At 49.3% G+C, this 57,671-nt stretch carries 54 protein-coding genes, 1 tRNA gene and 1 pseudogene (1 of these 56 running past the window's edge); 18 read left to right on the top strand and 38 right to left on the bottom strand.

Going from position 1 to position 57,671, the window contains the following annotated elements; translation table 11 throughout:
- On the top strand, positions 1–1,348 hold the 3' portion of the coding sequence (locus tag JW878_04505; protein MBN1762324.1) for a DEAD/DEAH box helicase family protein. 986 nt of this gene lie to the left of the window's left edge; the window shows 1,348 of its 2,334 coding nt (coding positions 987–2,334); its start codon lies off the left edge, out of view; the stop codon is at positions 1,346–1,348.
- 271 nt (positions 1,349–1,619) lie between these two features.
- Here the strand turns inward: JW878_04505 and JW878_04500 are convergent, their stop codons facing one another.
- Positions 1,620–3,368 carry a hypothetical protein gene (locus tag JW878_04500; GenBank protein MBN1762323.1) on the bottom strand — a complete coding sequence of 583 codons (1,749 nt, stop codon included), beginning with the start codon at positions 3,366–3,368 and terminating at the stop codon, positions 1,620–1,622.
- Between the two features lie 192 nt (positions 3,369–3,560).
- Between JW878_04500 and JW878_04495 the strand changes: the two genes are divergently transcribed.
- Positions 3,561–4,178 (top strand): Kae1-associated kinase Bud32, encoded by a 618-nt coding sequence (locus JW878_04495; GenBank protein ID MBN1762322.1) that lies wholly within the window; start codon positions 3,561–3,563, stop codon positions 4,176–4,178.
- Between the two features lie 62 nt (positions 4,179–4,240).
- On the opposite strand, the gene JW878_04490 is transcribed toward JW878_04495, so the two are convergent.
- Positions 4,241–5,197, bottom strand: a complete 957-nt coding sequence (locus JW878_04490; protein MBN1762321.1) for a tyrosine--tRNA ligase — start codon at positions 5,195–5,197, stop codon at positions 4,241–4,243.
- A 174-nt stretch (positions 5,198–5,371) separates the two neighbouring features.
- Between JW878_04490 and JW878_04485 the strand changes: the two are divergent.
- Positions 5,372–5,443 (top strand): annotated as a pseudogene (locus JW878_04485) (PGF-CTERM sorting domain-containing protein).
- A 112-nt stretch (positions 5,444–5,555) separates the two neighbouring features.
- Here the strand turns inward: JW878_04485 and JW878_04480 are convergent.
- The 5 genes from JW878_04480 to JW878_04460 all read right to left on the bottom strand — a co-directional run bounded on the left by JW878_04480 (position 5,556) and on the right by JW878_04460 (position 15,117).
- On the bottom strand, positions 5,556–8,501 hold the full coding sequence (locus JW878_04480) for a TIR domain-containing protein (protein MBN1762320.1): 2,946 nt from the start codon (positions 8,499–8,501) through the stop codon (positions 5,556–5,558).
- Between the two features lie 432 nt (positions 8,502–8,933).
- Positions 8,934–9,803: a radical SAM protein gene (locus tag JW878_04475; GenBank protein ID MBN1762319.1), complete on the bottom strand. Its 870-nt coding sequence runs from the start codon at positions 9,801–9,803 to the stop codon at positions 8,934–8,936.
- Between the two features lie 267 nt (positions 9,804–10,070).
- A complete protein-coding gene (locus tag JW878_04470) occupies positions 10,071–13,409 on the bottom strand; it encodes a VWA domain-containing protein (protein MBN1762318.1) in 3,339 nt (1,112 codons plus the stop codon).
- A gap of 38 nt (positions 13,410–13,447) precedes the next feature.
- Positions 13,448–14,275: a CbbQ/NirQ/NorQ/GpvN family protein gene (locus JW878_04465; GenBank protein ID MBN1762317.1), complete on the bottom strand. Its 828-nt coding sequence runs from the start codon at positions 14,273–14,275 to the stop codon at positions 13,448–13,450.
- Between the two features lie 293 nt (positions 14,276–14,568).
- Complete coding sequence (locus tag JW878_04460) at positions 14,569–15,117, bottom strand: tRNA (cytidine(56)-2'-O)-methyltransferase (GenBank protein MBN1762316.1); 549 nt, start codon at positions 15,115–15,117, stop codon at positions 14,569–14,571.
- Positions 15,118–15,314: 197 nt separating this feature from the next.
- On the opposite strand from JW878_04460, the gene JW878_04455 reads away from it, so the two are divergent.
- From JW878_04455 to JW878_04440, 4 genes are all read left to right on the top strand, one after another.
- Complete coding sequence (locus tag JW878_04455) at positions 15,315–15,977, top strand: uracil-DNA glycosylase family protein (protein ID MBN1762315.1); 663 nt, start codon at positions 15,315–15,317, stop codon at positions 15,975–15,977.
- Between the two features lie 45 nt (positions 15,978–16,022).
- Complete coding sequence (locus JW878_04450) at positions 16,023–16,415, top strand: hypothetical protein (protein MBN1762314.1); 393 nt, start codon at positions 16,023–16,025, stop codon at positions 16,413–16,415.
- Positions 16,416–16,565: 150 nt separating this feature from the next.
- On the top strand, positions 16,566–17,900 hold the full coding sequence (locus JW878_04445; GenBank protein ID MBN1762313.1) for a glutamine synthetase: 1,335 nt from the start codon (positions 16,566–16,568) through the stop codon (positions 17,898–17,900).
- 184 nt (positions 17,901–18,084) lie between these two features.
- Positions 18,085–18,366 carry a hypothetical protein gene (locus JW878_04440; GenBank protein ID MBN1762312.1) on the top strand — a complete coding sequence of 94 codons (282 nt, stop codon included), beginning with the start codon at positions 18,085–18,087 and terminating at the stop codon, positions 18,364–18,366.
- On the opposite strand, the gene JW878_04435 is transcribed toward JW878_04440, so the two are convergent.
- The 3 genes from JW878_04435 to JW878_04425 form a co-directional block, all read right to left on the bottom strand.
- Positions 18,363–19,415, bottom strand: a complete 1,053-nt coding sequence (locus JW878_04435; protein MBN1762311.1) for a radical SAM protein — start codon at positions 19,413–19,415, stop codon at positions 18,363–18,365. The two genes, JW878_04440 and JW878_04435, sit on opposite strands and share 4 nt — an antisense overlap.
- Before the next feature lie 65 nt (positions 19,416–19,480).
- Positions 19,481–20,836 carry an O-phospho-L-seryl-tRNA:Cys-tRNA synthase gene (gene pscS, locus JW878_04430; GenBank protein ID MBN1762310.1) on the bottom strand — a complete coding sequence of 452 codons (1,356 nt, stop codon included), beginning with the start codon at positions 20,834–20,836 and terminating at the stop codon, positions 19,481–19,483.
- Positions 20,837–20,858: 22 nt separating this feature from the next.
- Positions 20,859–22,652: a restriction endonuclease gene (locus JW878_04425; protein MBN1762309.1), complete on the bottom strand. Its 1,794-nt coding sequence runs from the start codon at positions 22,650–22,652 to the stop codon at positions 20,859–20,861.
- 111 nt (positions 22,653–22,763) lie between these two features.
- On the opposite strand from JW878_04425, the gene JW878_04420 reads away from it, so the two are divergent.
- Entirely contained in the window at positions 22,764–23,102 is a 339-nt protein-coding gene (locus JW878_04420; protein ID MBN1762308.1) for a hypothetical protein, read from the top strand.
- Between the two features lie 84 nt (positions 23,103–23,186).
- Here the strand turns inward: JW878_04420 and JW878_04415 are convergent, their stop codons facing one another.
- The gene (locus tag JW878_04415; protein MBN1762307.1) at positions 23,187–23,471 is read right to left on the bottom strand and encodes an acylphosphatase; all 285 of its coding nucleotides are present in this window, start codon (positions 23,469–23,471) and stop codon (positions 23,187–23,189) included.
- 93 nt (positions 23,472–23,564) lie between these two features.
- Between JW878_04415 and JW878_04410 the strand changes: the two genes are divergently transcribed.
- Complete coding sequence (locus JW878_04410; protein MBN1762306.1) at positions 23,565–23,780, top strand: YggU family protein; 216 nt, start codon at positions 23,565–23,567, stop codon at positions 23,778–23,780.
- A 472-nt stretch (positions 23,781–24,252) separates the two neighbouring features.
- On the opposite strand, the gene JW878_04405 is transcribed toward JW878_04410, so the two are convergent.
- From JW878_04405 to cdhA, 3 genes are read right to left on the bottom strand one after another with little or no spacing between them, the layout of a single operon-like run.
- The gene (locus tag JW878_04405) at positions 24,253–25,374 is read right to left on the bottom strand and encodes a Coenzyme F420 hydrogenase/dehydrogenase, beta subunit C-terminal domain (GenBank protein MBN1762305.1); all 1,122 of its coding nucleotides are present in this window, start codon (positions 25,372–25,374) and stop codon (positions 24,253–24,255) included.
- A gap of 23 nt (positions 25,375–25,397) precedes the next feature.
- Positions 25,398–25,940, bottom strand: a complete 543-nt coding sequence (gene cdhB, locus JW878_04400; GenBank protein ID MBN1762304.1) for a CO dehydrogenase/acetyl-CoA synthase complex subunit epsilon — start codon at positions 25,938–25,940, stop codon at positions 25,398–25,400.
- Positions 25,941–25,962: 22 nt separating this feature from the next.
- A complete protein-coding gene (gene cdhA / locus JW878_04395) occupies positions 25,963–28,359 on the bottom strand; it encodes a CO dehydrogenase/acetyl-CoA synthase complex subunit epsilon (GenBank protein ID MBN1762303.1) in 2,397 nt (798 codons plus the stop codon).
- A gap of 244 nt (positions 28,360–28,603) precedes the next feature.
- Here cdhA and JW878_04390 point away from each other — a divergent pair, with 244 nt between their 5' ends.
- The 4 genes from JW878_04390 (at position 28,604) to JW878_04375 (ending at position 34,316) form a co-directional block, all read left to right on the top strand.
- Positions 28,604–29,134 carry a hypothetical protein gene (locus tag JW878_04390; GenBank protein MBN1762302.1) on the top strand — a complete coding sequence of 177 codons (531 nt, stop codon included), beginning with the start codon at positions 28,604–28,606 and terminating at the stop codon, positions 29,132–29,134.
- A gap of 165 nt (positions 29,135–29,299) precedes the next feature.
- Positions 29,300–30,223, top strand: a complete 924-nt coding sequence (locus tag JW878_04385; protein ID MBN1762301.1) for a 2-phospho-L-lactate transferase — start codon at positions 29,300–29,302, stop codon at positions 30,221–30,223.
- 186 nt (positions 30,224–30,409) lie between these two features.
- A complete protein-coding gene (locus JW878_04380) occupies positions 30,410–33,271 on the top strand; it encodes a right-handed parallel beta-helix repeat-containing protein (protein MBN1762300.1) in 2,862 nt (953 codons plus the stop codon).
- A 145-nt stretch (positions 33,272–33,416) separates the two neighbouring features.
- On the top strand, positions 33,417–34,316 hold the full coding sequence (locus tag JW878_04375; protein MBN1762299.1) for a hypothetical protein: 900 nt from the start codon (positions 33,417–33,419) through the stop codon (positions 34,314–34,316).
- A gap of 41 nt (positions 34,317–34,357) precedes the next feature.
- On the opposite strand, the gene JW878_04370 is transcribed toward JW878_04375, so the two are convergent.
- Positions 34,358–34,597 carry a DUF357 domain-containing protein gene (locus JW878_04370; protein MBN1762298.1) on the bottom strand — a complete coding sequence of 80 codons (240 nt, stop codon included), beginning with the start codon at positions 34,595–34,597 and terminating at the stop codon, positions 34,358–34,360.
- A 158-nt stretch (positions 34,598–34,755) separates the two neighbouring features.
- On the opposite strand from JW878_04370, the gene JW878_04365 reads away from it, so the two are divergent.
- Positions 34,756–35,211 (top strand): GNAT family N-acetyltransferase, encoded by a 456-nt coding sequence (locus JW878_04365; protein ID MBN1762297.1) that lies wholly within the window; start codon positions 34,756–34,758, stop codon positions 35,209–35,211.
- Between the two features lie 71 nt (positions 35,212–35,282).
- On the opposite strand, the gene JW878_04360 is transcribed toward JW878_04365, so the two are convergent.
- From JW878_04360 to JW878_04285, 16 genes are all read right to left on the bottom strand, one after another.
- Positions 35,283–35,453, bottom strand: a complete 171-nt coding sequence (locus JW878_04360) for a 4Fe-4S binding protein (GenBank protein MBN1762296.1) — start codon at positions 35,451–35,453, stop codon at positions 35,283–35,285.
- Positions 35,454–35,465: 12 nt separating this feature from the next.
- Positions 35,466–36,044, bottom strand: coding sequence for a TIGR00296 family protein (locus tag JW878_04355; GenBank protein MBN1762295.1), 579 nt, complete (start codon positions 36,042–36,044; stop codon positions 35,466–35,468).
- Between the two features lie 308 nt (positions 36,045–36,352).
- Positions 36,353–36,435: transfer RNA gene (locus JW878_04350), tRNA-Leu, on the bottom strand.
- Between the two features lie 41 nt (positions 36,436–36,476).
- Positions 36,477–36,875 (bottom strand): 50S ribosomal protein L14, encoded by a 399-nt coding sequence (locus JW878_04345; protein MBN1762294.1) that lies wholly within the window; start codon positions 36,873–36,875, stop codon positions 36,477–36,479.
- 46 nt (positions 36,876–36,921) lie between these two features.
- A complete protein-coding gene (locus JW878_04340; protein ID MBN1762293.1) occupies positions 36,922–37,260 on the bottom strand; it encodes a 30S ribosomal protein S17 in 339 nt (112 codons plus the stop codon).
- A 122-nt stretch (positions 37,261–37,382) separates the two neighbouring features.
- The gene (locus JW878_04335) at positions 37,383–37,655 is read right to left on the bottom strand and encodes a ribonuclease P protein subunit (GenBank protein ID MBN1762292.1); all 273 of its coding nucleotides are present in this window, start codon (positions 37,653–37,655) and stop codon (positions 37,383–37,385) included.
- A 1-nt stretch (position 37,656) separates the two neighbouring features.
- The gene (locus JW878_04330; GenBank protein ID MBN1762291.1) at positions 37,657–37,956 is read right to left on the bottom strand and encodes a translation initiation factor; all 300 of its coding nucleotides are present in this window, start codon (positions 37,954–37,956) and stop codon (positions 37,657–37,659) included.
- A gap of 4 nt (positions 37,957–37,960) precedes the next feature.
- On the bottom strand, positions 37,961–38,182 hold the full coding sequence (gene rpmC / locus JW878_04325; GenBank protein MBN1762290.1) for a 50S ribosomal protein L29: 222 nt from the start codon (positions 38,180–38,182) through the stop codon (positions 37,961–37,963).
- Complete coding sequence (locus JW878_04320) at positions 38,179–38,838, bottom strand: 30S ribosomal protein S3 (protein ID MBN1762289.1); 660 nt, start codon at positions 38,836–38,838, stop codon at positions 38,179–38,181. The genes rpmC and JW878_04320 overlap by 4 nt, the downstream gene beginning before the upstream one ends.
- 54 nt (positions 38,839–38,892) lie before the next feature.
- Positions 38,893–39,363, bottom strand: coding sequence for a 50S ribosomal protein L22 (locus JW878_04315; protein ID MBN1762288.1), 471 nt, complete (start codon positions 39,361–39,363; stop codon positions 38,893–38,895).
- Between the two features lie 37 nt (positions 39,364–39,400).
- Entirely contained in the window at positions 39,401–39,826 is a 426-nt protein-coding gene (locus JW878_04310; GenBank protein ID MBN1762287.1) for a 30S ribosomal protein S19, read from the bottom strand.
- Positions 39,827–39,870: 44 nt separating this feature from the next.
- Positions 39,871–40,614 (bottom strand): 50S ribosomal protein L2, encoded by a 744-nt coding sequence (locus JW878_04305; GenBank protein ID MBN1762286.1) that lies wholly within the window; start codon positions 40,612–40,614, stop codon positions 39,871–39,873.
- 34 nt (positions 40,615–40,648) lie between these two features.
- On the bottom strand, positions 40,649–40,903 hold the full coding sequence (locus tag JW878_04300; GenBank protein MBN1762285.1) for a 50S ribosomal protein L23: 255 nt from the start codon (positions 40,901–40,903) through the stop codon (positions 40,649–40,651).
- 10 nt (positions 40,904–40,913) lie between these two features.
- Positions 40,914–41,711, bottom strand: coding sequence for a 50S ribosomal protein L4 (locus tag JW878_04295; GenBank protein MBN1762284.1), 798 nt, complete (start codon positions 41,709–41,711; stop codon positions 40,914–40,916).
- 37 nt (positions 41,712–41,748) lie between these two features.
- On the bottom strand, positions 41,749–42,726 hold the full coding sequence (locus JW878_04290; GenBank protein MBN1762283.1) for a 50S ribosomal protein L3: 978 nt from the start codon (positions 42,724–42,726) through the stop codon (positions 41,749–41,751).
- Positions 42,727–42,795: 69 nt separating this feature from the next.
- Positions 42,796–43,968 carry an aconitase X catalytic domain-containing protein gene (locus tag JW878_04285; protein ID MBN1762282.1) on the bottom strand — a complete coding sequence of 391 codons (1,173 nt, stop codon included), beginning with the start codon at positions 43,966–43,968 and terminating at the stop codon, positions 42,796–42,798.
- A gap of 142 nt (positions 43,969–44,110) precedes the next feature.
- On the opposite strand from JW878_04285, the gene JW878_04280 reads away from it, so the two are divergent.
- Complete coding sequence (locus JW878_04280) at positions 44,111–44,296, top strand: hypothetical protein (GenBank protein MBN1762281.1); 186 nt, start codon at positions 44,111–44,113, stop codon at positions 44,294–44,296.
- 153 nt (positions 44,297–44,449) lie between these two features.
- Positions 44,450–45,067, top strand: a complete 618-nt coding sequence (locus tag JW878_04275) for a site-specific integrase (protein ID MBN1762280.1) — start codon at positions 44,450–44,452, stop codon at positions 45,065–45,067.
- 757 nt (positions 45,068–45,824) lie between these two features.
- Here JW878_04275 and JW878_04270 read toward each other — a convergent pair.
- Positions 45,825–46,865 (bottom strand): phosphatidylglycerophosphatase A, encoded by a 1,041-nt coding sequence (locus JW878_04270; GenBank protein MBN1762279.1) that lies wholly within the window; start codon positions 46,863–46,865, stop codon positions 45,825–45,827.
- A gap of 85 nt (positions 46,866–46,950) precedes the next feature.
- Positions 46,951–49,092 (bottom strand): hypothetical protein, encoded by a 2,142-nt coding sequence (locus tag JW878_04265; protein ID MBN1762278.1) that lies wholly within the window; start codon positions 49,090–49,092, stop codon positions 46,951–46,953.
- A gap of 283 nt (positions 49,093–49,375) precedes the next feature.
- Between JW878_04265 and cobT the strand changes: the two genes are divergently transcribed.
- Positions 49,376–50,431, top strand: a complete 1,056-nt coding sequence (gene cobT / locus JW878_04260) for a nicotinate-nucleotide--dimethylbenzimidazole phosphoribosyltransferase (GenBank protein MBN1762277.1) — start codon at positions 49,376–49,378, stop codon at positions 50,429–50,431.
- A 49-nt stretch (positions 50,432–50,480) separates the two neighbouring features.
- Here the strand turns inward: cobT and JW878_04255 are convergent, their stop codons facing one another.
- A complete protein-coding gene (locus JW878_04255; GenBank protein ID MBN1762276.1) occupies positions 50,481–50,993 on the bottom strand; it encodes an amino acid-binding protein in 513 nt (170 codons plus the stop codon).
- A 126-nt stretch (positions 50,994–51,119) separates the two neighbouring features.
- Complete coding sequence (locus JW878_04250; GenBank protein ID MBN1762275.1) at positions 51,120–51,431, bottom strand: hypothetical protein; 312 nt, start codon at positions 51,429–51,431, stop codon at positions 51,120–51,122.
- A gap of 113 nt (positions 51,432–51,544) precedes the next feature.
- Here JW878_04250 and JW878_04245 point away from each other — a divergent pair, with 113 nt between their 5' ends.
- On the top strand, positions 51,545–52,180 hold the full coding sequence (locus tag JW878_04245) for a molybdenum cofactor guanylyltransferase (GenBank protein ID MBN1762274.1): 636 nt from the start codon (positions 51,545–51,547) through the stop codon (positions 52,178–52,180).
- Between the two features lie 8 nt (positions 52,181–52,188).
- Here the strand turns inward: JW878_04245 and JW878_04240 are convergent, their stop codons facing one another.
- From JW878_04240 to JW878_04230, 3 genes are all read right to left on the bottom strand, one after another.
- Complete coding sequence (locus JW878_04240; protein MBN1762273.1) at positions 52,189–52,899, bottom strand: CehA/McbA family metallohydrolase; 711 nt, start codon at positions 52,897–52,899, stop codon at positions 52,189–52,191.
- Positions 52,900–52,946: 47 nt separating this feature from the next.
- Positions 52,947–53,687, bottom strand: coding sequence for a hypothetical protein (locus tag JW878_04235; protein ID MBN1762272.1), 741 nt, complete (start codon positions 53,685–53,687; stop codon positions 52,947–52,949).
- Between the two features lie 84 nt (positions 53,688–53,771).
- Positions 53,772–57,518, bottom strand: a complete 3,747-nt coding sequence (locus JW878_04230; protein ID MBN1762271.1) for a hypothetical protein — start codon at positions 57,516–57,518, stop codon at positions 53,772–53,774.
- Between the last annotated feature and the right edge of the window lie 153 nt (positions 57,519–57,671).

The following is a 57,671-nucleotide window of genomic DNA, read 5'->3' as shown; positions in this document are numbered from 1 at the left end:
CAAAGCGGCCAAACGGTTGCTGAAGGACGAGAAGTTCGTGGAGGCCGTGCGTGCAATAGCCTCATACGAGGGCGAGCATCCCAAACTGAACGCGTTGATCGAGATACTGCAGCAGGAGATACGCGAGAACCCTGATACGCGAATCATTGTGTTCACGAACTACCGGGATACCGCAGAGATGATCGTTTCGGCGTTGCACGGCATGAACGCGGAAATGGCCGGGATACGGGCGGTTAAGTTCATTGGCCAGGCATCAAAGGATGCTGATAAGGGCTTGAAACAAAAGGAGCAGGTAGAGATAATAGATCAGTTCAAAGAAGGTGTTTACAACGTTTTGGTTGCTACTTCGGTGGCTGAAGAGGGGCTTGATATTCCAGCTACCGATCTCGTGCTCTTCTACGAGCCCATTCCCTCCGCGATACGGAGCATACAGCGGAAAGGACGGACTGCGCGCCGAAAAGTGGGCAAGGTTATCGTTCTCATCGCGAAAGGTACGAAGGACGAAGCGTATTACTGGCTCAGCAGGAGCAAGGAACGCGCGATGCGGCAGCGGATAAGCGAGATGGGCGCGCCGAGGACGGATAACGAATACGCCGGCGAAGAGCGCGAAGAAGCGGTAAATGAAGCTGAATTGGCAGCCAAGCCGCGCGGTAAGGAACATGAGGAGCAAAGACGGATAACCGACTTCGAAAACGGATTGAACTTAACCATCTTCGTGGATCCACGGGAGACGAAATCGGGCGTGGCACGGTTCCTTGAGAAAGCGGGCATGGACCTGAAATTACGGAATTTAGGGATTGGCGACTACGTCGTTTCGGATAAGGTTTGTATCGAGCGCAAAACCACGACCGATTTCTTAGATTCCTTGATCAATAAACGCAGAAATCTGCTGGAGCAAGTTCTTCGTATGCGGAAGGAGTATGAGAAGCCCGTGCTCGTCATCGAGGGCGAATCACTCTACGGGCAGCGGAACATACATCCCAATGTGGTCCGGGCGGTAATGGCAACCATCGCTCTTGACCTCAGCGTGCCCATAATCCAGACCAGGGACGAAGCGGACACTGCATCGTTACTCTATATCATTGCGAAGCGGGAGCAGCAGCCGAGCAAAACGGAGATCAATCCGCACGGTAAGAAGCCGGCGGCATCGCTGAAAGAGCAGCAGGAATATTTCATCTCTGCATTATCGAATATCGGTATCGTAACCACCCGGAACCTGTTAAGACACTTTAAAACGGCTGAAAACGTTGTAACGGCATCGAAGGAGGATTTGATGGACGTGGAGCACGTGGGCGAGAAAACCGCCGAGCACATCAAGAAGGTGGTGAGCAGTGAGTATGAGGAATGAAGGTCTTTGAAGCCCGTAATTGCCTATCGGAAGATTTCAAATGCCGTATGGGCAGATTTAGTGCGAACATTAGCCCATTTTATTTTATGCAAGCATAAACCTGATCTCATAATATTCATCACCGACTTTGATGTTGTCCGAGCCGATGAAATGCCTAGCTCTTTCCCATTCATCAGGGGTTACCTGCACTATTGCTCCACCGTCTTTAGAGGACTTTGAAAATCAGATTGAGGGATTTAAGCCCGGTTAGACGATAACAATCTAAGTTGACTTATACATTTAACCGGTATATTTTTACCTCGTTGCTCACATAGACCGGCGTGTATCCCGCAATAGACTGGTTAGTCCAAAGTCGGTAGTAAATAGTTTGATTGGTGAGATCATTCATCCCAACCAATCGCCCATGCTCATCGAGAATCATCACGATAGACTCATTAAAAGATGTTTGCTTGTACCCCGCAGCATAACCTATTACGGGAGCTATAAACGCATCATTGAGAAAAAGCATCAGATATACTTCTGAGCTATTGTGTTGCTGTTTGAGCGTTCGAGCTATCTGCAATCCTTCCTCAGAGTCCGTTGCCATGATGATCGATGAGACCGCCGTTACCTCATCGTCGGGGAAGTACATCTGGTCGATTACCGACCGCCGTTGCGCGTAATACGCCAGTGAGTTGCCATAGTCCCACCAGTTGATGAACAGTGAATCCTGGTCCGTATTATTTCTGATGTACAAGAATGCCTGTTTCCATTCGGGTTTAATAGTATAGGAATACTGCACCTCATTCTGTAAAGAACCAATAAGTGGATTGACGAAGGCGATGCCTAAGATTATGAGAACAGCTACCGCCACCGGCTTTTTCCATGCTACTTTTTGCTCGTTCTTTTTCGCTCTTTCCACGATGAACGAGGCACCGATGCCGAGGGTTATGTACACAAACAGTGAGAATATATCTATGAAATGGTGGGCTCTTACTGCTGGAACCATGGTCACGAGCGGTGCGGCAATGAGATATATACCGCTCTTTTCATCGCGTTTGTAAAGACCATATGCTCCAACTGCGGTCAGAGCAATTCCAACCATCAGGAAAGATCCGAAAAGAGCGTCAAAGCTGCTAAGTCGTGGCGCTTGGAGGTCAGCCGTGAATTTATAGACCAGCGGCCCTTCGGCAAATCGCAGCATCTGTGCCGCTCTTAGTAGCTCCGAGGGTCCACGTACCGAATAAAGCATTAACGCTAGCAGAGAGCCTAAAAGCAGCGTAGAACAGATAAACACCCATGTCTTCAACAGATAATTTTTAGCGCTATTTAGAGAATTGCGGTTGAGCACGATGAAAGCGGTGAGAAGCAGTCCGTAAAAAATCAGTATCGCATGCAGGATAAAATATCCGCCCCACGTGAAACCCGTAAGGCCGATAAGAACTGCCGGAGCGAGGATCATAGCTATATAGCGCGATCGATCTATGGTATTGCGTGGAACGGTATTGTCAAGCATTTTGAACGCTTTCCAGGCAACTACCACAGTTAAAATGATGAGAAAAAGAGAAAGCGCGTTGTGGAAGACAAACCCCTTCATGGTTCGGTAAATCAGGAAATGAGAGAATGAAGCGAGCACTCCCACAATGATCCCCGCAGGCGTGTTAAACAGGCTTTTTGCAAACCAGTATATAACCAGCACGGTGGCCGCCCCGAGCAAGGGGGGCATCAATCCTTCGGCAATACTCATGCTCGGCTGCGAGAATTCGACGGGGATACAATCGATGAGCCAACCTATGACCGCGAGGAGATAGGCCATACCGGGCTGGTATAAGGGCGCGGAGCTGAACGGGTCCGGAACTGCCGGATGTCCGAACAAATAGATATGCTCAGCCTGACGCGCCATGTACGCATCGTTATCCCATTTAGTCTCCCACGCGCCACCCATGAAGCGTATTGTAAAGGCCAAGACAAACAGCACGATAAGAGGAAGCAGCTCTCTGATAAACCTCTCCCGCCCGACACTCTTCGAGAATGGCAGCATGGCAGTACAGTAACGTTTGTCTGCGATCGTATTTAAGAGGTGCGGTCTTATGTGAACCCTCACGCCAAGTAAGTAGGCACACACGTACAACTAGTGCTAATTTAACGATTAGAAGCAGCATACACGGATTTTGTTACGAATGCGTTCACTCACCGCCATACTTTTTCTTAATCAAGAAGAGATCAGGTAACAATGAATACTGTACGTGAGGCTCACGCTGCTAGGGAAAAGGAATGGTTCCAGTGCGCTGAAGCGATCGTCGAGATCGAAGGCGACCTCGTCTACAAGCGGAGAATAGAGAAGCAGTATCGGGTAAACGAGTTAGACACGCGACTGCGGAAGGAACGGACGAAGAGCGAAGCGAAGCTCATTTCGGAAGCGAGGCGAAAAGGCGTGCCCACACCTATCATCTTCGACGTTAACGAGTACGTACTGGTAATGGAGCGGATAGACGGAGTGCTCGCAAAAGAGGTGATTACGGAGCCTATAAGCGAGCGAATAGGCGAGTTCGTGGGCATTCTGCACAAGAACGGGATCATTCATGGCGATTTGACCACGTCCAATATCATCGTCGGCGGGGATGATCGCATCTACTTCATCGATTTCGGGCTGGCCTTTATCGAATCGAACACCGAAGCACGCGGCGTTGACGTTCACGTCTTTTTCCAAAGCCTTCAGGGCACGCACGAATCGCACGAGGAATTGAAAACGGCTTTTACAAAGGGCTACAAGCGCACGTTCCCACAGGCCGCGCAGGTGCTCAAACGAGCAGTGGAAATCGAACGCCGAGGCCGCTATGCTGAACGATAGCAGGCTTTTTCTGCGTGCAAAATGCTTAGAGCAGCTCTACCTAGCAAAATCGTGGATAACCACTACTGCTTCAGCTTTCTAATAGGCTCCAGCACCTCATTGAGCGATCTTATCGCATTTGCCTTCAAATCCGAGGGATGTAACGTGCCCGCTACATAATCGCGCTCGAGCTCTTCATAGCGCTCGTAACTGACATTTCCGCCGTATTTCTCGCTTCGCTCTATCGTTACCTCACCACTCAGCTCAGGGCTTGGAAATATCACATGCTTATAGATCTGGAGCACGGGATTGCCCTCTGCGATTTCAGGAGGACAGAACGCACTCACGAGCTTCTTTTTTACACTTTCCGCAGGCTCGTCCACGGCTATAAAATTCTGCTTGGATGAGGACATCTTATCGCCGTCTAACCCGATTAAGAGTGGTGTATGGATGCAAATAGGCGCTTTAAACCCCAACTTTGGAAGGTTCTCCCGCGCAAGCATGTGGATCTTCCGTTGGTCGATCCCGCCTACGGCAATGTCTACCTCAAGATGAGCTATATCAACCGCTTGCATCAGTGGATAGATCGCTTGCGAGACTTTCCGGTCTTCCGTGCTTCGCGAGACCTCGTCCATGCTCCGTCGCGCTCGCTTCTCCGTCGTTATCGTGGCCAGCCGTAAGACATTCATCGTGTATTCCTTTTCCATTTGATAATCAGAGCCATAAACGAATTCCGTCTCATCAGTCAGGCCAGAGGCGGCAAAGCAGCGCTTGTTGTACTCTGCAGTCTCACCAATCTGCTCGAAATTGCCCTTCTCATTCAGGTACGCATGCAGATCGGCGAGCAGCACGATGATATGCACGCCAAGACGTTGAAGCTCCCGCAACGTGTTTAAGAACGGTAAATGCCCGATGTGCACGTTGCCACTCGGCTCAATACCGACGTACGCCCGTGGCTGGCGCTCTGATTTTGAACCCAACAACGCCACGAATTCGTCCTTCGTTATTATCTCCTCTACGTTCAGTTCTAACCTCTTCAACGCTTCGCTGTCTTTCATGTCCGCCTTTCCCTCTTACGCCTATAACTATCGAAGATAAAAAAGTTAGCTCTTTTCTCCCGCTTCTTCGAGGAACAGGTGAACCTCAGGCTAAGGGTTAAATAAACACTCCATAAATAGCAATCGCATCGCACACCAACGCCCACACCGACACCGCCCGGGTTCGAAGTAGCATTCGCAATCGCAGGCTTGCTCGCAATTGCATATATCGTGAAAAGAGGAGGTTAGTTAAACCCACCCTCCTTTCTCTTTTTTATTTCCGCGATCACATGATCCTGAATTGAGAATTTTACTTCTCCAGGGAATCCTTTGCATCGTGCTCCCTCACTTTCCACCTGACTCACCCGTGCAACTGTTCTTCTAACTCAGCCACCTCAAAATCCCACTGCCGAATCCCCATCTCTTTAAACCGTTTCTTCGCTTTCTCCAACCACTCCCGCGCTTGTCCTTTATCTCCTGTAGCGAAACAAACCTGCGCCTCCAGCAAGAGCGCCTCGGGATCACGCCGGTGATAGCCTGTTTCCTCAACCAATCGTTTCGCATCAGCCAAATGCCCTGCTGCGTCCTCCGTCTTCCTTTCTCTGTCTTCCAGGCACAGCCGCCCCGCCTCCAGATGATAATCCGCCAGCCACAGCTCCATTCCACCCCGCTCCGCAATCTCCCGTGCCTCATCCAGATCGTCCCACGCCAGTGAAATTTCATTTTGGACACGATACAAGGTTGCTCTTGCTAAAAAGGCTCGAGGTTGATGATCCTGTATTCCGGCTTCCCGCAAGCCCGCCACCGCTGCATTCAGGTAGTCTTTCGCCCTGAGCGACATCGAAGGGCGCTGATCCTCTAGCAGCATTTCCAGTAAATACGCCCATCCCAAAGAGAGTTTGTCCAGCGCAATGTCCAAAAGCCACTGTTCTTGTGTAACCAATTCCAACGTCTTTTTCGCTCGCTCCAGCAACTCAGGATACTTCCCTTGGCTCAGCAGCAGATCGCAGAATTCAAAGCCCGCAATCGAATACATAGTCGGGTAATTGGGTTCATCTTTTCGATGCAACTGTTCTGCTTCTAAGAACACGGACAAAGCATCTGATAAATCTCCCGTATGAGTAAATGAATTTGCGAGACGTATCCTTGCCCCTTTTCTTTGAAACAAATCTCCGCTACGATCGGCGAAGTCCACGCTCTGACGGGCATACTCTACCGCCTTTGACATGTCACCCATCGTCAAATAGAGCTCGCTGATAGTTCCTGCACCAGATGCAGCATTTACCCAATCTTTGTTTTTGGTTACCATTTCAGTAGCTGCCTGCATGGGTTGCGCCGCCTCACGCAGCCGTCCTAACGCCCGCAGACAAAAGCCTGCCCAACTCAGGACAACGGCTTTCTTTTCATCAGATAATTCGGAAGCTGGCTTACTCCAAGGGGTTTCAAAAAAATTTGCTAAGGCTGCTAAATCAGCACCAAAAGCACCAAGTTTATGTGCTGTATATCCTTCATTTTTTCTTCTAATCCTATTAAAAAACACTTCAATTTCTGTTTCTTGATGTTTTCCCGCCTGACACCCATGCGCCACTGCCGCAAACAGCGGCTCCATCTCTTCCAGCGTATCGGGCAATTCTTTCTCTGGCACATTCTTGTAATAGTCGTACAGTCGACTATGCGCTTCCTGCCAGGCTTTTAGATTTTTAGCTTTCAGCTTTTCACCAAAATGCTCACGGATCAGCGGGTGGCAGTCCACAATATCAGGACGATGTTCGTCTTTTTCGGCAAGTAGACGCAGGTCTCGCAAGTGCTGGAGCGTAAAATCCCAATCTTCATCCGAAAGCCGCTGCAAGTTGGCGGTCAAGCCTTTAATCACGGGTTTCTTTTTCAATGCTTCAATAGCTGCCTGCGGGACGGGACGATCAAACAGACCCATGATATACAATAGGTCGAGTTCTGGTTTTCCCTGTAACCAGATCTCATAGGAATGCATCACATTTCGAGCATGTTTGCCCTGTTTATCTTTTTCGTACGTCAGTTTTTTAATCTTGTCACGTTCTCGTATTTCACCGCCGAACCGAACAGCGATATATCTGCCCAGTAAAGTAAGCGCCAGTGTATGTCCTCCGTATTCTATGGAGGCGCTTTCCAATTCTTTATCCGTTCCTTTTGTCACGCCTGCTTCCCGCAATAGCTCTCTACCTGCTTGCGGTGAAAGATTTTCGAGCACGATTCTTTTGGTCGATTTGTCAACAAAAAGTTCAAGATCCGCTATCGCATAGCGCGTGGTGATTACGCATAACCCGGGATTAAATCGCGCCAAATCTTTGAGCAGTGCCTGTAACCCTTGATCTCGTAAGACGCCTTCCTGTTCTCCGGGCGGATACTGCAGCGGCTCCAGCCCGTCAAGGACAAGGAGTGCTCTGCGCTGTTTGATTAACTGCGCAAGTTCTTTCCCTTTTTCCCACGGGGATTTTAACGGTTCGCCCTCGTAGCCGAACCATGCCAGAGCATCCTCGAAGAAGGTATCGGCAGACGCCTGTTTATCTTCCCGAGTGCCCTGGCTGTAAAACGACCAGCCATAAACGCACTCGGCGCCGCGGTAATTGTCTCGTTCCAGTTGGTTCAGCCATTCGTTCACGAGCGCCGTCTTGCCCACACCGCCCCAGGCGACGAGGCTGAGGATATTCGTGTGAGGATCGATCCAGGCGTCGTCCAGCATCTTGAGTTCGTCTTCACGACCAAAGAGGTTTTTGCCGGTGGTCGGGAGTTTGGCGAGCATAATTTTGGGCTGGAAAAAATCCTGTTTGCGTTCTCGTGGCGGCAGTGTACGCAATTTACCCAGTTCAGGTTTGATGGTTGCAGGCTGGTGGGTAAGGCGTTGGTACAGCGTCTCATAACCAGCTTCGGTATCCCCACGATAATAGGTCGCATCCTGCAAGGGCGTGGGGATACACGATACCTGATCGGCAGCCAACAAAACTGGAATAAATCGAGTGTTGGTCGAATCCGCACGATAAATGTGCTGATAGATCAATTTACCTTCCCATTTCACGCCCAGCCCTTCGCCCGGCGCTTCTTCTCCCATAACGCGGCGATAGTACTTTTCAGTGCAGACCATCAGCACAAAATCATCGTTCTTGATGTGCCGATCCATCCACATGGTCCAGCCCTCTGGCGGTGACTCTTCATACTGGTCAAGGATGCAGTCAATGCCATCCTCCCGGAGACGATCGGCTAACGCCAGAGCCCGGTCGGCATGTCCCCGGGAATCATGACTGTAACTGATGAAAACCTTCGGCGTGCTCATCCCTTAGCTCACCTTTTTTACACGACACTATCTCCTACGTATAGAGAAAGGGTTATTTATAGTGCGTGCATTTGTCATCACCAAATAGACGATTTTCTCTGCGGAGTGATCCTATTCAGCTATCCTTCCGGTGCTCACGTCGTAAACAGCTTGTAGATCCGCGTGATCCCCTCTGGTGCCAAATACGCCGGCCTCAACTCCGGATGATGATTCGCGAGGTTGAAGCAATCCTGAATCGTTGAGATTATGCTAAACTAGACGAGTGGATCAAGCTCTGATAACATTGGGTTATCAGATGTTTTGAGTTTGCTCAAAATATGGGGGAAGCGACACTCTAAGAAGTGGAGCGAAACCTGATAACCGCTTGTTATACGCAGGCACGCTTGCTTGTGCCGTAGTCGCTGGCTGAGGCATTTATTATCGTTCTTCATATTATATCAATTTCACACCCACTAGTGGATATCTTAACAATTTAAGAGGATTTTGAACGGAACCTGCGAGACACCCACAATTGGAACAGTCCGCATTTGCAAAGCACCTCCTTTTGTTCCATGAAACATCAAAATGTAATACTTCATCGCCCCAGTGACAAAATCCAACATGATTTGGAAATTCATACCATTTTATCATTGATTTAGTCAAGAGAAAATGATTAGGATATTCTGATTTTACTCGTTTTAATTCATTAATGATTAGCTTTCTTTTTTCTTTTTCTATAAATAAGTGATTTCTTTCACCTATAGTAGGGGTATAAATATTGCAAACAACACCACGGAAATAATTTTCTTTTGCTATCTTGACAACATCTCCGAGTTCTTTGTAATTATCCTTTGTTATTGTCATATTGATAACAACACGTTTATCACCCGAATAATTTTTCATTACCTTTGAAAAAACACCTTTTCCTCTGATTGAATCGTTTCTTTCCTGCGTACCATCCAAGGAAACAAACAATCGATGATTAAATTCTTTTGGTATCTTTATTGTCCCGTTTGTGGTAACATAAATGAAAGGAAAAATCTTATCTGCGAGCATAAGAACATCATTCCTAAGCGCAGGTTCTCCACCAACTAAAAGAATAAATCTTACACCTTTTTTGTGAAGCTCGTCGAATCTTTTTTTCCAGACTTCAAGAGGCAATTCCTTTGTTTTGAAATCGTCTTTACCAAAAAAATGATAGCAATGTTTACACCTGAGGTTACAGTTATCTGTCACATCAACTTCGGCAAAATACTTAACTCCAAAAACAATTCTCTTCAATTCGAGAAAAACGAGATAAAAAAATATGTAAATCTTTTTCATAATAACTATGTTAAGAGGAATCTATATGCCTTCACCAAAGCCAAAGCCAGTGATTGCGTATAACTCCGGTATATCCGCAATATTGCGGATATACATCCCTCTGGATGAACCACCTATCCCCTTGATTTCCAATCCCTTCATATTTTTTACCATCGTCCATGCATGCTCTTGCTCAACCAAGCTGGTTACCGCCTTTTTAGCTTACCTTTATCTTATTACATATCAGGGTAGTTATAGCTTGTGCCCCCGGGTATAATATGCCAGCCCTCACGTCGTAAACAGCTTGTAGATCCGCGTGATCTTATTCGGCAGCTTCAGCACGTCATCGATCACGACCCAGCGGCTGTTCGCGTACATGCGCGGCAGATACGCCGCCGCTTCGCGATCCACGGTAATGCAGAACGACTTGATCCCGTATCGCTGCGCTTCCCGCAACGCCATGCGCGTATCCTCGATCGCGTAATCGCCGTGATAATCGTGATCGAGCGGCTTACCATCGCTCAGCAGAATAATCAGTTTCGTATTCTCCTCTCGACCTTTCAACTTCGTCGTCGTGTGCCTGATCGCCGGCGCGATCCGTGTCGATTGCTCGTTCGTCAGGATCGAGATCTTGGTTTGCACCCGCCGATCGTACGTGTCCTCGAAGTCCTTAATGGTGTAAAAGAACACGTTATCGCGGCCATAGCCCGAGAAGCCGTAGATGGCGAACGCATCGCCCAGTTCCTCCAGGGCTTCCGACATCACGATCAACGCCTCTTTCTCACACGCGATCGTCGCGCCGCCCGTGCTCCCGCTCACGTCAACGAGGAACGCCACGGCGATGTCGCGCGACCTCTTCTCCGTTCGCATATAGTTCCGCTCGGACGGCGAGAGCCTCAGCCGTTTATCAATGAAATACTGTACCGCGGCATCGAGGTCGATGTCATTCCCGTCAAATTGCTCCCGCAGTTTCACCAGACCCTCAGGCCGCAGCATCTGGAACTCGCGTCGAATGCTCTTTATCAGGCCCTTGTACTTCCCAAACGTGCTCTGATAAAATGCATTCGAGCCACCCTCCAACCGCCGTTCCCGCACACGCGTCCAGTTCGGGCGATAATCGCTAATGTCACTGCCCCACTCGTGATACAGAAAGGTACCGTGCTCGCGCTGAAGCCCGTTCTCATCCCGAATTACCGTCTCCAGATCGCTCAAATAAACCTTCACTTCGCTCGGCTCGAGCGCCTCAATTCGCGACTCGACCTCTATGGGCTTGATTCCTTTCTCCTTGAACAGCGTTCGTAGCAGCGTTTTTAAGGTATCCTCGGAAACGCGCTGCTCCTCAGTCGACAGCTGCGACTGTTTTAAGGGCTGCGGTTGGGTGCTATCCGGCGCATTCTGGCTATCGTGACCGTCTAATTTTTCCTGTATCTTTCGCGCGGTCCTGCCGAAATTGCCGACGTTCTGGTCGACGTGCGATTGATCTAACGGAGATGAAAACGGGGGTACTGGCTGATACGGCTCCTGAAACGAGTCATCTATCTGGAAATAGACGTCAGCAGCAACTCGTGCAGTCTCGTGGATATCGACATGCGGAGCGGATAACTTGTGGCTTATCGTGAGCGCGCGCTCAAGTGTTTCTTCTAAATGCTCTGGAACGTGCTCTTTCGTTCTACCTGCAATGAGTCGCTGTGCTATGAGTTCTACCGCTCGTTGCTTATCCGTAGCTAAATCCTCGAGCAAAGGCCGTTTCGAAACCATATGCGCGTTCATAGCCGCTATCTGCTCGCCAAGAACCGGGTATTCCGCGTGCAGCCGCGAATTAATCCGATAATCCTCGAGCACGGTGATGAGGTCCTTTGCTAACGCGGGCTCTGGAAAGAGTTCATAAAACTGTTCCAGCTCGCTTGTCCCATTCAGTTGTGCACGCTCACTACCATATCTCGCTCTTATGCTTCCGGCAACGTCCGGAACATTCATAAGCTCGAAATCGAAGCTGCCGTATTCCAGATGGGCTTCTTCGTGCGTCGCCATAACCTTATACAGCGTGAAGTTTCTCCCCTCCTCCTTGAACTCCTGAATCCGTTCCGGCAGAAAGATCCGCATGCCGTCGGTTGAAGGCTCCTCAGCTTCCGCAAGCTCGATCCGGTAGCCCAATAACGCGTTCAGATAATGTGCCAGAATGGGCTTTACTTTCCTCAGTTCGAGCCCCTGCGTATGTGCCTCGATAAACGCGGCGAATTCCGACGACTCGCCCCGCACGAACGACGTTGCTCTTCCTTCGCCCAGCGTTGCCAGCTCAGTAGCTTCGGCTGCGACCTTCTCAAAACCGTCAATGCCTACCTGGCCAATGAGGGTTGGGCTCTCCTCAAGCAAACTGACCGCGGTAATCCCACTATACCCAGCCACCGGAGTGCAAAGGCCGAAAACGGCCTTCACTAACTCTTTATCGCCGTATTCGTGCAATCGCTTGAAGAGGTCAGGACTTTCAGTCAGTAACCGAACAGCCGTTCTCCAATTATAATCCTCGGCAACCTGGCAGCAGAGATCGTAAACACCCGTAACTAACTCCTTATCATCGCCGTACCGTAGCAATCTCGTAATCAGATCAGGGCTATCATCAAGTAATTTGGCAGCAATAAAACCATCATCCTCGTTGACCAGCCTGCTCAGATCCGCAATCTTCGCCAGGCAATCATAACCGACGCTATCGATAAGATGAGGACTCAGCTCAAGCAACCGCGCGGCAACGAAACTGTCCTTCTGGGCGACCTGAATGCTGAAATCCGCTACGCGCTCTAGATATTCATAACCCACACGATCAATAAGCTCCGGACTCGTTCCAAGCAGTTGCGCGGCCGTTTTCCAGCTATACGCGGCAACACGGCTGCTCAGTGCCGCGATCTTCTCCAGATTCTCATACCCAACACGATCAAGGAGTTCCGGACTCATCTCGATCAAACTAACGGCAACTTCACGATGCTCCCAGGCGATCTGACGAGCAAGACCCGCAACCTCTTCGAAACCTTCGTACCCGACTTTGGCAAGGAGTTCCGGACTCAGCTCAAGCAACCGCGCGGCAACTGCAGGATGATCCTGTGCAACCTGACTGCAAAGGCCCGCAATTTTCTCCAAAGTCTCATATCCAACGCTATCAATGAGATCCGGGCTCATGCTTAACAGTCGAGCGCCAATTCGCCAGCTATCTTTGGCGATCTCGGAACAAAGCCCGTAAACCCTCATCACCCGTTCTTTATCGCCCTGCATGAGCAATCGTTCAACGATATCCGGGCTCTCATCAAGCAACCGGGCAGCGACGAATATAGTATCCCGGGCGACCTGACGACAGAGCCCATAAACCGCCATCACCAGGTTCTTATCACCGTACGTTAGTAATCGCGCAACGAGCTCTGGACTCTCATCAAGCACCCGTACAGCGGTCTTCCCGCTATACCTGGCGATCTGATTACGAAGGCCCGCGACCTCTTCCAGGCCATCAAGACCAATGCTATCAAGTAATGGATACAGGTCACTCACGAGTCGCTCGAGCACTGCACCTTCGTAATCATCCCTCAGTAGGTTCTTTATTCTTCGCTCTCCACGGATCCTCTTGATTGAGTTCCCCGCCATTTTCAGAACAACCCTCAATGATTTAACCGACCGACCGATCACAGAGTAAAGTAATTTTTGAGAATCTCTTCTATGCTCCTCTTTAGATCGCTATCGTGCGTTAACGGCTCTATTAAGGTTGAATGGAGCGCATCACGCATGGGCACGCCACTCTTGAGCAAGGTGCCAGCATAGACAAGCTCCCGGGTGGAAGCGCCTTCTTCGAGCCCTTGTTGAACGAGATTTCGTATCTTATTCGCCGCTTTTACCAGCCTTCTCGCGGTCTCTTCTTCAATACCCGTCTCTTGTTGCACTATCTGCGTTTCCAGGTCCTCATTCGGCCAGCCGAAATTGATACTGACAAACCGCTGTCGCGTGCTCGGTTTCAACTCTTTTAAAATGCTCTGGTACGTGGGATTATAGCTGATGACCAGCATGAAATCATCGGGAGCATAGAATATCTTCCCGAGTTTCTCAACCAGCAAATATCGTCGGTAATCGGTCAAGGGGTGAATGACAACCGTGGTGTCCTTTCGCGCTTCCACGATCTCGTCCAAATAAACGATTCCGCCATTCTTGATCGCCATAAGGAGCGGGCCATCAATCCACTCGACTTCGTCACCTTTGATGATATACCGACCCGTTAAGTCGTTGCCGCTTAACCCGTCATGACAGGCAACTGTATAGAGCGGTCGACCCAGCTTCCAGGCCATATACTCAATCAATCTCGTCTTACCACTGCCTGTAGGCCCCTTCAGCATAACGGGTAGTTTGTTCTCATGCGCGGCTTCAAACAGTTCGATCTCATTACCTTGCGGTAAGTAAAACGGCTCCTCCTTTATTTCGAAGCTGTCGTTCTCGTATATCGAGTCCAATCGCTCTAACATTGCCACTCGCCTGATACTGATTAATTAATTGATTAAATTGACTCGCAGTTATTTAAATTTTTCTTGTGCGGTGGCTTTGACGCTAAAGTCACGCCCGCTCACGGTTGAATGTGGTCCCGGATTTTTTACCATTCTTACGGCAGGAAACCTCTCCTCGGAGACGAAGGTTTGTTTGGTTATGCTGCCGATGTTGCGGCCTGCATGCCGTGATGCACTGGAACAAGTTCCGGAGACGTAGAATTGTTGTTTTTCAGATTAGCAGTGCATGGTGCAATTTACAAGCAAGCAAACGTTCATTCTCCATTTACCCGTGCAATCACTTCTTTACCTTTCCTCGTTGGCACTATTTCTAATTCAGCGTGCTCGAATTCTGATTTAAGTTCGTTACCTTGCTGTAAGTAATCAAGGAACAGCGCCAAAGCGGCTATTTCCGAATGCGGCTGGTTACCCACTGCTATGTTCCAGTCCGCAGCTTCGTAAACCTCATAAGGGACCTTTTCCGCACCGACGACCACCAGTATACGCGCCTTCTCTTTTTCCGCAGCCGCGCGTATCTCAGTGATCACGTATGGAAGGTTCTCACCGTACATCGTGAGATGACATACCTTTCCGCCTTCGTGCTTCCAGGTCTTCATCACGTCGCGCCAGTTCACACCGGTTTGAACAAAGAAATCACCGCCCCAGCGTTTCGTAACGCTATTGAGACTTCGCTCCACGCCCTTGTCCTCGGAGGTGAGCAGCATGCCTCGTGCGCCCAATGCGCGTCCGACTAAGCCGACATGCGTTGTCACCCGCTTATCGCGCTCCAAACGGTGTCCCACTCTCAACACGACGATTTCCATCTCTATACACACTGTTTCTTTTTGAAACTTTAAAGAAACGGTTTATCACGAACTTCAGGAAACGTTTGATCAGAGATGTTTTGCAGCTTCGCAGAAAAGAAACCTGTGCTAAAAGCAGCAAACACTGAAAACTCCATGAAAAAGTTTATGGAACTAACATAGAGTAGAAAACGAGCGAGCGAACGAAGAATCGATCAATGCCTGAGACCATGAACTGGAAGGAGTTACAAGAGAGCATAAAACGATGTACGAAGTGCAGAGCGGCGGGGCTTTCCGGCGTCAAATGCCCTGACGTACGCGTGCCAACGGTAGAGCCGAAGAATGTTAAGCTCCTCTTTATCTCCGAAGCGCCGCCGCTGAATACCCTGTTCTACTTTTACAATGAGAATTCGAAAGATCGACTGCGAAACCGGCTATTCGGTATTTTACGCGACATGGGCTATGAGATCAGTACGATAAAGGATTTCGTCGACGCAGGCTTCTTTCTCCTACCTACGGTGAAGTGCCCCTCGGCGCGAGATGGATGCAACACAGCACCAAGTGGCCGAGTTATAAAGCTCTGTGCTGCACAGCACCTCAAACGAGAGATAGCCTGTATCAGGCCCGACGGTATTTGCCTGCTCGGAAGAACAGCGCTTCAGGGGCTGTCATGCCTGCGCGATCTGGGGGCCGTGCAGGTGCACGATTCCGTAGGCCTGCGTGGTACCGTATCCGAAGTGGCAGGAAGCGTGTTAGAGGTTGAGATTTCAGGTAAGCATAACGTCGCGTTGATTCCTTCGTACTGGCCCACGCAACGGCATCGTAAATATCACGAGATAGGCGAGCATATCAAGTTGCTGATGGATGCAATAGGATTTTAGCGTATTTTTAAAGGTGCGTGCAACAAAGTATTAGTTATAACTACTATGACGGATAGTCTATCTTCCACCATACAAGTGCCCTTCGTGCTGGTTCAGGACGACCTTGTATTAAGCGTCGAGAAGCGGGCGAAGCTGTTTTTTATAGTGGATGCCCCGCCGCTGCCGGGGGATTTAAAAGAAGCCGTGGAATCGCTGATCGAGACCGGGCTTTCTCGGGTGGAGCTGATGGGTGAGATCTTAACGGTGATGGCGGAGCTTCTGAGAAGAGACGGCCGCTTCGATGATCTTGCACGGGAAATAGCACGATACAGAGAGATCGTCTTCAGAGAGGATCGCTGCATAATACCCTTCACCATGATAGAAGCCCGTGCGGTCATGAGCACGATGCGGAAATGGCGAAATACCATAGAACGAAGGTTAGAGGCGCAGCAGTTGTAACGGGTCGTGTGAATGCGGCACGGCGATCTAAACAGAATAGCAATAGAAGACAAAATCGATGATACTCTATTTACGTACGGGATAACGTTAAAGCTGCGAATCGTACCTCTAATTTAAATAGAACGTGCGCTAATAATAGTCCGTAGATCTATGGGGGAAAAAGTAGACGAGAAGGAAACCGTATTTGAAGCGGTAGAGAAGCACGGTGTGAAGTTCATCGGACTTTGGTTCACCGATATCCTGGGCAGATTAAAGAGTGTTTCAATTTCAGTAAGTGAATTAGAAGCGGCGTTTGCGGAGGGTATGGGCTTTGACGGTTCGTCGATAAAGGGATTCGCGCGGATTGACGAGAGCGACATGCTCGCAAAACCAGACCCCAGCACCTTTCAGCTCATCCCATGGAAGAAGACGGATGATGTCGTTGCGCGGATGTTCTGCGATATTCTACAGCCTGATGGCAGTCCGTACGAGGGCGATCCACGGTATGTATTGAAGCGGAACTTGGCGCAATTGCAAAACGAGGGGTACACGTTCTATGTCGGTCCGGAGCTTGAATATTTCTACTTGGAGGACGATAAGAGCCTGGAAGTGCTGGATGAGGGTGGCTATTTCGACTTGATGACTTTGGATGCAGGAAGCGACATACGACGGGATACGATCGTCATGCTCGGCGCGATGGGCATCAAAGTGGAAGCAGGCCACCACGAAGTTGCGCCCTCGCAGCACGAGATAGATCTCCGATACACCGATGCACTGGCGATGGCAGATCAGGTGATGACCTATCGAATCGTGGTAAAGGAGATCGCGCAGCAGCACGGCTGCTATGCCACATTCATGCCAAAGCCAATCTTCGGGGTGAATGGTTCGGGCATGCATGTGCATCAATCGCTCTTTAAAGGCGAGCGAAACGCATTCTTCGACCCGAACGAGGAATACCAACTGTCTGATATGAGTAAGAGCTATATCGCGGGATTGTTACGCCATGCGCCGGAGATAACCTCGATAACCAACCAGTGGATCAATTCGTACAAACGGTTGGTGCCGGGCTATGAAGCACCGGCGTATATTACCTGGGCGCGGCGGAACCGGTCGACGCTCGTACGAGTCCCGATGTACAAGCCGGGAAAGGAGAAAGCGACACGGGTGGAATTCCGCAGCCCCGACCCAGCATGTAATCCGTATCTTGCGTTTTCCGTGATGCTTGCTGCGGGTATGGCGGGCGTGAAGGGCAAGTACGAGTTGCCCACACCGACGGAAAAGGATGTGTACCTGATGAGTGCTGAGGAACGTGAGCGCGAGGGAATAGAGACGCTACCGGGAAGCTTGATCGAGGCCATAACGCTAACAGAACAGAGCGACCTGGTGCGGGAAGCGTTAGGCGAGCACACCTTCCGGAATTTCATCATGTCCAAGCAGGTGGAATGGGATCGGTACCGCGTGAACGTGACGGAATGGGAGTTGGAAGAGTATTTGTCGGTGTTATGAGGATTTTTATATCTTTTCAGATATTGCTCAGAAGAAGAGTCAGTGAGACCGAAAAGAACAGGTGGATTCAAGTTGATGTAGGGAAGATGTTTTGTTAAAAAAATAAAATTGAACCGTCAAAGTAGTGGCAATAGATCAATTAAAGCAAGGGTAATCTTAAATTTGTTTGAAGTGGTACGAATAGATGACTGAGCTGATAAAAATCTCTTTCTTTATGTTCTGGTGCCTATTAGCAGCTTTTTATTTCTGCTTATTCTTAATATCACGGGAATTTTATGAAAAAATTAAGGATATAGATGTAACACGCTCTTTGTCAGAAACTGGTCAATACGTATTTGGAAACAAGGAACTTGGAAAAGTAGGTATAGCTGAGGCTTTTCGTAAGCTATCACAAACAGATATGCTGGGTTTCCTTCTTGCTTCTTTGGCGGCTTTTTTCACGGGCATTACAATCTTTTCAGTCTAAAATGTTTTGAGCAACTGCTGATTCCCGATATTCACCTTGTTCAGGTATGTCTTCGCCGTTTCGTAGCATTTGAATACCTGCTCTCTCGGCGTGATCGGCAGATCCTGTATGTAAAAAGAAGGATGGAACACCAGCAATGAATACGGAATGTTTGGATTAATGCCCGCGATACATTGTGCGATCTGCTCTACTTCCTTCTCGTCGACGTAATACGGCACGAGCAAGGTCGTCGCGGTGAGCACGGGCGGCTCCGATTTTTCGAAGAATTCGGTCGCAATCATCTCAAAGTTTTCGTATGCTCTCTTGTTAGGGACACCACTTAATGCAACGCTGAGGTTCGGATCAAAGGCTTTGAGATCAAATTTGACGATACCGCCGCTTTTAAACGATAATGAAGCCACGCGCTTCACGAGCGCTTTGTTGCCACAGCCGTTCCACTCCCAGCAGATCCTTACGTCTTTCTCAGCTAAGATTGCCTCAGAAGCGCGAATCGCAAACGGCAGCTGCGGCTCGGGACTGCCACCGAAGAAACAGACACAGTATGCGTTTTCATTGTGAGTCACGCGTGCAACGAAGTCCGTTCCACTCACTGCCTTAACCGCTCGGAAGTCCTTATGCGAAGCGTTCTGACAGAAGAGGCAATCGAAGTTGCAGTCGAAGAAGAAGACCGCTACATTCTCCTTGCCGAATTGTGCAGAGCCGGGACAGAACCATGCCGCGCAGCAATTCGTCGGCAGCGGATCGATATAAGAATACAATAACGCCTGGTGGGGCGGCACCAATGACGTTAACCTGCCGTCGACGTTCATTTTCAGGCCACAGTAGCTGCGCTCACCGTCCTTCAGCATGCACTCGTTCGAGCACAGGTTACATCGTATACCCCCTTCACTCTTTGGCGGTTCCGCAGGAAGTCCGTACTTTGATCGTATCTGCTTGTGAGCCGCCGTTGCATAATTCAGCGCCTCTGCTCGGCCGCTGCGGATGCAGTCGACACAGACCTGCAACGATTCAGATGCGTTTCCTTTACCGCAGAGCGCACATTCTCTCATTGCCACCTAAAATTTTCCCGTAACTCATCAAAACAGAGAAAAGCTTTAAAGAGGCTTGTTTGAGACTAGTGTACCGCCAACTCGTATTTCTCCGCGATTGCTATGAACGCCTCGCTGAGGTACTTTATCCGCTCCCAGCTCAGTCCGTAGGTGTTGAGCTTCCACACGCGCGTCGAGCCCGCAAATTCACCCACAATCTTCCTCTTCTTCAATTCGTCGCTGAGGAAGTAGCCTCTTCGCTTGTGCGTCTTCGCGATCTGATCGAAGCTCTCGCGCGTGTCAATCCTCGAAAGCGTATGCTGACGTGGATATTCGCTCATAATTCTGTTGCCGGCAATGCGCAGGAACTCGGTGATGAAATAATTTGATTTCTTTACCTCCTCGTCCCAGTGCTGCACACGCTCTTTCAAAGCGGGGAACGAAGCCATCATGGAGACGACCGTGCCGCCCATCAGCGTACAGCCCATCATCTCCGGCTCTTTGTTCTCGAAGCTCCTGGCGGTAAGATCGCCCCGGATGCGGCTGCTTCTGAACACCGTGGACGCCCAGTCTTCTGTCGTGGCGAGGACGCCGGAGGGTGCAACCGCAGCCATGCCCTTGTGCCCGGAGCCGACCACGAAATCCGCGCCCATCTCCTTACCGTTCACCGGCATCATGCCCACGGCGTACGCACCGTTGCAGAGAAACGGGATGTCATACTCCTTCGCAACTTTTCCCACGCCTGCAACGTCGTGGACGTTACCGTAACTGTAATCGACATATTCGATCATGATGAGCTTTGGCAGCTTTCCAGTATCCTCCTTCACCCGCTCTACGGTCTCCGCGACGGCATCGCCGGTCACGAGGTGGTTCGAGCCCGTCGGCACCTCTTTGACAATACCGCCTGCGATCTCGACCGCTAAGAATTCGGTATAATGCGCTAAATCCGAGACGATCACGACATCGCCTTTCTCAATGAGCGAGGACGTAACAGCCTGAAAGCCGCGTCGCGCACCCGGCACCACCCGTGCTTCATCCATGCCCACAAATGCCGCCAATTCCGCATGGAATTCATCGACCGGCGGTTTCCTGATCTGATCAAGCCTGCCCGTTAAACACTGATCACAGACCGAATAGCCATCGCCGTAGGCAATGAGCGCTTTCCGTGCTTCAAGCGTTAATCTGCCTCCCGCCTGAATAGGATTGATATTGATGAACTCTTCCTCTCTCGTCCTCAGTTCAAGCGTTGTGGTAATCTGTTTAACGGGGTTGCCCTTACCCGCTTTCAATTCCTCAACGAGACGCTCGACGCGAGCTACACCGTCTGCAAAGTGCGCTTCTTCCTCTTCGTCAAGGCCAGACGGTAACGCGTGCCGATAAAGCTCGCGCAGCTCTTCGAGCGCGAACAACGCCTCGTATAGCTTCCGTACTCGTATGTCCATTTTCACTCCTGAAATTTTTGGGTTATCGTATTGAATCTTTTATTAACCTCTCTAAGAATTCTTTTAGAGAGCACTGGGAATATAAAAATTCTTGTATATCCTCACCTGCAATAAGACTAAGAATTTTATCTTGTGAAGCAGCTCTAATTAGCGCAATATCATCACCTTTTGTAAATCCATTAATAGAAATGAAAAACCCAACCCTACACAAATTTCTGTGATCTTCTAATTTTCCCTTGAACTTCTTTATTTCATCACTGCCAACTTTGGAACTCCAATTTTTACATTCTACGAAAATATATGGAGAATTTAATTGAACCCAAAAATGGTCCTCAAATTTATTTTTTAATAAGAGGTCTATTTCCTCATCTTTCGTTCTGAAATTCTGAGAATCTACTTTTAATCCCTCATCAAAACTAAACAATAGACTAGCAAAATCTTCCAATAATTTTCCTTTTTTTATTTTATCCATTTCATTTTTAACATTTCCCCATAACCTCTGGAGATGATACCTTTTTACCTCCTTTTCTGAAATTATTGGATTTATTATTTCCGCAAATGGTTCTACACCTTTTTTAACGAATCTGAAAAAAGTTTCAGGCTCCATATTTTTAAAAATTCCTGTCAATCTTTCCTCATTAGCTCTAATCAACTCGCTTTCAAAAAATGGCAAAAACGGGCCAATATATTCATAAGCTGAAAACAAATCGTTTTCTAGAAGAAAAATATAGCCCTTTAATATTTCACCTTTTTCCTCTAAAGTTACATTGGTATCTTTTAAATCTTTTAATATACTAGGAAGAGCCTTGTAATCCCTGGTATCCATGTGGTTTATAAATAAGTCAAGTAGATATTCTTTCGACGGGACAAAATCAATTAATGTCCTCTGGGCGTTATTTTTCTGAATCCCGATTTCTTCTGTCAAAATAAGTTGCTTCTGAGCATCCTCCTCCAACCTTTTTAGCAAATAACTTCCAGCTTCAGATTCATCCTCAAATGAGTCGACAAAAGATCCATCAACAAAAAATTTTATTTTCCCACCCGAGTCCATTTGATAGTTAATCTCTCGAAATTCACCTTTTAGAAGATAGTTCATTTTAGACTTAAATTCTTGGATTATAATATCTTGCTCTTTTTCAAATAGGGCCTTTAATGCGCCTGATTCCAATATTCCACTTCCTTTAAAAATCCCCTCTTCAACAACGTATTCATATTTTTTGATATTCTCCTTTTTGATTTCTTCTTCAATCACCTTAGCATAATTTTTTGATTTCGAAGGATCAATCTTTATATAGTCCACATTTTTTCTGTGAATAAACAAGCAGAGTTTTCGTATAAACTCTTGAGACACCGTAGGTATATAGAGCCGGCCACCAGCGGTATTTGCCATGATACGTAACATTGGGTAGACCTTCTTTTCTATGAACTTTTCACTGCCTCCAATCACACGAATTTCCACAAAATCATTGTACTTAATGAACTGTATTTTAACTAGATCCGGCACCATCTCGATTGAACAGGGAACTATGTTAGAATATTGATCTGTAAACCTTAATGTTCTTATACCCTCCTTTGCGTAGTAGGCGGTTAAGACGTTTTTGTTGATAGTAGGAGTTCTTTGAAAACCTTCGGTGGATATTTTCTCTCTCTTAATATAATGGGTTTTTACAAATTTATCTATGTGACTTAAATCAAGTGTGCCTTCAATTTTGAATAGCATGATTGAGAGTTGTCTAAAACCGAATTCTTTTTTTGTCTCTCGTATTTTTTCATTCAAATTTACGGATTCTACATTTCTTGCGTCTGTGCTAAACATCATTACCACCCATATCGCGCTTTTTCCGCTAGGATCTTCTCGAATTGGGAAATCTTGTGCACATAATTTATAAACATTAAACTCAACCTATAAAAAAGACGAGGTGTGGCAATGATTGACGCTTACGACTTCGGCCGGATCGTTATCGATGCTAAGACGTTTACGAGCGATGTAATCATCTTCCCTGACCGCGTTGAAGATAATTGGTGGCGGAAAGACGGGCATGTCCTCCACATAGAGGACATCGAATCGATCGTTAAAGAGCAGCCTGAGGTGCTCATTGTCGGCACGGGCAAATACGGAGTGATGACTGTGCCATCGCAAACGCGCGAATGGATCGAATCACAGGGGATAGAATTAATTGTTGCGTCGACCGATCATGCGTGCAAAGTGTATAACGAAGTCTCAAATGTTAAAAAAGTCGTTGCGGCGTTACATTTGACCTGTTGATGCACTCTCATCCTGAAGAAATGCACTATGAAAGAGGCCTTAGAACTATTGCGTACAACGCAACTCAACTAAGCTCAACTAAACTTACCGATAGCGGATGGAGAAACCCTTGAATTCACCGGTATACTCCTCCCAGGTAACCTCCACGGAAGAAACCTTCGCGGCAGGCGGCCCGTAATGGCAGTAGTCTATCACCTCCTCTACTTTCGACTTCTCGCCTTCGAATACCGCCTCCACGCGGCCATCCTTCAGGTTCCGTACCCAGCCCTTCACACCGCGCATGACCGCCTCTTCTCGTGTCGCATAGCGATAGTAAACGCCTTGCACGCGTCCGGTGACAACCACGTGCGCTCTTACTTTTGTTTCCATTTTCACTTTGTCGCTTGCCTTTCGTTCGTACTCAAAGCACTCAAACGTATTATCATTTAAATACCTATGCCTACTACAAGTCATTTGTGGCGTATGAAGACTATTGAGATCAAAGTCGTCCCCAATTCGAATACGGATGAAGTAATCGAAGGCGATCCGCTCGTGGTGCGAGTAAAAGCGCCGCCGACGAAAGGTAAGGCTAATAAAGCGGTGGTTACGGTGCTATCAAAATACTTCAATGCCGACGTGCGGATCGTTTCGGGCGCGACAAGCAGGAAGAAGATCGTGGCGATAGAAACGGCCGAATAACGCGGAATACGCAGTGTTGCGGTTAGAAGAGCATCGATCGCGATCAATTCAGGCGGGAGATGTTGCTGCAGCTACGGGGTTGAGAACTAGCTGCTGCCGATCCCGGTTTCGAACGAGTTGATTTCCTGAGGCTGTTACACGTTAAAAATCCACCGAGAGTGTTACTGTGAGCTCATGTGTGCGAAAGACCGCAGGGATAAGTTGCGAGCTATTAAGATCGTTAAGGTGCGTAATATGGCGTATAACGAGGTGTAGCAAGAAGTGATAGGCTATGCTCGTACATAGAGGCTTATCCACACGAAGTTGCCGAAGATTTAGCATTGGACTACGATCTTGTCTGGCAGATCACCAAGAGTTGAGGAAAGACTCCTGATTACGAAACACGGAGGAATTACTAGAGTGACGCCTCTCATAGTCAGTGCTCTCTGTGCGTGCTCAAAAGGCCGCCAATCATGAAGATGCACGAAGCTATTCAATCCCCGCACAAGAACCGTTCAAGCAGCTCTGGCTCGACCTGCATATTCAGGAAGCTCAAGGGCTCGGTCTTCTCGTAAATCCACTTCAGGTTCTCCCGCTTCTTGAACGATGCGAGCTTCTTTACGGTCGCTATCCCCTCTTTCGAGAGCTTCTTCGTTTCTATTAATCCCGCGGCCTCCGCGCGCTTCAGCAAGTCCTTACCCGCGTCGCTTCGCGCGATCACCGTTGACCAGCCGTCATCGGAGCCTATTGATCCCACGGAAACGTCAGCGAACTCTGATGCAAAGTCGTAGCAGTAATTGCACGCTTCTCGTGCATACGCCCTCATTTTTCGAACCGGCATCTTCAGCGTTTCGCCAGACTTTGTATAAACGATGAAGCTCCCCTTCCGTATATTGAATTTCTTGACGTCCTCGAAACTCGTGCCTAACGTCTCCAAAACCGTGATGAGCATCGTGGAATCAAACGTTTCCGTGCAGAAGAGCCCGATAAGGAGTTTCACGCGGTCAGCGCCGACGTCAAAGCCTTTTGACAACTGAACCTTTCTCATGCCCTCTATGTGGCATGGCAATCCGACAAGGGCGATATTCTGGTAGCCCTGCTCGAACGCGTCACCCACTCCTAGTACCGCCGGGCATTGCGTGTATTTCGAGCCAGCCGCAGCTAATATGTCCTCTTTCGTTGTTGCAATGCACGGTTCCGGTTGCCACGCCTTCTCCTCAGAAGTCTTTGTGACAACTGCTGCATCGATCTCGCCCTGCTCGATCAGGAAGAGAAGCAATGCGGATATAACTCCGCCATCCTGTGCTTTATCCATAACGGCCTTATCGGTGGCACGTGCGGTGATTATATCTCCTTGGTAATAGCCTAACAAACCGTCCTTTCTCACCTCGCCAAATACCGCTCGGTCTACCTTGAAAGGAGCGAAGAACGTCCGTGGACAGAAATCGTAACACGCGCCGCAGATCTCATAGCACTTCTTCTTTGTCTTCGGCAGTCCATCCTCGTACGTTATGTACTCCTTGCAAAACGCGCCGCACGTCCCGCAGTAGCAGCAGAGCCCGTTATATATCACTTCCGCCTCTAAATCCGTTAGATTACCTTTTTCTTTTACCATGGTTCCGTTCCGTTTCTGCCCTCTTACCTCCGCTTTATGCTCCCCACTACGCGATTCAGCATCGCCTTATACTCCTCCTCCTGCCGCGGCGTAATGTTTGCAAAGCCCATTCGCGCGTTTGGATGGTAATAACGATCAATCGAAACCGCACGAACCAGGGGATCGGTTGCAAAGTTCTTTATGCAGGACAGCATCTGCGACGCGTAATAGTACGTGATGCCGAAGAAGATCACGAAATCGTAATTGCCCTTACCGTCCAGGCCCGCCCAGTTCGGGTCTCGTAAACAGTTCGTGAGGTCGTGCAAGTTGTAATACTGCACGTTCTCGCAGTAGCCCTTTTCTACAAAGCCCTTTATGCTGTGGCCCGTTGCGGCTATCGGGATCCCCTTCTTACCCAGCTCAATCGCGAGTTCCACAAAGAACTCATCACGCAAAATTTCAGAGCCCACAACGAGCAACGGCCGCTTCGCGCTTGAGATGTAACTCCCTATTACTTTCGGTGCGACCACTTCGCCTGTCTCAGGACCGGGGATATTCGCCACGTCAAAAGGTATTTCCGCTCCCATCTTTACTTTCCCCCTTACTTACTTATTTCCTCTCCCGTACCAGCCGTTTCAAGTTCGTCGGGTTGAATGAGGGGTCGTATCCACGAATAGGCCCTTCTAATATCCGTTTCGTCTTCCAGTCGATCTTCCACTCATGCTTGTCCTCGAGTATCTTCAGCAATTCGGTCTTCTTCGCAATGGGCAGGTCCGTGGCACTCCGGACGAAGAGGTGCCAATCCGTTGGATACGTATTGAGATATTTCTGGCTGAGATCAATGTAATGCGTCAGTTTTATGGACCGTCCACGATCTGTGTCCGAGGGCCGGAAGCACAGTTTCGCGATCATCGGCAAAGCTTCCTCCACCGTCTCACAGGCTACGAGTAAATGTTGCGGGCCCGGCTCGAAATAAAGCTCAGAGCCATCACTGGCGTCTATTATCTTCCAATCGTCTTGCACGTCTGCGCGACCGAGGAACGCTCGTCGGTACTTCGTACTATGCGGGCCAACGACCGCGGGAATACCAAGTCTATTAAAGCCCGTCGCGATCGAGGCCGCCTTCTGTGACATCGCGCCCCACGCAACACCGCAGGCGCCGACTCGACTCAGAATGTAATCTGCGATCTCTTCGTAATTTCCGCGCAGCTTTCTCCCTGCGAAGATACTCGCTATCTTTATTGCTGCATCGTGGATATGCGCATTGGAGACGCACGAGCCGATGTTGAGCACGCCACCGCCGTCGAATCTGCCGTGATGCTGCTCGTACAGTGTTTTCCCGTCCTCGTCTTTCCACAGCGCGGCATCGATCGCCATGCAGCCCGTCAGCGTAACGATGTAATTCCGTTCCGCGAACTCCTTGACGATGAGCCACGCGTCCTTCGTCCCTTGCGGATAATTGCCACAGCCGATCGGCGCAATCACGCCCGGAATGGTCCCGAGAACAATAGGAGCACCGACCTCCCGTATCTCACTGTCCCAGATCGGGCCTCGCCCTATTCGCATCCGCCCTTTCTCCTCTCGGAGCTGCGGATATGCCGCCTTGGTGATCACATCGACAATCGGCATCTGCTTCTTACAAACCTGCTCGCACCGGCCACAGCCGACACAGAGGTCGAACATATCAGCAAGAGGCTTTATATCCCCTGACGCGGCACTTGCCATCGCTTCTCCAATCCTCATCCCGTTCGGACATGCAAGCGTGCAATTGCCACATTGGGTACACTCATTTACATACTGCTTGAATTCATCATCGCTAAGAATAAAACGCAGCTTCCTCCGCTTCTTATCCATCTGTAGCGCGGTCTTCACTGCTACTTCGCCCACCTGCTCGGGATCGAGTATGATTACACCGGGCACGCGCTCGTTCACCAAATCGGCCACGATTGCATCAGGATCATCATCAGTTCTGTCCACCAAACCGTGCATTGCCTTGTCATTTGTCGCGATCACCGGCGAGTGAGTTCGTTGACAAAGCTCCACGATGTCCGCACGAATGCATTGCTCATCTATCACGACGACATCTGCGATTCCCGCTCGTATCACACGCAATTGCCTGCCAAGCGCAGAGGCTATCTTCGCTTTCTTATACACGCGCGTAGTGTCAATAGAAGTACAGCAAATACCTGCGAGTTCCACGTTGTCCTCGAGATCGTTGTCCGTCAGGTAGTCACCTATATCCGCAGCCGGAGGCACATTATGACCTATAACAAGCACAACAGGTTTATCAGTATCGATCGTTCCTATCCCCACGTCGACGAGCGGAACATTCGGACCGCCGCCTTCATGGCTCGTTGGCATGCCATAACAGGCGATCTGAATGATATCAGCGGCCTCTTTGCTCAGTGAATCGAGCATACCCATGTGGAGCGCTTTTGATTCGAAGTCCATGTATGAACCCTCCTGGCCCGTGTGAAGTGCGTCGGCCAATTGAACTAATTGCTCTTCAATGTAATCAAATACCTGCTCAAAATCGCCTATTGTCCTCGGCTTTATGCCGCAGATCAATCTCGTAAGAGGCGCTTCTACATCCACCTCGGGCCCGAAATCGATGGGAACGTCCCGGCCGAATTTCTTTATCATATCGTGCAAAAGATGTCGTCCATGGCCACAATGAGCACTGCAACCCACCAAACACGCAAGAAGCACAATTCGGCCGTGCTGTGCGTCCATTCGTATCCCGCACGCGCCCTTCTTGTTGCCCGTGAGGTCGCATTTGCCGTACGTGCACAGGCAGCACATGTCGCACAACGGCGCATAAAACGGCTTATACCGGTTCAATAGCTTGAAATCCCAGTCTCGAAGCGTTGCTATGCGTGGCATTGGATGGGGACCCATCGGCTCCCAGTCCTTTCCTCCTTCTTCCTCTACTATCTCACCAATGCTTATCTTCACGTTTTCCAGGCCGGCAATCGAGAACAAATCACCCTTCTTTATCTCATCCATTTTTACCTTTGTTATCTCAGTTCTCCCTTTCTTTTCGAGATATTTAAGCCTTTTATCTATGGCATACCGTGCCAAAAGGGCTCCAGGCTTTAAGTCGTTTCGGAGTGAAACTATCAGCAGCGGCAGCCGAGGTACAGGGGCGGTTGTCGAAAATACGAAGCCGTGGTAACTAAAAAGAACAACCCTCCTTCCCGGCATCTTATTTAAGTACCACCGGACTGAAGATAATGAAGAGGTAGTAAGGGTGAAACGGAAACATGCGGAATTTTTAGCGGCGTTTAAAGTGGTATTTGTGTATCAAGTGCGGAAGAAATTTGGGCTCTCGGAGGATTTACGTACTGTGGAGAAGTATGTGCGACCCTTACTCATTCCGGTTTACATTGTACTCCTCTACTTCTTCACTCAGAATCACTACGATATCCCGCTCGTCCTCTTGATGCTTGCGGGTTGTGCGTGGCTGAGTGTCATAGCTATGGACTCAATTAGAATGATATATCAATGTCGATGTACCTTGGCAGAGAGCTCTCGAGGGTTTAGAGAAGTCGAAGAGTTTACGTTCCGTGAAAAGGTGTTGACGTATCTAATTCCTGCGGTCGTATTAACCGGCATCTTCGCGGGCGGTATGTTTCTGATAACCTTTTTTCGTACCGGGGAATTAAACGCACACGTCTTCATTGGTATGGCGAGTATACCGTTCGTCCTCATGTATTATCTGTGGATGGATTGCCATCTCAAGCTTAAGCGAAGTATGTTACACGGCGAGCGAGCAAAATGACGTAGTTTCTTCCGTTCTCGCTCAGGTCATTTATATAAAATCTTTAGATTAGAGGATTTTGAGTTACTTCCCGTTCTGTTTGTGCCTGCCATCCTTTGCACGTTTTCGGGTGTTTTTCGAAATTCTCAAAGGCTTTATCTTTTCACCTCGCTTTTTTATCAGAGTATGATTATCCTTTCAGGCGGTACGGGCACGCCGAAGCTGCTGGTGGGACTGGAGAAGGTATTCAAGGACGAAGAGCTGAACATCATCGTGAATACGGCGGAAGACATCTGGATTTCCGGCAATTTACTCTGCCCGGATATCGATTCGGTCCTATACACCCTGGGGGGCGTCATGGATAAGAAGACCTGGTGGGGCGTCAAGGACGATACGTTTACCACGCACGAGGCGCTGGAGCGGTTTCAGAATCCGGAACGGTTGATGATCGGCGATAAGGACCGCGCAACGCACATCGCAAGATCAGAGCTGCTGCGGCAGGGGAAGAGCCTGACCGAGGCGACGGCAGTGCTCGCACGGAATTTCGGCATACCCGATCGCATAAAGATACTGCCGATGACTGATGAGCCCGCAGCGGTACGCACGACGATCCGGACTCCTGAGGGGGAGCTCCATTTCCAGGAGTTCTGGGTGGTCCGCAAAGGCGAGCCGGACGTGCTCGATGTCCAGTTCGAGGGCATAGATGTGGTGAACCCGTCAGAGGCGGTTGTCGAGGTGCTCGAGAAAGAATCAGAAGCGCTGGTGCTCATCGGGCCGAGCAATCCGATTACGAGCGTCGGGCCGATACTCAGCCTGAAGGGGATACGAGATCTGTTAAGGTGGAAGATCGTGATCGCGATTTCACCGATCGTGGGTACGGAAGCAGTGAGCGGCCCTGCGGGCAAATTCATGCGTGCAAAAGGGTTTGACGTCTCCCCCTATGGTGTGTACTCGTGCTACCGGGATTTCCTTGACGTGCTGGTCATCGATAAGGGTGACGCGTGTCCTGCAGACGAAGGGGTGGACGTGCTCAAAACAGATATTATGCTAAAAAAGGATAGAGACAGCAAACGATTAGCGACCTTTTTGCGCGATAATGTAACCGTGTAGAACGGAATCAGGAACGAACGGATCGAGACTATTTGAATGAGAATATCGAGAGTGCCACCATTTTCATCTAAAGGAATTTTTGTATAGCTAAGGTAATATGCCATCTAAGCCGAATTGACGAGAAATAGCAAACTTTTTATAGTACTTCCACCTTCCATTTGGTATGTGTACTATTGGTGATACATTATGAAAGCTGAAAAGAAGAAAGCGATTTTACTCGAAGTAACGGCGATTGGCGTGATTACTCTCTTTCTGACGTTAGTACTGGCAGGAACGGTAGCGGCCAGCCCGGGAACGACGTACTATGTTGATGATGGCACGGGGGACGATACCCGCAATGCTGTGGCGGCGCAGAATCCAGCCACTCCCTGGAAGACCATAACGCACGCGGTGGCTACCGTCCCTGCGGGCGCCAGCCTCGCGGACCCCAATATCATCAATGTGTCTGCGGGACTCTATGACAACACGACTAACGGCGAGACCTTTCCCATCACTTTTAATAACGACAGCATCAGCCTCATCGGCGCAGGTGCGGCGACCACCATTATCGACGGCGGAGGCGCAACTGAGATACTGGACATCAACGCAAGCAACATAACCATCGAGGGCTTTACGATTACCAACGGCACCAATGGAATCTTTTCCGATGACTTCGTTGGCTTCACTATTTTAGACAACACCTTCACCAATCTGAGCGACGGGGTTCACTTTGGTATTGACAAGGGCTTTGGAGACTCTGCAAACGACAATTACACGATTGACGACATATGCATCAGGGGCAATACCTTTAACATCAGCGACAACGGGTTTTATTTTAGTGTTAGACTGGATTACGACGCCACCGTAACTGGCTACACCGTCACCATCGGCGACTTTGATATCCTGGATAACGTCTTCAATATGGTAACGACCGATGGCGTTGATATAGAAGACATCTGGGTGACGGATCTCACTGGCGGAAGCATCTCAATGGGCGACGTGAATATCTCCGGGAACAAGTTCTACGGTGGCGAAAAGGGCATTGACTTTTATGGTGGTTTCTTCACCCTTACCAATACCACCGTGACCGCTGGCGACGTCGTCGTGAATGACAACACCTTCGAGAACCAGACGAGCTATGCTATGTATATTGACTACTACGGAGCCACGGAGTGGTATGGCACGACCACGGGAACCTGTGGCGACCTGGTGATCAACGGTAACACGATAACGTCCGTGACCACTGATGCCATTTACATTGACGCCTACGCCTACTTTGAAACTTTCGAAGATGAAGCTTCGTTAACCGTAGGTAATCTTTATGTCGAGGGTAACGAGATAAACGTCAGCGGCTATGGCCTATATGTTTACTACCTGGCGGAGTACCTATACAACAACGCGTCGATAGCCCTGGGCGACGTCTTTATTAACAACAACACGATCGTTTCGAGGGAGGGCTATGGTATCGAGTTAGAGTATAATGATTTCGGTGATGACATGGATGGCAATTCTGAGGTGACGACCGACGAGGTGCACATTGAAGAGAACGCAATCAATGCCTATTTCGACGCAATCTACGTTTACTACAACCATGTTGCCTACGAGATGGAGGAGAACGCGAATCTCAGCATGGGCGACATTTATGTCCGGGATAACAACAACATATCGGGCGACGATGACGGCGTATATCTTTATTACTACGATTCAGGGGTCGGCTACGATATGCACGGCAACGCCTCTGCGGAGCTGCCCAGTTACGTAATCACGGGCAATACCTTCAACGTCAGCCTAAACGGGATTTACCTCTACAACTATGGAAATCCCCATGGCGCTTATGACGACACCTTAATCGACTTTGGCGGCTTCTTCATCGATGACAACACCTTCGAGTGCGGCGGCGACGGCATATACCTCTTCTACGAGGTCGTATGCCATGAAAACTACGACAGTAGCGCAACCATAATCGGCGATATCACCGTAACCGGAAACACTTTTGATGTAGACGGTGATGGGATATATCTCTATGTCTATGAGACTCCTTACTCTATGGATAACAACGCCACCTTCTATTTCGGGGAACTCTTCATCGATGACAACACCTTCAGTTGCGAATATGGCATATACCTCGAATACTATGAAACACCCTATGAGATCGACTTGGGTGACTCTTACTACAGCAATGTCATCATCACCTTCGACGATGTTATCATAACCAATAACCGATTCTATGACGTAGACTATTATGCCATCCGTATCTACTATGACGAGATTGGCTATGACCTCATTTACAATTCCACGCTGGAGTTCGGAGACCTGCTCATTGCCGATAACGTGATAGATAACCTCACCGACGGCGATGGTATTGATGTTGCCGATAACGTCTACAGTTATGACGAGAGCAGGTTAACGATGGGTATGCTGGACATCCTCAGGAATGAGATCAGTAATGTATCCGAAGACGGGGTCAAAATCTATTATTACTTCGACGCCTCTGGCAACTCCACGCAGACCATCGGCCGGGCACTGATACAGGGGAACACGATCGATGCATGCGGCTGGGCGGGCGTCTATCTCTACATGGATCTCTACAACGCTAGCGGTGCGACGGTGAATCTGGGCGATCCCCTGATCGAGGAGAACACTATAAGCGACTGCGGCGACGGGGTTGACTTCGAGGACGTTGAAAATGCCACGATCAGGAGGAACATGATCGTGAACAACACCGGCTCGGCTGATTCTGGCGTGGATCTTAACTCAGGATCCGCGGATAACGAGATCTACGAAAACTGCTTCATTGGCAACACGCCCTATCAGGCGGTGGATAACGGGACAAACAACATCTTTACGAGCAACTTCTGGAATGATTGGGATGGATCAGGCGCTTACGAGATCTATGGTACCGCAAATAATTCAGACGCGAATCCACTGGACGAGTGTCGGCGGGGAGAAGGGCCATCAGCGCCAGCACAACTGCCTGCGCTAACGCCCGTGGGACTGATAACGCTGGTCGGCGTGCTTTCGGCAATCGTGGTACTGAACATCGTAAGAAGGCGAACGAGGGAGGAGTGAATAAACACTCCTCTTACTTTTATTTTTTAGGCTGGATTACACGATTAGATTACGTCCTGCACGGTTTTTAAAAGAAGCACGTTCCCGCACCACCGCAATCTTATATGACTCTGCCCTTTATGTATCTTAGTGATCACCATCTACCATGCCGGAAGAGACCGAAGAAGGACCGAAAGAAGAAAAGGAAGAAAGGAGCACGGGCAGCGTTCTGTTTATTGGCATGGGCTGTTTCATCCTGATTACGCAACTGCTCGCCGTACTGCTCGCGACGCCTTTTGACGTCGCGGGTATCATCGCGTTCGAGGATAAGAATGACCCACTCAATCCACTTATCTTCTTCGTCTTTATCATCGCGTTTACCGCGTTCATCCTTATCGTGCTCAAATATTTCAAACATCTGGGCGAGAAGCTCGTCTATTTCGTTATGCTCGGTGCGGTCACGATGACGATCTTTTATGTGCCGTATGCGCTTCTCTACCCTGATGTCGCTATCCCTCTCATCATCACGCTCGCACTCGTGCTGCTCCTCTACAAATATCCTGAATGGTACGTGCTCGATGCGACCGGTTTGATACTAGGCGGTGGCGCAGCGGCGATCTTCGGCATCTCGCTCGGCATACTACCCGTGCTGCTCTTACTGGGCATTCTAATGGTCTACGACGCCATTGCCGTTTACAAGACGAAGCACATGGTTACGTTAGCGGAATCGGTCATTGATCTGCACATGCCCGTTCTTTTTGTGCTGCCGCGAAAGTGGAGCTTCTCGTTGTTGCGTGGCGACGCGATGGAAGACGGCTTTTACATGGGGCTTGGCGACGCGATTATTCCCACCGTGCTGGTGGTGTCCGCGAATTACATGTCAGGATTCGTGTATTACTTTGGATTGATAAACGCACCCGCGCTGGGCGCGCTCATCGGCACGCTGGCGGGCTACGCGGTGCTGAGCCGTATCGCAGGGAGAGGGAAACCACATGCCGGTCTGCCGTTCCTCAATTCAGGTGCGATATTGGGATTTGCCATTGGCTATCTGGCGCTGATGCTTTGAGTGGCGCAACTATAAAAAAGAAAGCTGCAAAGGAGCGATAATTACCACTTCAATAAACCTCTTCGCATCCTTATTCCGTCAACCAGCCCATGCGCGTAGTTAATACAGCCGAACGCCGTAAAGTAATCGCCCTTTTCGTGATAATACTTCGTATCTTCGTAATAGCGCTTCGCCTGCTCCACCACGTCAGCCTCGTCGTCTGCGAGTGATACCGAATCAAACTCGATTAGGCTTTCCTCAAAGAGTGCTATGTCCTTTGTTATCCGGTCTGATTCGCTCAGGTGGCTGGTTTCGGTCATCCGGTAAGTATCAATAACCGGGCACACATAAAAAATTCCGGCGATCACACACACGCCAGTGCAAACTGCGGGCTGAGCGAGAAAAACCGAAACTGCCTTAAAGTAGTGAAGGGAACAACGTGTATAACGGAGAGTATTCCATGGCGGAGTTTAGCCTGAGGAAAGCAGTAGAGTCAGATTTGGAAGCGATTATTCGACTGTGGAAGCAGAACATAAAGACGGTCAATACCGCATCCGATATCGCTGATTTGTTCCATCCGTTCGCACAGTATTACTTCGTGGCCGTTCAGACGTTGGAGGGCACGGGAGAGAAGCTCATTGGTTTTGTCGGCGGTGCAGTACGAGCCGGGCACGGGCATATCTCGGGGATTGCCGTGGATCCGGAACACCGAAGGCGAAAAGTGGGTGAAGCATTGATAAAAGTTGTCGAGCACGAGTTTCGTACCGCTACGTTCGATACCGTCACGTTGGAAGTCAGGGTAAGCAACCGGGATGCGATACGATTTTACGAAACGCAAGGCTACCAGCCGTCATGTAGCATAAAGAGATATTACGCAGATGGCGAGGATGCATTCGTGTACGCAAAGACGATCTGAGCTTCGCTCCGTAACGTAAACGCTAAATAACCCGTGACGTGACACTCAAGTCAGTCTCGGTTCGTGCTTACTCAACGCAGCTCCAACGCGCCTACGGGGCAGATGTTCACACACGCTTTACAGTTGTTGCATAACTCCTCATCTATCTTTATCCACGTCCCTACCAGCTCGATCGCATCGGTGGGGCAGACGGAAACGCACGCACCACAGTATCCGCATTTGTATCGATCTATATCTATCATCGTCTTTTCTACTTACTCCTCCTCATCCTCTTCCTCTTCTTTAAATATCTGGCCTTCAAATGTGCTGACCGCGGTGTCTGATTCCAGCCAGGCATCCTGCGGCAAGCCGGCTTTCCAGCAGGTCTGGCACAGGAACTCCTCTGCGGTCCAGTTGTACTCGGTAGCCACCTGAGGCAGCAAAAGCCCTTGATACAGCCCTTTCTTCACGATCAAGCCATGCCTGCCCACCTCGATGTGGTTAGGCAACTCAGCGGGCTTTATGTGCAATACCTGCGGCAGGGTAAGTACCGTGAGCTCGATGCTCACCTCTTTGAATTCCTCCCGGGTGACCGGCGGGAATCGGGGATCCCTCACTGCAGCGGAGATCGCAGCGTCTATGATCGCCTCTTTCAGCGCGAAGACTGGATACGGATAGCCAATGCAGCCTCTCAACGCTCCAAATTCGTTCAACGTGACGAAAACGCCCCGCTGCTCGTCAAAGATTGCAGGTAAATCGTCAGGCGCTTTGAGCTTGGCGTGCTCATTCAGGTATTTCTCTATCGCGGCTCGTGCAAGCCGTAACCCCGCTTTACCTTCTTCTTCCGTGAGCATGGATCGATCGCTATCCTGTTACAACGAAGAGGGAAGACAAGTAGCTATTTACCACCGCAAATGTGCCCGGTTACCTGCTCAGGCCCCTTCTCCTGTCCTTTAAATGGCTACCGCGCTATATAAATTTTCCTGTTTGTGCTATGGGCGCGAATTCAGGCGACACGGACGTTCCATGCGAACGAAACTGTACGGCAACTTTTTTCGCCTGCCTATCAGCCGGAAAGAGGTTGAAACAGTGTAAGCATACTCTTCGTACTATTACTTCAAATGTTAAATACAACGAAATCGATGGGTTACAGTTGAATTCATGCGGGGGGCAGGATTCGAACCCGCGAACCCCTGCGGGAGCAGATCTTGAGTCTGCCACCTTTGTCCACTCGGTAACCCCCGCTTTGGCTTTTGATTGACTCTTGTCCCGAATAACAACGTACCCTACACGATTATCGATGCGGCAGAAGCTATCTTCGAGAACCGTTCCACAGCCTCGCGTGCCACTGGCCCTCGTATCTCAGAGCCCTTTGGCGTGCCCTTGTCATCCACGATCACTGCGGCGTTGTCCTCGAACTTCACTCGCAGCCCGGACGGTCTTCGATACTCCTTACGCTGCCGCACGATCACGGCCTTCAAAATCTGCTTCTTTATCTCTGGCCTGCCTTTCTTCACCGTTATGATCACCATGTCCCCAACACCAGCCTTGGGATACCTGTTCTTCACACCCCGGTAACCTTTCACCGCGATTATCTGTAATACCTTCGCACCGCTATTATCCACGCATTCTAACCGTGCTCCGGTTGGCAACGCCTTTGTTATCTTCGCTTTTACGCCCTTCATTTCCTATGCTCCTCTCTTCACTACAATACAGTTCTTTAACAACCGTTTAAGACTCGGTGTGGTCCGATTGCCTCTTCTCGATCACCACAAAGCTCTTCGTCTTGCTGAGCGGTCGGCATTCCGCGATCTTCACCGTATCGCCCACTTTCGCATGTATACAGGGCGGGTTGTGAGCGTGTATCTTCGATTCCCGCCGCTCATAGCGCTCGTATTTCGCGATCTTCTTCAGATACGATCGCAGCACAACGACCGTCTTCGGCGCCTTGTCGCTTACCACCACGCCTTCTAATATCTGACCCCGTACTGGCAATGTACCATGAAACGGGCAGTCGACGTCTTCACATTCCTTCTCAGGTACCCTGACATTTATCCCTATATCTCTCATCTATCTCTCTTCCCGTATCCGCATATCCTATAAAAACCCTCTAATCTCTATACTTAATTAAGTTTGAATAATAAGCGCAGTTCCACCTACTCCTGCCTGCCTACTTATGTACTACAACAGACTTACGCCTTCTTTATCCGATCTTCCGGTCTTGAAATGAGCCGATCTCCTTTTACTCGCACGAGCTTTCCGTCGTCCAACTCGAAAATGAACTGGTTTCCGGCTTTTGGCACGCGCTTCTCAGTACTTCGCTCGTTCTCTATAATCAGCAAATTCCGCGTCTCATCAATCACCGTACCATGGAGTCCGCGAACCGTACTATTGCTGCTCTCCTCCACGTTTAATCGCAATCCGATCAGCTCATGCCGCAGCAGGTTACTCGGTGTCAATCTCATTTCATTCTTCGCCCTCTAACGTGTAGCCCATCTCCCGAAGCGTCTTCTTCACCGATTCCTTGTTATTGCCCTGCAATCGTATGCAGCCGTCTTTTACCGTGCCGCCACACGCGAATTTCGACTTCAACTCTTTTGACAGCGCTTTTAAATCCACTTCCTTCTCGTCTATCCCTTCGACAAACGTGACAATCTTTCCGAACTTCTTTCTGAGCGTGTATACCTTCACTAATTGCTGTTCTTTCGCTATTTCCTTGCAAATGCATAAATCAGTTGGCAATCCACATTTATCGCAGATTTCCATTTGCCTACGTGCCTCCTCGCGCTTCGGTCGTCGCAGCTTCCCTCTGGACCGTTTTTATCCGTGCGATTGTCCTCTTTATCTCACCCACTCGCCCGGGATTATCCGGAGATCCGCCCGTGGCTATTACCCCGCGTTCGCGCAGCAAATCCTTCATTAAACTCTCAAGCTCTCCGTTCCGCTCCTTCTCACTCATCCTTCTTAATTCTTCAATTCTAAATATGCTCATTCTTTGCTTTCCTTCTCTTCTTTAACCTCTACTGCTTCCTTCTTTACTTCCTTTTCCGCTTCTTTAACCTCTTCTAGCTTCTCTTCCTTTTTTACTTCCTTGATTTTTGGAACAACATTCATACGAAACGTGTCGGGTATCCCGGAATCAGGCCGTACGATCCAGACCCGTACACCAATGACACCGGCCTTTTTATGTGCTATTACATACCCCTTATCCACTATTTCCTCCGCCATAGAGCCACAGTGCTTTATATAGCCGGCAACCATTTTTTCCATCCGACCACGAGGCCCCTTGAGCTTCCCGGACATGATAATTTCGCAACCGAGTGCACCCCGATCCATTATCCTCTGTAAGGTTGATCGCCCGGCCCGTCGGAAGTGCCAGCCGCGCTCGATGAGTTTTGCAAGCCTATTAGCCATCAATTGCGCATTCAGTTCCGGCACCGCGATCGGTTGCACATCTATTTGCGGGTTATCCAGCTCTTGCCGCCGTACTATATCATCGGTTAGCCGCTTTATTCTCCTGCCATCCTTCCCTATGATCATCCCGGGTTTCTCAACGTTTACGGTTATCTGCGTGCCCATCGGCGTTCTCTTTATATCCATTCCGCCGTAACCCGCTCTCTCCAGCTCAGTCCTGAAGTACTCGTTCATCCGTACTTTCTTTATCCCTTCCTCTACGAATATCCTCTCTATCACGTTCTACTCCTAACTCCCTACTTCTCTCAAAATTATCTCAACAGTGACCGTCTCGGTATTCTTCGGTGTAGCACGTCCAAAAGCGCGCGGCATTATTCCGCGTATCGTGCGACCCTGCTTCGTGGCTACACGCCAGATACGCAACGCTTCGGTATCCAAACCCTTATATTCCGCATTGCCTCGTGCGTTCCTCAGTAATTTTAATATCTCCGCAGTTGCCTTCACGGGATATCTCCCGGCATACCACTTCTCGAGCCCCCGACGGTGTGCAACTCGCTTCTTATATCGCTTGAAAGGAACTGCAGCCTTCATATCCAGCACCTCTTCCAGATACGCCTCGGCGTCCTCTACCTTCTTCCCTTTTATCGCCTTGCACACCTCGTGCGCATGCTTGGGTGAGATGTGGAGCTCATAAGCCATTGCTCTCGCTGTCGTTTCCGGATCAGCGTCATTTCCCGTGCTATATTTTACCTTGCCCATCTTTTCCTCGCTTCACGTTAGTTAGGTGCTTACCTATTTACTTCAGTGGTACGTATTTCGATGATCGCGTCGCTCCGACACCCGCAGCACCGTGTGCCACTTTCTTCCGTGTCAGTGCCAACTCGCCCAGATAGTGCCCGATCATCTCCGGCTTGATCTCGATAAATTCGAAGCCCTTGCCATCGTGTATTCCGACATTCGTACCCACCATACTTGGCAGGACGATGGCATCACGCAAATGAGTCTTTATGCCTTCCTTACCTGATTTTATCTCATCAAGCAGCTTCTCCTCCTCAGCACGGAAAGTCCTCTTTATCTTCCGCCGCTGCCTCGCACACATCAGGTTGGCCAACTCGTCGAGCTTCATCTTCTTGAGCTTCGCCAGTGTATAGCCACGATACGTGAACTCCTCCTCCTTCTTCTTCAGCGTTGTTTTAGATTTACCCTTCTTCTTCTTTGCCATTTTATACCTACCTACCTACCTACCTACCTACTTACCTACCTACCTCATTTCTTTCCCGTTCTCTTCGCCGCTATGCTCCCTACCTTCCTCCCGGGTGGTGCATTTCGGCCTGGCGTCTTCGACTTTCCAACATGCTGATGCCCGCCGCCTCCGTGCGGATGGTCAACGGGGTTCATCGCTACGCCACGCACCGTGGGATATTTCGCCGCGCGTGCCTTCATCTTATGATACTTCTTTCCGGCCTTCACAAACGGCTTTTCTGGACGACCGCCACCTGCGACAACGCCGATGGTGGCATAGCAGTCGGAGGACAGCCATTTCTTCTTGCCACTCGGCAGTACCAGCATGGATCGACCCGTCTCATGCTCATGCGCCAACAGCGTAGCACCGTTGCCGGAAGCCCGAACGAGTTTACCACCGTCGTTGGGTCTCACTTCTACGTTACAGACCATCACGCCTTCCGGTATACGGCGAAGCGGGATGGTATTTCCGATCTTTACCGCTGCTGATTCGCCATACGAGACGGTATCACCTTCTCCAACGCCTTCGGGTACAATTATGAATTGCTCCTCTCCTTTCTTTGCGCCGCCTCCGTTCTCACGCTCTACTTGTATACGAGCGATAGGCGCGCTCCGTGCAGGGTCGTGCACGATCTCAACGACTTGTCCTGATACCATTTCATCCTTAGCCACCCGCACGTGTTCGAGATTGCCTTTATAACGATGCGAGGGCGCCGTAAAAGTGGGTGATCCTTTCCCTCTCCGTTGCGCTATTATTCTTTTACCCATTTTTCTCTCTGTTTGCTCACGTATGTATATATGATCATAAGATGCCGAGCGAGGTTCCGATCTCCTTCGCCTTGCCTTCTTCCTCTAATTCTACTATTGCTTTCTTCTCGCCTTTAAATGTTATCATCGTCCGCACGTTTCGCACCGGTGCCTCGAACACGCTCTCAAACTCGCGTTTTATCTCAGTCTTGCTCGCCCGTAAGTCAACAATAAACTGGAGCTTGTTCTCCGAGTCGATCATCATCGTTGCTTTTTCACTTGGAACGATATGCCTCAGCTTTTCTATCATTTCTTCTTTTTCACTCCATTGTAGCAAGTTTTGACAGTGAGGATTCCGTCCAGATGGTCAATCTGCCCGGATGCGTGCCCGGCGCGAGCATTTCCGCATTGAGCTCTTCGGCATAGGAAATATCCACACCTGGCAAATTCTTCGCGGATTTCATTATCTTTTCAGTCCCGGTTGATTTCTCCTCTGCACGGGGAATAACGATTAAAATGCTCTTTTTAGTCTTGTATCTCCGTCCTCGCATCTTCCCTTTACCCGCCCGTACTTTCCGGGCTTTCGCACGGAGCACGTCGTCCCACACACCAATGGTCTTAAAGAACCCCTCCACATCAGAGGTCTTTTCAAGGCTCGCGAACGAATCGTCTACCACGATCGGGAGTTCTACGGCATCGTTGAACCTATGCCCACGGGTTCTTACAAATTTGGGATTTATAGTGGCGGCGATAGCGGATTTTATCGCTTTCCTACGCTCCTGCTTGTTTATCTTCTTCGTCAGGATCTTCTCAGTCTTTGGCGGATGTGCGCGTCGTCCGCCAACCGTTTGTGGCGCCCGCGCTGCTCTTCGGCCGTCAGTGATGCGAGGCACTCGTGCAACGCCTCTTCCGGGCCCCCAACTCTCTGCAGAGGTTCTTCGCCCGGCTAAGGGGTCCGTGCCCTTCGGCTGCAGTCGGTTAGATTGCATCGCGAGCACGGCTCTCTTGATCAAGTCTGGTCGGTATTCCTCCATAAATACCTGAGGAAGTGTTATTTCCTTTGAAACGTTCCCTGATAAGTCTAAAACTTTTGCCTTGCTCTTTACTTCTTTTACCATTGCTTTTCTTCTCTCTCGTGCTCCCCTATCCTGTTTATTATCTTCCCTGTTGTGATTTCGTGCTTATATAATCAATTTCGGGTACGCCCAGTTTAGGATGTGGGCGAATCGCATGCGAGATTCGTACAAGCCGCTTCTTCGGGCCGGGCACACTGCCTTTGAGCACGATATACTCATTCCTCACGATGCCGTAATTCACGAACCCGCCTTTTGGCGTTATCTCCTCGCCATTTCCCCCAACCTTCATTATGCGCTTGTTGTACTCTGTTCGCTGTTGATACCCCGTCTGCCCGAGCTGAGGCACACGCCACCGGACTCTGCGGGGTCGCCAGCCGCCGATTGCACCCACATGACGGCCCCGTCCTGACCGCTTGGCCTTCGCGTTCTGGATCATAATTCCCCAGCGCTTCACCGGACCCTGTGTGCCCTTACCCGTGGTCACCGCGGTAACATCAACAAAATCGCCCTCTTTAATAACGTCATTTATCTTTAACTCTTTACCAAACGCCTCTTTTGCATATCCAAGGTCCTTATCGACCTCACCGCTCATTTTTATCTCCATAAGGTCGTGCTTCTTCTTTGGCACGCCGCTAACAACTTTAGGTGCCGTAGAAGCGATTAAACGAAGGCTTAACGCCTGATTATCCTCACTCTTCGTAATTATATCCTCTACTGCACTCAGGTCTCCACCTTCTTCTGTCGCTGCTCCGGCCCATACCTCGGTTATAGCCCGCTTACCGTAGTTCGTATCTTTATAAAGACGGAAACCCACCACCCGCATCGGTGGAGTCTCTATTATCGTTGCAGGAACGGCTATTTCCATCCCCTTGGTCAGGCTATGAGGCCGATCATCAGTCAGAACGAGGTGAGTCATTCCAGCTTTGTAGCCTGCAAACCCCTGTAAATTCCTGCCTACGGCTCGTTCTTCCCGTTTTATCCTGCACGTCTCACTTCGTGCTCGCTTCCTCGGAGAAAAGGCAAGCGATCCCCGCCTTGGTCTGTGTCTTTTAGCCATCTTACTCTTATATTTCGGTTAGTTACTGTTAGAGATAAGATTATAAAAATATATAAAATCCGTCCGCACTCAAAACGCCAGCCGCACGCACTCTTCCGTCGTGCAGAGCCGCACGTCCGCACCACCACAGAGCAGCGGCACGTAGCGCAGCATCTTGCCCGAGTTTGTAACGACGCACCGGTACTGCTCGAACGCAGGCGAAACCACGAAACAGGTATCGCAGATCACCTTCACACCGTACCCCTCTATCTTCCGTACCACGTCCGGCATGCGGTCCGTTATCGCGCGCGCAGTAAATATGAAGAAATCCTTACGCACGTTCCGCCCGTCACTTTCCGCCTTCAGGAGTTCACAGATGCGCCGGAGTTCAGACGCAGAGCAATGCGGGCAGCCGATCGCGATCACGTCGCCTCGCTCAGTCTCTGCATAGAATCTTTGTAAGTCATCCGTACCGATTTCCACCGTTTCTGCAGGCACTTCAAACGAATCAGCCTCAGGGGTTATCCCTGTTACGTGATACATGCCAACGGAGCCGGTCGCACCGATCGCCGCGCCTAAATACTTCAATTCGTCGGTGTTCGGTGAAGAACCCGGTGTGAGCTCGATCACCGGTATTTTATTCCATACTAAGTCGCCGATCAGGAATCCAAGCGCGCTGTAGTCTGAATCTCGCAGTGCACAGGGCACACGCACACGCAGCTTAGGTTCTCGGTTCTCGGTCAGGTGCAGCCCGTAAAGTGGCGTTTTACCAATGAGTGCCGCGGCAAGCGCGGACGGCGCCCCTTCCATATTTGTCCTCGCACCCAGCACGGAATTCGCGTACAAGACGGCTGAGGATTCTGCCCATGCAACATGCTCACCACACTTTGGCGTATTCCCAATGAGATACGGAACGCAGGTGCACTCCACGGCGATGCCCAATTTCTCATACGCGTCTATCACGCCCCGCTGCTTCGCTACGAACGCTTCCGAGACGTTCATTGCTTTCCAGTTCGCCCGGTCCACGCCGGCGGGATTCAAGGTGCTCTTGACTTTCACGCGCGTGCCTTCGAGGCTGGTTATAAACTCCAAAGCCTCGCCGATCGTTTTATACGACGCCCCGGAGATATGCGCGCTCTGTATCGGTATCAGCTGCGACGCGTTATTTATCTCACCGATGGTAACGAGGATCTCCATAGCCTTTTTCAGTGCCCAGCCCTCTTCTCCTTCGTATATCCGTTCTTCCTCTCTGGTAAGATGCATGATTAGTACCACTCCTGCTCTTTACGCCCCATCCTCTTATAGATACAGTATAGGGTATGTATAATGTATGTGTAGTGTGCTGCGACAGAGCGGTGACGTATCGAAGCATTTAAATATAACAACAGTACTAGGTATATCGGTGATGACAAAAATGGTGAAGGTAAATTTAGATATAGGAGAAGGCTTACACAAAACGATAAGGAAGGAAGCGATAGATAGAGGGATAACGATGAAAGCGTACCTACTTGAACTTATTGAGACTGGTGTTAGAGCGAAAGAAGCGGAAGTATCAGAAGAAGGTGGAGAAGTCGGCACGGCGAAACAATAATTCACTTGCGAAGTTATCAATCGTCAAAGTGAAGCTCAAACACTATAAGTATCAAAAGGGTGCAAGGATGTCAAAGATATTAACGGTGCTAAAATCATCTAAAGTATTTAAGCATCTAAAACAATAGAGGTAGATGATGCAATTAAGCTATCTATGCCTACTGATAAGGTTCTCGATGCATGGGTGGTACTGATACACATGGCTGAGAAGATCCCGATATTGAAGGGTAAAAAGGTAAAAACGCGGATATTACGGCCCTCGGAATTCGAACTGTTACGAGAAGGCGCGAAGAAGACTGAGAATAAAACCCTCCTGGACGGCTGTTTATTGCTGGGGGCACGGTATAAGGAATGCCAGACTATTCAGAACAATCCCCGGTGGTTCGACGGTAATTTCATACATCTTCCTTCAGAGGCCCAGAAGAAGGTAAAGCGAAGGCAGATAGAGCGGTGGATTCGCTTGAGTTCGATGGGTAAAGCAATTTTGCCCTATTTCTTTGAGAGCAAGAAACGTCTGCCTTCCATCCAGGCGTGGGATTATTCCCTACTTGTATGGGCTGAGCGAGGCGGGCTAAATCCTGCTGGCATATCCGCAAGAAGTTTGCGGAAGACGTACGAGAGCTGGTTGATATTCTATTATCCTGAGGCAACAAATTTAGTTTATCTCTCCCAAGGCCATACTACGCTAACATCACTACAGCATTATATAAATTTACCGTTCATCGAAGAAGATAGAAAAGACATGGGTAGGTGGGTCGAAGGGTGGCTATAACAAAATTAATTCCATAGGTCAAAGAAGGCTCGTGATGCAAAGTAACGGCCACAATTTGCATGAAATTTTAATAAAACTTCAATATAATGGGGCGCGTGCTTTCGTGGAAACAGACGCTTAAAATCGCTTTGATGATGTCTCTCATCGTTTATTGCCCCGTTTGCATTACCTTGAAGTTTTATAATAAAACTTCAAGCCACAGCCAGACGGAGGTCTTTTTTGTTACCATAACTGTAAATAAAACAGGTATACAAAATCTTCAGCTCTCACACACGCGTTTTAAGCGACTTTTTTGTCGTTCCGCGATAGTTGCTATTCGGCGTGCATTTTTCGTGCGTTATAGTGCGTTTTCGAACTTCACCCCTCACCGCTAAAGTTATCGTAGCTTCTTGTGTGGGTTGCATAGCTTTAACTATTAAAATTGCTTTTAAAACTATAATAACATAAACTACTTAGATTACAAAGTACTAAATATTTATTTTCAATATTTGTGTTGTTATGGTAATTAAGATATTACTAGTTATTAAAGCTGCTACTACAACTTAAATAATCAAAGAGGTTTAAGATTCAGTTCTATTTCGGGGTGTTGAACTACGGGTGGTTGTGGAACTCACCTTAGCACCGGGTCATCATAGCTGGACTAACTTATAAATCCAACGGTTAGTGATGATGCTAGTAGATTATTGCCATATATTTTTAATATAAAATAAATATTTTTCATAAATAATAAGCATATTAATTTTCCTCTCCCAGTGTTTCACTCTAACAGCTTCGTCATACAGCCTGCAATGAGCCCGCCGATTGCGTCGTCCATGAACACGCCCAACTTTTTCAAAATGCCGGGTTTCCGCGTATCGTAATAGACGAAATTGAAGAGCGCTTTCTTACCGCCGATGTATTCCGCGATGTCGATCCCGATGAGCTCGTCCGCAACGATACAGGCTGCGTCTTCACTCCCTGCGGCGCCGGCTCGTCCTTTTCGTATCTCTTGCTCCTCCGCGTGGAGCGCCGCGGCCAGCAGTAACGCTATATTCGCATCCGCGCATTCCTTTTTGATTATTGCTGCTACTTTCGGCTTCAGTGCTTCCTTATCTTCGTCCTCGCCTGCCACCGGCACGTAAAGCTCCAAAGCCGTTGCGACCATCTCATCGAGATAAATTCCGCGCTCCTCTAACCGTTCGAGAATCGGCCTGTCCATTCGCAAGCCATTGTAATTATAGAGGGCATCTTTAACACCCGCTCTTACAAGTTTATAGATCCTCTGCCCCAATTCGGTGGCTTTACCCGCGAAGAGTTCCTCTTTCTCATTCGTATGTCCGTAGCATGCGACAACCACGGCATCCGTGGCATCACCGGTGGCGAACTCACCGTTTGGATAATGGACATCGAGATCGAAGAACGCTGCTGCCTTTGCTTCCGTGGCGACAATAATCACATTCGCCATCGCGGATCGTGACAAGTTCTTGTTTATCACCAGTATTATGTTCACCGTCGAACCGACTTGTGACAGTGGCTTTCCCAAGCCCGCCGTTATAATCGCCGTTACCTCTTTGTTCTCTACGATCCGTGCATGCTCCATCTCGACCGCGGTCAGCATGCCCACGGTTTCATCGCCTCTTAACCCATTCTCGTTGAAGAACGCCTCAAAAAGTTCAAACGGATTGCCATTAAAGCCGCTGCTTACGGTTAGATTCAGGATCGTCTTTGCCCTCGCGAAACCCCCGTTATAAACGGCGGAACTCAGCACGCTGAAATCGCCGTACACGGCGATATAATCATTCGTCCTCGCGATTTCCATTTCCCTATCAGTTACTAAACCGATTTTATCATAAGAAAAGCTTTACTCCAGCCGCTCTCCCAGAGAAAGTTTGAAGGAAGAACCTTTAAGCTAATCTTATCGCGGGTACCCTGTCATTGTATGCGTTTCCATTGCTGTCAATGAACATCGTGCAGTTGATCCAGCCGGTTGGTGTCTGCAGCGCATCTGAATGGTACATTTGTGGATAAGAACCGGTGCGGATGATGTAGTAGTAGGTTTCACCTTCGAGCAGTGTGAATGTTTTGTTGAAAGAGATGGTATGCCAATCATCCACATAGCCTTCCCAGTGCGCTTCAGCTCCTTTCCACGATGAGTTCCATATTCGTGCATATTCGGTATGGCCACCGGTTCCGGGACATGGATAGGTATAGAGCGTTGAAACAACAAGTGTTTCACGTGGCCTTATTACTCCGGTATACGTGCCCGAAATGCTAGGGTAGGGAGTAACCTTTTGTTCAGTGTCAAAGATCGCTTTTGATCCTTCTTGGCATTCGCAGTTGTAATTGCATATTGAACCAGTGCCACATACTTCTCTCGGCACTTTACCATCGCAAGCAGCGTTTGCCTGACAGATAGTTGCATTGCACAATCCCGTGTCAGAGCAGGTCCCATTGTAACATTTCATCAGGGTATTATTCGCGGTGCAACCGCAGTTCGAGCCGTCCGGCTTGGCCCGTGTCGCGCCGGTCTCGATCCACCTCGTTCCCGTAACGGTAAAGGAGCAGTTACCCTCAACGCAGGAGTAATCGTGATAGTCCTGCTCCTGCTGTTCCTTCTCCGTACACACCGTATCGTCAACCCAGCGGATCGAGCCGGTCTCGATCCATTCATCAGAAGCACTGCAGTTCTCTGATTCCGTAACGGTATAGGTGCAATTGCCACCTGAGCAGTAATAATCTCTAAGTTCCTTTACATCTCCATTACAGCACCATCCGTCAAGAGCATCGCAGCTCTCGATCATCACCCTGTAATGACCTGCTGACCCCCAATTACCATCATTATCCTTCGCCCTAACATGGAAGTACCTCGTTCCGTCTGATAAATTCGCGTATGATTTGGAGTTACCGGTAGTATCGCACGTTTCGTCTGGAGTTGTCGTGGGCGATTGGTCTAGAGTATAACTATAACAGGCGATTCCAGACGGGTCCGAAGGGGTGGTCCAGGTAAACGTAACATTTCCGCTACAATACCACGCACTCTCAATGGGGTGTGTGGGAGAAGAGACGACAGGAGCTGAAGGTGCCGGGCCTACGGTGTTATCCACCACGAGTGCGTAATCATATTGTTCTAAGACACCATAATTAACCTTAACATATCCTTCTTCTCCCCAACCGGAATACACGCCCCAGCTGTTTTTGATTATCCAATACTGCTCGGTGTCATTATAGCCGACAAGCACTACAGCATGGTTGGGTACAGCTCCCCAGTCTTCCGTCAGTACGGGTTCATAGATACCGCCTGTATAGTAGAGGAAGTCGCTGGTTGCGTGCAACACGACGATCATGGGTCCATAGGTCTCAAGGCCCCATTTATATGCTTCTGTCCTCTCCTCCAGCGGGGACGTTATCCAGTAGGCATTTTCAATCGTCCACGCTCTGTCCGGCCAATCAGAACACGGTGAACAGGAACTATTTGAAGCTTGATAGGAGAAACATGCTTCGTCAGGCACGCCGTTATCTTCAATGTAATACAAAGCATTCCATGGAGACCCGCCACCACAATTGCCACAATACGTGCAGCAATCGGAGACAAGATGCTGCTCGGAGAGGTCGATGTCTATATCAGGATCATTCCGTTCGATGTTGATCACCGCTTCTACAGCGCCCAATGCCGCAAATGCCCAACAACTGCCACAACTACCTTGATTTTTAACCGACGTTATCCAGTTTTGACCGTCTTTATTCCGCCAGTCAAAGGTTCCGTAGGGGATTGCTCTCAATCGCGTGGGAGGGCTTATTACTGGGATATCCGCTGGCAGCGAATCAATCTTCAACCCAAAGAGCAGCTCTTTCTCCTCTGTGGAAAGTCCCGAAACGGCCGTCTTCCCTGCGGTCCACCGGGCGCCTTTTTCCTCTATTGCGTTCTGTATCTCCGCCAATTGTTCATCTTCTGCGGTCGTGGCATGTGCAACCGCTGTAATCGCTACTAAAAGAAGGCAAACAAGACAGAGTCCTATGAAAGCATCCTGACCACTTTTATGCATCATAAACCTCATAACTCTATAATATCGCTTCCTACGAGGGGATGTATCGGAGATTTTCATATATCCCTGCCCTTCCAAGCATCACTACGATATAATCAGGTCGTCTTTTCTTTGTATCTTTGATACGCTATTCCTTCATAAAAAGTTCTCTTTAATGCTCTTTTTTGGAACTATTCGAAAGAAAACTAAAAGAATCCGATACGCCAATCCTTAAACGCTTTCTCAGGGATAGCAGATTATTTATGTCGCTGAGCACTAAGAAGAATGGAACCAAGAGAGGCCGATCATGCTGCGAATGAATATCACTAGGGAAAGTATCAAGCCGCTGGATGAAACGGCAATGAGAACCGCCAGGGAGCGGCAGAACAAGCTCACGAAGCCCACGGGCAGCCTGGGCACGCTGGAAGAGCTCTCGATACGCATCGCAGGAATCACGGCCGATCTCAGGCCGAAGCTCGAGGATAAGGTAATTATCACGATAGCGGGTGACCACGGCGTTACGGATGCGGGCGTGAGCGCGTACCCAAAGGAAATCACCGCTCAGATGCTTTATAACTTCATCAACGGTGGTGCGGCGATCAATGTCCTGGCGCGACACGTGGGTGCACGGGTGGTCGTCGTGGATATGGGCGTTGCTGCGGATATAAAACACGAACAGCTGGTTGATAAGAAGATCGCGTATGGAACCGCGGATATGACAAAAGGCGTAGCGATGACGTACGACGATGCGGTGCGCGCCATCGAAGCGGGAATAGATGTCTTTGAGCACGAAGCTGCGGAGAAAGGCGTGGATATCGTTGGTGTCGGTGATATGGGTATCGGAAACACAACGCCGAGCAGTGCGATCGCAGCGGTGATAACCGGAGCACCGGTGAGTGCGGTAACAGGCCGAGGGGCGGGCATTGACGCTGCAACGCTCGAAATGAAGATAAAAACGATAGAAAGCGCGATACGCGTTAATCAGCCTGATGAAAAAGACCCGATCGATGTGCTCGCGAAAGTTGGTGGTTTTGAGTTCGGAGGCATGGCAGGAGTTATGCTAGCGGCAGCAGCGCATCGGATTCCGGTCGTCATAGACGGTTTCGTATCGGGTGCCGCAGCGCTGGTTGCGTACGAGCTGGCACCTGCGGTTAAGGATTACATGATCGCCTCGCATCGGTCGGTAGAACGTGGGCATCCAGTAATTCTCGATTACATTGGTTTGAAGCCGCTGCTCGACCTTGATATGCGACTCGGCGAAGGTACGGGCGCGGCATTAGGCATGGGCATCGTAGAGGCCGCGTGCAAAATCCTGAACGAGATGGCGACGTTTGAAGAGGCAGGCGTCTCAAATCGTGCTTAATCCCGTTCTTATAAGCGCATTCACTGTTAGAATTCCAAAATTCATGCCGTCACGTTGGTGGATGGATCTGCACGCCTTTTACGCTCTTCAGCCTTCCTATCTCCTCTATTAACTCGCCCGGGATGTTCTTATCTGTGATGATCGTGAGTTTGGGAGCGTCTACTAAATAAGGGTCGTCACTTACGGCCTGTCGTATGCTCAAGCCGCGTCTCGCCAGTACCATGGCTACCTCGCCAAGTATACCCGTTGCCCGCGCATCCATCGGATGAATGATAATCACACTGAGTCCCAACAGTGGCGCAACCTCAGCAAGAAACGCAATCGACCGCATATGCTCAAATATCCGCTTCAACTCGGGCTCCTCTAAGATCCGCTTCACGGTCAGATCAACTACCCGCCGATCCACGCCTATCTCGCTCGCGATATGCGTATGCGGTATCTCAATCCCGCCTGAGGCCACCTTACCGTCAGGGCTCACCTGAAAGCCACGTTCCAGTAAGAGCTCTATAACCCTCTTTTGCGATGGTGAACCCTCGAACTTCTCCATTACCTCTTTCCACATCGCTTCCTCGTTCCCGTAGCGTAGCCCTCTTCAGCGTAAAAAGAGGTGCTCATTAATTTTAGATGTACTGTACGTACTATCGGTGGTGCTTCTCAGCAGAAGGCTGCTCGTCCTAACTAGACCTAGCTAGCGATACCCCCTTTTCAGTATATCCTCTCGTATCTCCTCCAATCGCCTCGTGGACGTACCTACTTTCTCCTTCACCTCTTCTTCTACGGATTGCAAACTAACCCGAAGAGACCGCTCCTTCTCGCTTATATCCTTCTCTATCCTCCGTAATCGCTCATCGATGCTCAAGAACAAGAGCGCTAACATGCCGACTATTATCACAGCCGAAAGCGCAATCGCCGAGTCACGATACCGGCTCCATAACCGATACGTGAGTACGAAGGTAGAGAAGACCATCACCACCGAAAATATTACATTTCTTGCTTCCATACTCCTCCCCCTTTTTCCCCCTCTATTTTTGCTTGTGCTGGAAATTCATAACCATAGTTATCTAACTTTCCGTTCCTATTTAAATATAAGGCTTCTTTGCTTCAAAACTAATAGTGAAAATGCAAAAGACGGTGCTCATCCTGGCAGGTGGCAAGGGTCAACGATTCCACTCGCGCGATAAGTGCTTCATCATGGTGGACGGCAAGTCGCTCATTCAGCGTGCGATTGATAACCTCTCGAGCGCGGCGGACGAAATCATAGTGGCGGCGCGAGACGAGCAGCAGGGGGCGCGAATCAGCACCCTGATACCGGATAAAATCGTCTTGGTTTTTGACCCGTTGACGGGCTTTGGCCCGCTTGCCGGCGTGCTATCAGGCTTAGAACGAGCTTCTTCTCCCTTCTCGCTCATCGTCGGCTGCGACATGCCGTTTATCAACAAAGAGGTGATCGAATTCCTCTTCGCGGTTGCTAAGCGCGGGGACTATGATGCCGTGGTGCCACGGTGGGAGAACGGGATGGTGGAACCGTTGCACGCCGTGTATAAAAGAGAGCCGATGCTTGCGGCGGTTCGGGATGCGATAGAACGCGGTGATAAGAAGCTGTTTAACGTGCTATCGCAGCTCAAAAACGTTAAATTCATCTCCGTAAACGAGATACGGGAAATAGCCCCGGAGTTAACAACCTTCCGAAACATAAATACGCCTGAGGAGTTGGAGAAGTTCGCAGCACTGACGCGGAGAACAGACTGAAAGACGCTTTAACGTTTCTTCAAGCACATTTGCGAGAGATAGAGCCAAAAAGGCGTTCGCTTCGTGTCTTTTAGCTGTACCTTCCCTTCTTTTAGCGCTCTCAGGATTGCTTTGCATTCTGGTTTTTGCGCTGCGTTAACGTTAACGTCAACCGCCACTACAACAGTCGCGAGGCCAACGCAGTCCGCGGAATGCGCATCGCTTCCCGAAACGGTCGTACTCTTGTTGCGAACTGCGGTTTTTCTCGCTTTTTCATTCGCTATGCCCGTGAAAGAGCGGGAGTTGAAGACTTCGATCGCGTCTACTCCCGTGTGGGTACAGAAGTTGCCACTACTGTGGCGAAACGGATGGAACGGGTGTGGCGCAATGATCACAACCGGGGAATTCTCGTCCTTCTCTTGCTGCCGCGCTCTTCGTATCGTCTCCTCCGCGGGCAAGCCTTTTTCTATCCCTTTTTCATCTTTAACGCCGAGCAGAAGCAAATGGCCCTCCGCTGTTGATACCTCTATACCCGGGATGATGATCAGATCCATACCGCTATCCGCTACGTATTTCTGGGCAGCGTGAGAGCCTTCCATCGTGTTGTGGTCGCAGATAGCGATGCCATCGAGCTTCTTCATAATCGCGCTTTCTACCACCTCTTCTACGGAAGCCCGGCCATCATGCGAATAATTCGTATGCACGTGCAGGTCGAGCGTTAGGGTCCTGGTTCGCGGCATTGTACGTCTACCTAAATGTATACAGTACGTAAGATGGAAGTTGTACATCAAAAATCAATAAATGGTGCAGGCGCTTCTATTATCATTGCCGTATTATAATCGTAGAACGACACGGAATTATTCAATTGTATCGGCGTCATCAATCCCTGAATATTCATCTCGAGCGCTATTCTGTTCTCTATTTTCGTTATCCAGTAGGTATCCCGCGCAATCCAATAGGTGATCGTAAAATCGATCAGCTCGTCATCTTTGATCGTTTCCATACCGCTGCGTTTCATCTGCGCGATCACTTCCTTATGATCCGGGATAACATCCAATACCCACCCTGTTTCTTCCGTTTGCATCGTGACGTTCGTGGCATTTTGCAAGAGTGAGCGTTGCTGCACCAGCTGGTCGCTTTCCCAGAGAGAGCGGGAATAATCGCTCACGTTCTGCGTCTGCCACGAGCCGTACGATTCTCGTACGTACGTCGTATCACCGATAATGATCATCTCCAGTGAGCGATTCATCGCCGTCACCGTTGTCCGCATCTTCTTATTTGGATAATCGACAGATCCCGTGCTGCTCATCATCTTGACACTGCCTTCCGGCATTGAGAGGCTAGTAGAGAGAGCGAATCGATAGGTTGCTATGTCCTCAGAGGCCTCGACCGTTTTCGCGATTAAGACCTGCGGATCGGTGATTTCACGATGTGTGGCATAGTAAAGGGTGGAAATGATAGTTACTGCTACGAGGATAAGCACGATCGCCACTTTATAATCTATGTTTTCGCTCCTCTTTTGTGTCATAGCACTTTTTCGTTTTACATAAGGGTATCAGTGCTGAAAAAGAGTAAGGGGAAGAGTCGGAGGATACCTGTGTGAATCGGCTTTCTACACTTTCCTTCTCTTAAACCCGCTCAGATAAACGATAATCACCGAAAAAGCGACAGCCAGCAGCCACAGAATCGCTTCAAAGCCCGGCTCTTCAGGTGTTGGCCTCGCCACAGGTGTTTGTACAGGCGTCGGTGCCGGCGTTATCGGCGGTATGGTGAGTGGTGTTGCACTCAGTGGTTGCTCAGGTGAAGGCGTAACAGCGGGTTGCACAGGCCGCGTGGGATCCAGCGGATACGGATCTTCCGAATCGATAAGGCCATCGCCATCGGTATCCGGATTATTCGGGTCGGTTCCCTTGATCATCTCTTCAACATCACTCCACCCATCCCCATCTGAGTCACGCGAGATACTGCCGCCACGTCTTCGTATAACCGATGAAGCTTTCGTTTCACCCGCGAGTCCGTACGTACTGGAATGCGCGACATTCGCCCAGACATAGCCTTCGTAGCTCTTACCATAGAGTTCAACATTGCTGGTATCAACACCGGTTCCAACCACTCCTTCTAAATCTTCTGAAAGTTTTGTCCATTGGTCACGTGACTCATCAAACCAGTAGAGTTGCAACGTGCGCTCATCTATATCACCCGCATCATCTGCATCGCCATCGCCCGTTCTATCCAGATCTGATACTGTATAGTAGAGCTTGACCAATGTTCCCGTTATTATATCCCCCGTCTCGTTCTGTACATTTTCGCTCAGCTGTATCTCGAGATATTTCCCCACTGCTACTTCATCACGTGCCAAGCCCGATACATGAGTAAGTGCGAACGGAGTGGTGAAGGTGTTATGTCTGCTCATCGAGATCCATGGCGTTACTGTTTCGTCAAGCCCCACCGTAATGACCGAATCGGTCTCTTTGAGCGTATCAATGGTATTTACTTCGAAGAAATCGCGCGGTGCTGGATAGACAACCTTCGCCGAATCAGGTCGTATCGTCACCCTCATACCTTTGAGAATGTTCAGCACACTGTAATGATCTGAGGGATAGGGATGTGAGAGCATCACGACCGTCTGTGTGTTGTTCCATAGTCCATACCTGACCGCAAATCGGTCATAATCCGATTCGAGCATCTGATCTAGAACATCTCCGGAATCTGCCAAAAGATCGTGAATAAGGCTCCCAATGGTTCCGTTCTCCGCATCCGGCCTGCCAACCAGTACGATGTAGGGTGCATCTGCATGATTATTCAGCAGCTCATCGAGGGAAACGATATGGAGATACGTGTAATTCAAGGATTTGTTATACAAGGATGCATTAAGCTTCTCAACGAACTCGTCCGAATCTGGGTCCGGGTCGTAGGCGAGGAAAACGGGCTCTTCGAAGGTCGTAAAGCTATCAAAATCTTCTGAGTCGGGTATGCCATCACCGTCGGAATCCTCGTTCAGTGGATCGGTGCCCAAATCCAGCTCTTTTCCGTCTGGTAATCCATCGCCATCCGTATCATTACACAGCGGGTTCATACGCCGGTCTACCTCCGTACCGTCCAAAACACCGTCGGAATCGGAATCATTAATCGATGGACTCGTGTTGAAAAATACCTCGTAGCCATCTGGTAGCTCGTCACCATCGGAATCTGGATTCCATGGGTTAGTGCTCAGATTATACTCCAGACCGTCAAACATTAAATCACCATCGGAATCTGGTGAGAGCAGGCTTGAGTTAAATTCTTTTTCTAGCAAGTCGTTTAACCCATCGCCATCGGTATCGTTGTTTTTCGGATCAGATAAGTACTTGAACTCTTCGTAATCCGAAAGTCCATCGTTATCACTATCATTTTGTGTGGGGTCACTGCCGAAGATGATTTCGGTGCCATCATCGAGTCCATCGCCATCTGTATCATAATGGGTTATATTCGTTCCCAGCAAATATTCAATAAAATCGGTGAGCCTATCATCGTCAGTATCCACATCTCGGGGATTGGATGAGTGGTTAAACTCCCCATAATCCGTGAGTCCATCGAAATCGGTATCATTCGCCAAGGGCTCGCTTGTAGCATGTAACGTGAAGGTGCCTGTTACATTGATAAAGGTCACATTCCAGCCGGTGGTTTCGTTTATATCGGTCAACCCATCGCCATCCGTATCCGTAGTATTAGTAACATTTCGAGGTGGGAGTTCGGTTATCTGCGAGAACTTCTGGACGCGGTACCAATCATCCCAGCTTCCATCGGTAACATAGACATAATTTTTCGAATCAACCGCTATACCTGATGGATCTGTAAAATTCCCTTGGTCAGAGCCCAATTGGCCCCATCTTGTAATGAAAAATCCGTCAGAAGCGAATTTCTGAATGTGATGGTTCCCGCTATCGGCGATATAAACAAATCCTCTGCTGTCTACAGCTAAGCCTCGTGGCCATGAAAATGGTTTAATAGAAACATTATATCCCTCACTACCCCATTTGTTGATGTACGTTCCATTGGAATCGAACTGATAAAGGCCGGTATTTGGTGCATCAAATCCGTCGGTTACATAAACATAGCCGGAACCAGCAGCCAACGCAGTAACACCAGTCAAGGTCTCAATACTCCAGTGGGTAATGGGGGTTCCGTTGGAATCGATTTTATGAATACATTTAAACGTTGAATTGTTAATATATGCCACTCCGGGAACGTAGATATGGCCATTTGCAACCGCTATATCAGTATGAAAGTCATAGCTCGTACCGTTCCACGAGGTGATGAAGGTTCCATTCGAATCGAATACCTGGATGCGCTCGCTTATGTCAATAACATAGACTGAGCCGTTTGCATCAACCGCCAACCCCCAGGGATAATAAAACGACCCATTTCCTAAGCCGCTGGTGCCCCACTTTGTCAGAAAAGTTCCGTTGGAATCGAACTTCTGGATACGGTCATTGAAAGTATCGGCAACGTAGACATAGCCAGTGTGGTCCACAGCTATCCCATTCGGCTCTTTAAACTCCCCGTCTCCGGTGCCATAACTTCCCCATTCTTTTTCAAAGCGAACATAGGTTATATACTTGGGATCTGCGACATCAAGAACGCCATCGCCGTCGCTGTCCTTCGACCGTGGATTGAGGATACTCCAGTATTCCATCTGGTCATCCACGCCATCGCCGTCAGTATCTGGCATCAGTGGGTCAGACCGGACACTCATGTTAAAGGTCTGGTTGCCGTAATCGAAGTCAATTACCCAGCCATTAATCTCCTTGTAATCCGAAAGATTATCGCCATCAGTGTCCCAGGATAATGGGTCCGTGCCGTAAATAACCTCCATTCTGTCATTCAGCCCATCTCTATCCATATCAGAATTTTCGGGGTCTGTTCCGGTAAGCAGTTCATAGTTATCGCTCAATCCATCCCCATCGCAATCCCAGCTCCAGGGGCAGCTATCCTCGCCGTTTGTAAGCCCGTCACCATCGTGGTCCTGCGAGGTAATCTCTCGCCACTTCGCAAAATCGTCGATACTTTCAGGGAGTACATCGAAGTAGAGGACATCAAGTTCACTTGTGCTTGTATCTGTTTTATTCATTCGGGTGTATTTGTAGCCATTCCAGAAATCCCACTCCACTCGCTTGTCAGTATAAAATATCTTATAATTAACTTGTAACAGGGTCGCAAAGGGGAAGTTGATGGTGCCCCAGTTTGGCTCCATCCATGCACCGACCTCGTATGTCGTGTTCTTGAACGTGGATTCAGGGTCGGTATAAACAGCAACCTGGTTCCTAAAACGGCCATAAGGAGAAGACCAGTATGCAGGTGGCGTATAATTTCCCGTCATCCACCGCCTTATCATATAGTGAGGTTTAATGTAGCTCTCGATCACATCGTCAGAGGTACCATATTCTGTTCTCGTAACTGTTCCGTTCATATAACTTCTGAAGGTAATTCTATCTCCTACGTTCAAGCCGTTCTTTCCTGAATCATCAATATC

This window comes from Methanomicrobia archaeon (assembly GCA_016930255.1).
GTDB lineage: Archaea > Halobacteriota > Syntropharchaeia > Alkanophagales > Methanospirareceae > JACGMN01.
The sequence above is the reverse complement of the archived record's forward strand: the minus strand, read 5'-3'. Positions and strand labels throughout refer to the sequence as shown.

What these genes read in the sequence shown, in the direction of transcription:
- JW878_04250 (MBN1762275.1), bottom strand. Translation starts at nt 51,431, where the DNA reads ATGGAAGCAAGAAATGTAATATTTTCGGTGGTGATGGTCTTCTCTACC.
- JW878_04470 (MBN1762318.1), bottom strand. Translation starts at nt 13,409, where the DNA reads ATGGCGGGGAACTCAATCAAGAGGATCCGTGGAGAGCGAAGAATAAAG.
- JW878_04300 (MBN1762285.1), bottom strand. Translation starts at nt 40,903, where the DNA reads ATGATAGAAAAGCTGAGGCATATCGTTCCAAGTGAAAAAGCAACGATG.
- JW878_04500 (MBN1762323.1), bottom strand. Translation starts at nt 3,368, where the DNA reads ATGCTGCCATTCTCGAAGAGTGTCGGGCGGGAGAGGTTTATCAGAGAG.
- JW878_04320 (MBN1762289.1), bottom strand. Translation starts at nt 38,838, where the DNA reads ATGAACGAGTACTTCAGGACTGAGCTGGAGAGAGCGGGTTACGGCGGA.
- JW878_04465 (MBN1762317.1), bottom strand. Translation starts at nt 14,275, where the DNA reads ATGTTAGAGCGATTGGACTCGATATACGAGAACGACAGCTTCGAAATA.
- cobT (MBN1762277.1), top strand. Translation starts at nt 49,376, where the DNA reads ATGCTGCGAATGAATATCACTAGGGAAAGTATCAAGCCGCTGGATGAA.
- JW878_04495 (MBN1762322.1), top strand. Translation starts at nt 3,561, where the DNA reads ATGAATACTGTACGTGAGGCTCACGCTGCTAGGGAAAAGGAATGGTTC.
- JW878_04285 (MBN1762282.1), bottom strand. Translation starts at nt 43,968, where the DNA reads ATGCATCTTACCAGAGAGGAAGAACGGATATACGAAGGAGAAGAGGGC.
- JW878_04435 (MBN1762311.1), bottom strand. Translation starts at nt 19,415, where the DNA reads ATGAGAGAATGTGCGCTCTGCGGTAAAGGAAACGCATCTGAATCGTTG.
- JW878_04230 (MBN1762271.1), bottom strand. Translation starts at nt 57,518, where the DNA reads ATGACGGGAAATTATACGCCACCTGCATACTGGTCTTCTCCTTATGGC.
- pscS (MBN1762310.1), bottom strand. Translation starts at nt 20,836, where the DNA reads ATGGACATACGAGTACGGAAGCTATACGAGGCGTTGTTCGCGCTCGAA.
- JW878_04445 (MBN1762313.1), top strand. Translation starts at nt 16,566, where the DNA reads ATGGGGGAAAAAGTAGACGAGAAGGAAACCGTATTTGAAGCGGTAGAG.
- JW878_04275 (MBN1762280.1), top strand. Translation starts at nt 44,450, where the DNA reads ATGCCTACTGATAAGGTTCTCGATGCATGGGTGGTACTGATACACATG.
- JW878_04255 (MBN1762276.1), bottom strand. Translation starts at nt 50,993, where the DNA reads ATGTGGAAAGAGGTAATGGAGAAGTTCGAGGGTTCACCATCGCAAAAG.
- JW878_04335 (MBN1762292.1), bottom strand. Translation starts at nt 37,655, where the DNA reads ATGAGATTGACACCGAGTAACCTGCTGCGGCATGAGCTGATCGGATTG.
- JW878_04280 (MBN1762281.1), top strand. Translation starts at nt 44,111, where the DNA reads ATGACAAAAATGGTGAAGGTAAATTTAGATATAGGAGAAGGCTTACAC.
- JW878_04405 (MBN1762305.1), bottom strand. Translation starts at nt 25,374, where the DNA reads ATGGTAAAAGAAAAAGGTAATCTAACGGATTTAGAGGCGGAAGTGATA.
- JW878_04455 (MBN1762315.1), top strand. Translation starts at nt 15,315, where the DNA reads ATGCCTGAGACCATGAACTGGAAGGAGTTACAAGAGAGCATAAAACGA.
- JW878_04290 (MBN1762283.1), bottom strand. Translation starts at nt 42,726, where the DNA reads ATGGCTAAAAGACACAGACCAAGGCGGGGATCGCTTGCCTTTTCTCCG.
- JW878_04360 (MBN1762296.1), bottom strand. Translation starts at nt 35,453, where the DNA reads ATGATAGATATAGATCGATACAAATGCGGATACTGTGGTGCGTGCGTT.
- JW878_04365 (MBN1762297.1), top strand. Translation starts at nt 34,756, where the DNA reads ATGGCGGAGTTTAGCCTGAGGAAAGCAGTAGAGTCAGATTTGGAAGCG.
- JW878_04450 (MBN1762314.1), top strand. Translation starts at nt 16,023, where the DNA reads ATGACGGATAGTCTATCTTCCACCATACAAGTGCCCTTCGTGCTGGTT.
- JW878_04270 (MBN1762279.1), bottom strand. Translation starts at nt 46,865, where the DNA reads ATGGAAATCGCGAGGACGAATGATTATATCGCCGTGTACGGCGATTTC.
- JW878_04420 (MBN1762308.1), top strand. Translation starts at nt 22,764, where the DNA reads ATGATTGACGCTTACGACTTCGGCCGGATCGTTATCGATGCTAAGACG.
- JW878_04305 (MBN1762286.1), bottom strand. Translation starts at nt 40,614, where the DNA reads ATGGGTAAAAGAATAATAGCGCAACGGAGAGGGAAAGGATCACCCACT.
- JW878_04265 (MBN1762278.1), bottom strand. Translation starts at nt 49,092, where the DNA reads ATGATGCATAAAAGTGGTCAGGATGCTTTCATAGGACTCTGTCTTGTT.
- JW878_04440 (MBN1762312.1), top strand. Translation starts at nt 18,085, where the DNA reads ATGACTGAGCTGATAAAAATCTCTTTCTTTATGTTCTGGTGCCTATTA.
- JW878_04340 (MBN1762293.1), bottom strand. Translation starts at nt 37,260, where the DNA reads ATGAGAGATATAGGGATAAATGTCAGGGTACCTGAGAAGGAATGTGAA.
- cdhA (MBN1762303.1), bottom strand. Translation starts at nt 28,359, where the DNA reads ATGGATGAGATAAAGAAGGGTGATTTGTTCTCGATTGCCGGCCTGGAA.
- JW878_04355 (MBN1762295.1), bottom strand. Translation starts at nt 36,044, where the DNA reads ATGCTCACGGAAGAAGAAGGTAAAGCGGGGTTACGGCTTGCACGAGCC.
- JW878_04330 (MBN1762291.1), bottom strand. Translation starts at nt 37,956, where the DNA reads ATGGAAATCTGCGATAAATGTGGATTGCCAACTGATTTATGCATTTGC.
- JW878_04410 (MBN1762306.1), top strand. Translation starts at nt 23,565, where the DNA reads ATGAAGACTATTGAGATCAAAGTCGTCCCCAATTCGAATACGGATGAA.
- cdhB (MBN1762304.1), bottom strand. Translation starts at nt 25,940, where the DNA reads ATGGGAGCGGAAATACCTTTTGACGTGGCGAATATCCCCGGTCCTGAG.
- JW878_04345 (MBN1762294.1), bottom strand. Translation starts at nt 36,875, where the DNA reads ATGAAGGGCGTAAAAGCGAAGATAACAAAGGCGTTGCCAACCGGAGCA.
- JW878_04425 (MBN1762309.1), bottom strand. Translation starts at nt 22,652, where the DNA reads ATGTTTAGCACAGACGCAAGAAATGTAGAATCCGTAAATTTGAATGAA.
- JW878_04240 (MBN1762273.1), bottom strand. Translation starts at nt 52,899, where the DNA reads ATGCCGCGAACCAGGACCCTAACGCTCGACCTGCACGTGCATACGAAT.
- JW878_04385 (MBN1762301.1), top strand. Translation starts at nt 29,300, where the DNA reads ATGATTATCCTTTCAGGCGGTACGGGCACGCCGAAGCTGCTGGTGGGA.
- JW878_04380 (MBN1762300.1), top strand. Translation starts at nt 30,410, where the DNA reads ATGAAAGCTGAAAAGAAGAAAGCGATTTTACTCGAAGTAACGGCGATT.
- JW878_04375 (MBN1762299.1), top strand. Translation starts at nt 33,417, where the DNA reads ATGCCGGAAGAGACCGAAGAAGGACCGAAAGAAGAAAAGGAAGAAAGG.
- JW878_04295 (MBN1762284.1), bottom strand. Translation starts at nt 41,711, where the DNA reads ATGGTAAAAGAAGTAAAGAGCAAGGCAAAAGTTTTAGACTTATCAGGG.
- rpmC (MBN1762290.1), bottom strand. Translation starts at nt 38,182, where the DNA reads ATGAGCATATTTAGAATTGAAGAATTAAGAAGGATGAGTGAGAAGGAG.
- JW878_04480 (MBN1762320.1), bottom strand. Translation starts at nt 8,501, where the DNA reads ATGAGCACGCCGAAGGTTTTCATCAGTTACAGTCATGATTCCCGGGGA.
- JW878_04310 (MBN1762287.1), bottom strand. Translation starts at nt 39,826, where the DNA reads ATGGCAAAGAAGAAGAAGGGTAAATCTAAAACAACGCTGAAGAAGAAG.
- JW878_04415 (MBN1762307.1), bottom strand. Translation starts at nt 23,471, where the DNA reads ATGGAAACAAAAGTAAGAGCGCACGTGGTTGTCACCGGACGCGTGCAA.
- JW878_04475 (MBN1762319.1), bottom strand. Translation starts at nt 9,803, where the DNA reads ATGAAAAAGATTTACATATTTTTTTATCTCGTTTTTCTCGAATTGAAG.
- JW878_04235 (MBN1762272.1), bottom strand. Translation starts at nt 53,687, where the DNA reads ATGACACAAAAGAGGAGCGAAAACATAGATTATAAAGTGGCGATCGTG.
- JW878_04315 (MBN1762288.1), bottom strand. Translation starts at nt 39,363, where the DNA reads ATGGGCAAGGTAAAATATAGCACGGGAAATGACGCTGATCCGGAAACG.
- JW878_04460 (MBN1762316.1), bottom strand. Translation starts at nt 15,117, where the DNA reads ATGGAAATCGTCGTGTTGAGAGTGGGACACCGTTTGGAGCGCGATAAG.